53 protein-coding genes and 1 pseudogene (1 of these 54 running past the window's edge) are annotated in these 57,671 nt (G+C 44.7%); 5 read left to right on the top strand and 49 right to left on the bottom strand.

What is annotated here, in order from left to right; translation table 11 throughout:
- From DXA18_RS04610 to murC, 4 genes are all read right to left on the bottom strand, one after another.
- A protein-coding gene (locus tag DXA18_RS04610; RefSeq protein ID WP_118382888.1) for a ribose-phosphate pyrophosphokinase crosses the window boundary here: on the bottom strand, positions 1-893 show its 5' portion. It extends 298 nt beyond the left edge of the window; 893 of the gene's 1,191 nt are visible here — the first part of the coding sequence; it begins with the start codon at positions 891-893; its stop codon lies beyond the left edge, outside the window.
- A 19-nt stretch (positions 894-912) separates the two neighbouring features.
- Positions 913-1,902, bottom strand: a complete 990-nt coding sequence (locus DXA18_RS04605; RefSeq protein ID WP_118382887.1) for an ATP-binding protein — start codon at positions 1,900-1,902, stop codon at positions 913-915.
- 45 nt (positions 1,903-1,947) lie between these two features.
- Positions 1,948-2,994 (bottom strand): DnaD domain protein, encoded by a 1,047-nt coding sequence (locus tag DXA18_RS04600; RefSeq protein WP_118382886.1) that lies wholly within the window; start codon positions 2,992-2,994, stop codon positions 1,948-1,950.
- A 126-nt stretch (positions 2,995-3,120) separates the two neighbouring features.
- Positions 3,121-4,500, bottom strand: coding sequence for a UDP-N-acetylmuramate--L-alanine ligase (gene murC / locus DXA18_RS04595; RefSeq protein ID WP_118382885.1), 1,380 nt, complete (start codon positions 4,498-4,500; stop codon positions 3,121-3,123).
- 312 nt (positions 4,501-4,812) lie between these two features.
- On the opposite strand from murC, the gene spoVG reads away from it, so the two are divergent.
- Positions 4,813-5,091: a septation regulator SpoVG gene (gene spoVG, locus DXA18_RS04590; protein WP_118382884.1), complete on the top strand. Its 279-nt coding sequence runs from the start codon at positions 4,813-4,815 to the stop codon at positions 5,089-5,091.
- A gap of 102 nt (positions 5,092-5,193) precedes the next feature.
- Here the strand turns inward: spoVG and DXA18_RS04585 are convergent, their stop codons facing one another.
- From DXA18_RS04585 to DXA18_RS15520, 17 genes and pseudogenes are all read right to left on the bottom strand, one after another.
- The gene (locus DXA18_RS04585) at positions 5,194-6,720 is read right to left on the bottom strand and encodes an ATP-binding protein (RefSeq protein WP_118382883.1); all 1,527 of its coding nucleotides are present in this window, start codon (positions 6,718-6,720) and stop codon (positions 5,194-5,196) included.
- Positions 6,717-7,778 carry a metallophosphoesterase family protein gene (locus DXA18_RS04580; RefSeq protein ID WP_118382882.1) on the bottom strand — a complete coding sequence of 354 codons (1,062 nt, stop codon included), beginning with the start codon at positions 7,776-7,778 and terminating at the stop codon, positions 6,717-6,719. The genes DXA18_RS04585 and DXA18_RS04580 overlap by 4 nt, the downstream gene beginning before the upstream one ends.
- On the bottom strand, positions 7,696-8,922 hold the full coding sequence (locus tag DXA18_RS04575) for a sensor histidine kinase (RefSeq protein ID WP_118382881.1): 1,227 nt from the start codon (positions 8,920-8,922) through the stop codon (positions 7,696-7,698). Before DXA18_RS04575 ends, DXA18_RS04580 begins: the two co-directional genes overlap by 83 nt.
- A complete protein-coding gene (gene vanR, locus DXA18_RS04570; RefSeq protein WP_118382880.1) occupies positions 8,912-9,601 on the bottom strand; it encodes a VanR-ABDEGLN family response regulator transcription factor in 690 nt (229 codons plus the stop codon). The genes DXA18_RS04575 and vanR overlap by 11 nt, the downstream gene beginning before the upstream one ends.
- Positions 9,602-9,644: 43 nt before the next feature.
- Positions 9,645-11,036: an asparagine--tRNA ligase gene (asnS, locus tag DXA18_RS04565; protein ID WP_118382879.1), complete on the bottom strand. Its 1,392-nt coding sequence runs from the start codon at positions 11,034-11,036 to the stop codon at positions 9,645-9,647.
- Positions 11,037-11,122: 86 nt separating this feature from the next.
- A complete protein-coding gene (locus tag DXA18_RS04560) occupies positions 11,123-12,457 on the bottom strand; it encodes an ATP-binding protein (protein WP_118382878.1) in 1,335 nt (444 codons plus the stop codon).
- Between the two features lie 134 nt (positions 12,458-12,591).
- Positions 12,592-13,647: a sulfate/molybdate ABC transporter ATP-binding protein gene (locus DXA18_RS04555; protein ID WP_118382877.1), complete on the bottom strand. Its 1,056-nt coding sequence runs from the start codon at positions 13,645-13,647 to the stop codon at positions 12,592-12,594.
- Positions 13,644-14,120, bottom strand: coding sequence for a cyclic pyranopterin monophosphate synthase MoaC (gene moaC, locus DXA18_RS04550; RefSeq protein ID WP_118382876.1), 477 nt, complete (start codon positions 14,118-14,120; stop codon positions 13,644-13,646). The genes DXA18_RS04555 and moaC overlap by 4 nt, the downstream gene beginning before the upstream one ends.
- A gap of 15 nt (positions 14,121-14,135) precedes the next feature.
- Positions 14,136-14,840, bottom strand: a complete 705-nt coding sequence (modB, locus tag DXA18_RS04545; protein WP_118382875.1) for a molybdate ABC transporter permease subunit — start codon at positions 14,838-14,840, stop codon at positions 14,136-14,138.
- 56 nt (positions 14,841-14,896) lie between these two features.
- Entirely contained in the window at positions 14,897-15,802 is a 906-nt protein-coding gene (gene modA, locus DXA18_RS04540) for a molybdate ABC transporter substrate-binding protein (RefSeq protein WP_118382874.1), read from the bottom strand.
- A 28-nt stretch (positions 15,803-15,830) separates the two neighbouring features.
- Positions 15,831-16,763 (bottom strand): MOSC domain-containing protein, encoded by a 933-nt coding sequence (locus DXA18_RS04535; RefSeq protein WP_118382873.1) that lies wholly within the window; start codon positions 16,761-16,763, stop codon positions 15,831-15,833.
- Between the two features lie 3 nt (positions 16,764-16,766).
- Complete coding sequence (moaA, locus tag DXA18_RS04530) at positions 16,767-17,732, bottom strand: GTP 3',8-cyclase MoaA (RefSeq protein ID WP_118382872.1); 966 nt, start codon at positions 17,730-17,732, stop codon at positions 16,767-16,769.
- A 25-nt stretch (positions 17,733-17,757) separates the two neighbouring features.
- Complete coding sequence (locus DXA18_RS04525; protein ID WP_118382871.1) at positions 17,758-18,789, bottom strand: XdhC family protein; 1,032 nt, start codon at positions 18,787-18,789, stop codon at positions 17,758-17,760.
- Between the two features lie 60 nt (positions 18,790-18,849).
- A pseudogene (locus DXA18_RS17300) lies at positions 18,850-19,880 on the bottom strand (molybdopterin-binding protein).
- A 20-nt stretch (positions 19,881-19,900) separates the two neighbouring features.
- Positions 19,901-20,248 (bottom strand): winged helix-turn-helix domain-containing protein, encoded by a 348-nt coding sequence (locus DXA18_RS04515; RefSeq protein WP_118382870.1) that lies wholly within the window; start codon positions 20,246-20,248, stop codon positions 19,901-19,903.
- Between the two features lie 192 nt (positions 20,249-20,440).
- Positions 20,441-21,061 (bottom strand): DUF1847 domain-containing protein, encoded by a 621-nt coding sequence (locus DXA18_RS04510; RefSeq protein ID WP_330424404.1) that lies wholly within the window; start codon positions 21,059-21,061, stop codon positions 20,441-20,443.
- Between the two features lie 61 nt (positions 21,062-21,122).
- Positions 21,123-21,314, bottom strand: a complete 192-nt coding sequence (locus tag DXA18_RS15520) for a DUF6472 family protein (protein WP_147345571.1) — start codon at positions 21,312-21,314, stop codon at positions 21,123-21,125.
- Between the two features lie 84 nt (positions 21,315-21,398).
- Between DXA18_RS15520 and DXA18_RS04505 the strand changes: the two genes are divergently transcribed.
- A complete protein-coding gene (locus tag DXA18_RS04505; RefSeq protein WP_118382869.1) occupies positions 21,399-22,079 on the top strand; it encodes a TIGR00266 family protein in 681 nt (226 codons plus the stop codon).
- 74 nt (positions 22,080-22,153) lie between these two features.
- Here DXA18_RS04505 and DXA18_RS04500 read toward each other — a convergent pair whose 3' ends face one another.
- The 5 genes from DXA18_RS04500 to DXA18_RS04480 form a co-directional block, all read right to left on the bottom strand.
- Positions 22,154-22,876 (bottom strand): zinc ribbon domain-containing protein, encoded by a 723-nt coding sequence (locus tag DXA18_RS04500; protein ID WP_118382868.1) that lies wholly within the window; start codon positions 22,874-22,876, stop codon positions 22,154-22,156.
- Positions 22,877-23,047: 171 nt separating this feature from the next.
- Positions 23,048-23,638, bottom strand: coding sequence for a peptide chain release factor H (gene prfH / locus DXA18_RS04495; protein WP_118382867.1), 591 nt, complete (start codon positions 23,636-23,638; stop codon positions 23,048-23,050).
- A gap of 29 nt (positions 23,639-23,667) precedes the next feature.
- Positions 23,668-23,958 carry a hypothetical protein gene (locus DXA18_RS04490; protein ID WP_118382866.1) on the bottom strand — a complete coding sequence of 97 codons (291 nt, stop codon included), beginning with the start codon at positions 23,956-23,958 and terminating at the stop codon, positions 23,668-23,670.
- 88 nt (positions 23,959-24,046) lie between these two features.
- On the bottom strand, positions 24,047-25,156 hold the full coding sequence (locus DXA18_RS04485; protein WP_118382865.1) for an RtcB family protein: 1,110 nt from the start codon (positions 25,154-25,156) through the stop codon (positions 24,047-24,049).
- 772 nt (positions 25,157-25,928) lie between these two features.
- Positions 25,929-26,318 carry a thioesterase family protein gene (locus tag DXA18_RS04480; RefSeq protein ID WP_118382864.1) on the bottom strand — a complete coding sequence of 130 codons (390 nt, stop codon included), beginning with the start codon at positions 26,316-26,318 and terminating at the stop codon, positions 25,929-25,931.
- Between the two features lie 871 nt (positions 26,319-27,189).
- Between DXA18_RS04480 and DXA18_RS04475 the strand changes: the two genes are divergently transcribed.
- Positions 27,190-27,681 carry a QueT transporter family protein gene (locus DXA18_RS04475; RefSeq protein WP_118382863.1) on the top strand — a complete coding sequence of 164 codons (492 nt, stop codon included), beginning with the start codon at positions 27,190-27,192 and terminating at the stop codon, positions 27,679-27,681.
- A 54-nt stretch (positions 27,682-27,735) separates the two neighbouring features.
- Here the strand turns inward: DXA18_RS04475 and DXA18_RS04470 are convergent, their stop codons facing one another.
- The 6 genes from DXA18_RS04470 to DXA18_RS04450 all read right to left on the bottom strand — a co-directional run bounded on the left by DXA18_RS04470 (position 27,736) and on the right by DXA18_RS04450 (position 35,142).
- Positions 27,736-30,051, bottom strand: a complete 2,316-nt coding sequence (locus DXA18_RS04470) for a hypothetical protein (RefSeq protein ID WP_243007032.1) — start codon at positions 30,049-30,051, stop codon at positions 27,736-27,738.
- Positions 30,036-30,182 (bottom strand): hypothetical protein, encoded by a 147-nt coding sequence (locus DXA18_RS16045; RefSeq protein WP_243007031.1) that lies wholly within the window; start codon positions 30,180-30,182, stop codon positions 30,036-30,038. Before DXA18_RS16045 ends, DXA18_RS04470 begins: the two co-directional genes overlap by 16 nt.
- Before the next feature lie 4 nt (positions 30,183-30,186).
- Positions 30,187-31,341: a class I SAM-dependent methyltransferase gene (locus DXA18_RS04465; RefSeq protein WP_118383020.1), complete on the bottom strand. Its 1,155-nt coding sequence runs from the start codon at positions 31,339-31,341 to the stop codon at positions 30,187-30,189.
- A gap of 81 nt (positions 31,342-31,422) precedes the next feature.
- Positions 31,423-33,987, bottom strand: coding sequence for a sensor histidine kinase (locus tag DXA18_RS04460; RefSeq protein WP_118382862.1), 2,565 nt, complete (start codon positions 33,985-33,987; stop codon positions 31,423-31,425).
- A 36-nt stretch (positions 33,988-34,023) separates the two neighbouring features.
- Complete coding sequence (locus DXA18_RS04455) at positions 34,024-34,722, bottom strand: response regulator transcription factor (RefSeq protein WP_118382861.1); 699 nt, start codon at positions 34,720-34,722, stop codon at positions 34,024-34,026.
- 129 nt (positions 34,723-34,851) lie between these two features.
- The gene (locus DXA18_RS04450; protein ID WP_118382860.1) at positions 34,852-35,142 is read right to left on the bottom strand and encodes a hypothetical protein; all 291 of its coding nucleotides are present in this window, start codon (positions 35,140-35,142) and stop codon (positions 34,852-34,854) included.
- Positions 35,143-35,346: 204 nt separating this feature from the next.
- Here DXA18_RS04450 and DXA18_RS04445 point away from each other — a divergent pair, with 204 nt between their 5' ends.
- Complete coding sequence (locus DXA18_RS04445) at positions 35,347-35,679, top strand: sporulation initiation factor Spo0A C-terminal domain-containing protein (RefSeq protein ID WP_118382859.1); 333 nt, start codon at positions 35,347-35,349, stop codon at positions 35,677-35,679.
- A 361-nt stretch (positions 35,680-36,040) separates the two neighbouring features.
- Here the strand turns inward: DXA18_RS04445 and DXA18_RS04440 are convergent, their stop codons facing one another.
- The 16 genes from DXA18_RS04440 to DXA18_RS04365 all read right to left on the bottom strand — a co-directional run bounded on the left by DXA18_RS04440 (position 36,041) and on the right by DXA18_RS04365 (position 54,737).
- Positions 36,041-37,774, bottom strand: a complete 1,734-nt coding sequence (locus tag DXA18_RS04440) for a [FeFe] hydrogenase, group A (protein ID WP_118382858.1) — start codon at positions 37,772-37,774, stop codon at positions 36,041-36,043.
- Positions 37,768-39,600, bottom strand: a complete 1,833-nt coding sequence (locus tag DXA18_RS04435; protein ID WP_118382857.1) for an NAD(P)-binding protein — start codon at positions 39,598-39,600, stop codon at positions 37,768-37,770. Before DXA18_RS04435 ends, DXA18_RS04440 begins: the two co-directional genes overlap by 7 nt.
- 372 nt (positions 39,601-39,972) lie before the next feature.
- Positions 39,973-40,575 carry a Spy0128 family protein gene (locus DXA18_RS04430; protein WP_118382856.1) on the bottom strand — a complete coding sequence of 201 codons (603 nt, stop codon included), beginning with the start codon at positions 40,573-40,575 and terminating at the stop codon, positions 39,973-39,975.
- Entirely contained in the window at positions 40,572-41,306 is a 735-nt protein-coding gene (gene srtB, locus DXA18_RS04425) for a class B sortase (protein WP_199665542.1), read from the bottom strand. Before srtB ends, DXA18_RS04430 begins: the two co-directional genes overlap by 4 nt.
- A 62-nt stretch (positions 41,307-41,368) precedes the next feature.
- Positions 41,369-42,436, bottom strand: coding sequence for a Spy0128 family protein (locus DXA18_RS04420; protein ID WP_118382854.1), 1,068 nt, complete (start codon positions 42,434-42,436; stop codon positions 41,369-41,371).
- A 65-nt stretch (positions 42,437-42,501) separates the two neighbouring features.
- Entirely contained in the window at positions 42,502-43,011 is a 510-nt protein-coding gene (gene lepB / locus DXA18_RS04415; protein WP_158567088.1) for a signal peptidase I, read from the bottom strand.
- 1 nt (position 43,012) lies between these two features.
- Positions 43,013-45,274 (bottom strand): DUF7604 domain-containing protein, encoded by a 2,262-nt coding sequence (locus DXA18_RS04410; protein ID WP_118382852.1) that lies wholly within the window; start codon positions 45,272-45,274, stop codon positions 43,013-43,015.
- A gap of 202 nt (positions 45,275-45,476) precedes the next feature.
- On the bottom strand, positions 45,477-46,148 hold the full coding sequence (gene hypB, locus DXA18_RS04405; RefSeq protein ID WP_118382851.1) for a hydrogenase nickel incorporation protein HypB: 672 nt from the start codon (positions 46,146-46,148) through the stop codon (positions 45,477-45,479).
- Positions 46,145-46,495 (bottom strand): hydrogenase maturation nickel metallochaperone HypA, encoded by a 351-nt coding sequence (locus tag DXA18_RS04400; RefSeq protein ID WP_118382850.1) that lies wholly within the window; start codon positions 46,493-46,495, stop codon positions 46,145-46,147. The genes hypB and DXA18_RS04400 overlap by 4 nt, the downstream gene beginning before the upstream one ends.
- A gap of 11 nt (positions 46,496-46,506) precedes the next feature.
- A complete protein-coding gene (locus tag DXA18_RS04395; RefSeq protein WP_243007030.1) occupies positions 46,507-49,425 on the bottom strand; it encodes an FAD-dependent oxidoreductase in 2,919 nt (972 codons plus the stop codon).
- A 56-nt stretch (positions 49,426-49,481) separates the two neighbouring features.
- Positions 49,482-50,204, bottom strand: a complete 723-nt coding sequence (locus DXA18_RS04390) for a carbon monoxide dehydrogenase (protein ID WP_243007029.1) — start codon at positions 50,202-50,204, stop codon at positions 49,482-49,484.
- On the bottom strand, positions 50,204-50,383 hold the full coding sequence (locus DXA18_RS04385) for a hypothetical protein (protein WP_118382848.1): 180 nt from the start codon (positions 50,381-50,383) through the stop codon (positions 50,204-50,206). Before DXA18_RS04385 ends, DXA18_RS04390 begins: the two co-directional genes overlap by 1 nt.
- The gene (locus DXA18_RS04380) at positions 50,380-51,174 is read right to left on the bottom strand and encodes an acyl-CoA dehydratase activase (protein ID WP_118382847.1); all 795 of its coding nucleotides are present in this window, start codon (positions 51,172-51,174) and stop codon (positions 50,380-50,382) included. The genes DXA18_RS04385 and DXA18_RS04380 overlap by 4 nt, the downstream gene beginning before the upstream one ends.
- Positions 51,175-51,186: 12 nt before the next feature.
- Entirely contained in the window at positions 51,187-52,740 is a 1,554-nt protein-coding gene (locus tag DXA18_RS04375; protein WP_118382846.1) for a 2-hydroxyacyl-CoA dehydratase family protein, read from the bottom strand.
- On the bottom strand, positions 52,740-53,939 hold the full coding sequence (locus DXA18_RS04370) for a 2-hydroxyacyl-CoA dehydratase family protein (RefSeq protein WP_118382845.1): 1,200 nt from the start codon (positions 53,937-53,939) through the stop codon (positions 52,740-52,742). The genes DXA18_RS04375 and DXA18_RS04370 overlap by 1 nt, the downstream gene beginning before the upstream one ends.
- A 39-nt stretch (positions 53,940-53,978) precedes the next feature.
- Positions 53,979-54,737, bottom strand: a complete 759-nt coding sequence (locus DXA18_RS04365) for an ATP-binding protein (RefSeq protein WP_118382844.1) — start codon at positions 54,735-54,737, stop codon at positions 53,979-53,981.
- A 722-nt stretch (positions 54,738-55,459) separates the two neighbouring features.
- On the opposite strand from DXA18_RS04365, the gene DXA18_RS04355 reads away from it, so the two are divergent.
- The gene (locus tag DXA18_RS04355; RefSeq protein WP_118382842.1) at positions 55,460-56,209 is read left to right on the top strand and encodes a FadR/GntR family transcriptional regulator; all 750 of its coding nucleotides are present in this window, start codon (positions 55,460-55,462) and stop codon (positions 56,207-56,209) included.
- Between the two features lie 129 nt (positions 56,210-56,338).
- Here DXA18_RS04355 and DXA18_RS04350 read toward each other — a convergent pair whose 3' ends face one another.
- Positions 56,339-57,262: a hypothetical protein gene (locus DXA18_RS04350; protein ID WP_118382841.1), complete on the bottom strand. Its 924-nt coding sequence runs from the start codon at positions 57,260-57,262 to the stop codon at positions 56,339-56,341.
- Positions 57,263-57,671: the final 409 nt, after the last annotated feature.

Below are 57,671 nucleotides of genomic sequence, written 5' to 3'. Positions count from 1 at the left end.
CGCTGCTTTAACTGTTTTGCCACATCCAGGATGCTGTCTCCTGATGAAATCATATCATCCAGAATTATCACATCCTTGCCTTCTACAGAAGATCCCAGGAACTCGTGTGCAATAATCGGATTACGTCCATTTACTACACGACTGCAGTCTCTTCTCTTATAGAACATACCCATATCCAGGTTCAGCACATTTGCAAGGTATACGGCTCTCTCTGTAGCTCCCTCGTCCGGGCTGATTGACATCATATGCTGACTGTCAATCTTCAGATCTTTAACTGTTCCCAGAAGTCCTTTTACAAACTGATAAGTCGGACGTACCGTCTCGAATCCGCTGAGTGGGATTGCATTCTGTACACGCGGATCGTGCGCATCGAATGTAATGATATTGTCTACGCCCATGCGTACCAGCTCCTGCAGTGCCAGTGCACAGTCCAGAGACTCTCTTCCGCCTCTCTTGTGCTGACGGCTCTCGTACAGGAATGGCATAATGACATTGATACGTCTTGCCTTACCACCAATGGCAGCAATAATTCTCTTCAGGTTCTGATAATGGTCATCCGGTGACATGTGGTTCACGTGACCACTCATAGAATAAGTGCAACTGTAATTACATACATCTACCAGAATATAGATGTCTTTGCCTCGTACAGACTCATTGATAATACCCTTCGCTTCTCCGGAACCGAATCTAGGCACCTTTGCGCTGAGCAGATATGAGTCCTTCTCATATCCGGAAAATGCGATATTATCCTTATACTCAGATCCATCCTCATGACGCCATTTGGCAAGGTATTCATCCACCCTGTTTCCCATCTCCTGACATCCGTCAAGTGCGATAATTCCCAAAGCTCCTACCGGGATATTGTCCAAGTTACGTTCGTTACGGCGCATCATCTGTAAGTACCTCCTAAAATTATTTTCTGCCCATAAGTTTCTTTTGAATTCGTATATCGTCTCCGGTAATCCGAAGAACAGTGTATGCACTGGTAATACGGGAAAACACCCTTTCCGAGTACATATTATTAAGATCATCCAGTGAAAGATTCGTGGATATCATCGTAGACTTGCCACGCAGTAATCTTTCATTCAAACAGACAAACATCTGCGAAATGGTAAATCCATTTGCAAATTCTGTCCCTAGATCATCTATGAGCAGCAGATCACAGTCATATATATGTTCATAATCCCGCGCTGCATCCTCATCCTTTTCAAACTGCTTCTTTGCAAAGATATCAAATAACTGGCTTGCTGTAAAGTATATTACGGAAAATGTCTGATCTAAAAGCTCCTTTGCCACACAGTGCGTCAAAAATGTCTTGCCCACACCAGTGTCTCCGTAAAGCAATAGATTGCCTCCATCCTTTGCAAAGTTCTGCGTAAATTCCTGACATGCCCTGACCGCCGTCTGGATCGCTTCTCTGGAAGATCTGCCTGTCAGCGGGTCGATATGGCTGTCCGAATAGTAGTCCATAGAAAATGTATTGAAATTCTCTTTTTGTAATATTTCCTGCAGATTGGACTGTGTATACATGTAATCTATAATTGCCTTTTTAAAACAATGGCACTTTTCTTTTCCTATATAACCGGTGTCCTTGCAATCCGGACAGGTATAGGATAATTCAAGATAATCGGCGCGATATCCAGCCTGGGTCAACAGCAGTTTCTTTTCTTCAAAAAGAAGATGGAGATCTTCTTTTAATGCAGTAAGCGCACTCTCATCTCCATCCAGCATCCGGCGTGCCTGTCGAACACTAAGCTCCGAAATAGACTGATCCAGCTCACGAAGTCTCGGGATCCGATCATATACCTCTTCATAGCGTCCCCGCAGTCGGTTCTCATTATCCAATTGTCTCTTTTCATATATACGCATGAAATGATCATACTGCGAATTGGTAAGTGCCACTGCTCTCTCCTTGTCAATGTAAGAATTAATATATGAATCAATATGCTACCGGGTCTCGATCAGCTTTCTGGTAAGCTCATCCATATCCTGATACTTGCGTCCTTCAAAATTATTAAACTTGCTCTTCGCGGTGCGGTTTGATGTTCTCGGTACTGCTGTCTTCTTGGCTTCTTTTTCTTTCATATGTACCAGATCCAGTGCCTTCACATCAGCAATGTCTCTGACTCCCTTATCCATCCAGCTCTTCAGGATCGATTCCGTATAATCAAAACTCGGCTGATGGATCGTATTCATAGTACGATTACATGCTTCCACGATCAGTTCCGGCGAAAATCCATACTCATCATTCCATCTGGAAATATATGCCATCTCAGGCTCTGCCGGTGCCCGGCCTTTGATGCCGTATGCATTCAACACCGCATAGCTGTTCTTATTATACTTACCGGATGCATCCTTAGCTTCCTTTACAGTCGTTACATGCTGGTCATTCCAGGACAGTGCAACTTTCTTAATATAATGTATGCTCTTATGCCCATTCTCTACGCAATATTCGATCAGATACTCGATCAGATCCGCTGACATTCCAAGTACATCGTAAAAATACACCAGTTCTTCTACTTCTGTCTTGGTCAGTGTCTTACCCAGATACAACTCTGTCACATGCGTAATCTCGCGGAATTCCTTGCGGTTCTTCTCACTCGGTGTCTGTGCAGACTTAGGTTCCGGTGTCGCCGGACTCTCTGGCTTCTTCACCATAGAAATCACTGTCTGCGCTGCCTTCTTCGCCGGTGTCGCAGCCGCTTCTCTCTCCTGCGCCTGCGGTGCAGACTGAGCTCCGCTCTTGGCAACATCAAGCAGACCTTTCTTCGTCCAGTAATCCAGTGCACGATTGACATCCTTCTCTGTACAGTCCAGAATATCGGCAATTTCCGACACACCAAGGTTCACAGATGGATCGCACTTATAGCGCAATAATAAAAGGTATACCTTTACATACTCGCCATTCGCTTCTGCCATGTATTTATCTATAAATTCATTCTCAACCAGGGTTGCATAACCCTGTACGCAATTTGTCAAAGTTAATTTCGTCATCTCGATCTTCCTCGTCTCTCATCTCATAGCATACACATTATAGCATCGAGGAATAAACCGAAAAAGTTTTTTTTCACGCAAAATCTGTCTTTTTTGTTGATAAATTCATGTGGATAATGTGGATAACTAGTCCTGAAGGAGCTTTTCTCCTATATTTACAACATCTCCGGCTCCCATAGTTATCAACACATCCCCCTTCTGACATCTTTCCAGAACGAATTCTTCGATCTTCTCAAAAGACGGCAGATAATATGCGTCACAGCCTTTTTTCTTCAATGCTTCTGCGATCTGTTCTGAGGATACCCCCAGTGTATCCGTCTCTCTTGCAGCATAGATATCTGCCAGAATCACATGGTCTGTTGTAGAAAGTGCATCAACAAACTCATCAAATAATGCCTTGGTTCTGGTGTAGGTATGTGGCTGGAAAATACACCACACTTCTTTATGCGGATAATTCTCTGCTGCTGTCAGTGTTGCCCGGATCTCGGTCGGATGATGTGCATAATCATCTATGATCGTGAATCCATTTTTTGTACCTTTATATTCAAATCTACGATTCGTTCCACGGAACTCCTTCAGACCTTTCTGCATAGACACAAATGGAATACCCAGAATATCTGCTGCCGCAATGGCTGACAATGCATTCAGCACATTGTGCTCACCTGTCACAGAAAGTGCCATGCGTCCCATCTTCTGTCCGTCATGCATCACATTGAAGGAAGAATCTCCCACTTCGTCATGTGCAATGTCTGCTGCGCTGTAATCTGCGGACGGATCCGTGCCAAAGGTTACCACCTTACATGCCAGACCATCTGTAATCTCTTCCACATTCGGAATCTGCTGATTGATTACCAGCACACCATCTTCCGGAAGTAATTCAGCAAACTTGCGGAACGAATTACGGATATCCTGAAGGTCCTTAAAAAAGTCCAGATGATCCGCATCAATATTCAAAATGATCGCAAGCTTCGGAAACAGATGCAGGAAACTGTTGGTATACTCACACGCCTCCGCCACAAAGAGTTCCGAATCTCCAACACGGATATTACCGCCAATTGCCTTCAGGATACCTCCTACCGATAATGTCGGATCCTGATCATCTGCCAACAGAATCTGTGACAGCATAGATGTCGTAGTTGTCTTACCATGGGTACCTGATACTGCGATCGGCATATCATAATTACGCATCAACTGACCCAAAAGTTCTGCACGACTGAGCATTGGAAGTTTCTGTCTCTTTGCCTCCATAAATTCTTCATTATCTTCATGGATTGCAGCTGTATATACTACTACATCAATTCCGTCTATAATATTGGACGCTTTCTGTCCATAAAACACTTTTGCTCCCATCTGTTCAAGATGGTCTGTCAGAGCTGACTCTTTGGCATCAGATCCCGATACTGCAAATCCCTCTTTTAACAATACCTCTGCAAGTCCGCTCATGCTTATTCCGCCAATGCCAATAAAATGCACATGGATTGGCTCTCCAAAATTAATCTTATACATTAATCAAAGCCTCCTAGCCTATTCTATCTATCTTATTATAAACATATATTTAAAAAAATCCAAGCTGTAAACGTCATAAAACATCATGTTTCTCTTTGCAAAAATAAACTGCACTTACTCTTGTAAATTTTAAACAATTTTCTTTGCTATTTTATATTTTTTTTGTAATATTTGTTCACACGCAGAGCAATCTATGCTATACTTGACATATATCATTATTAACAGTCATTGATGTGCTGTAACAATAGTGGGATAAAAAGAATAGAGGAATGCCGGCTAGAACTATTGCCGGAGAAAGGAGCTGAATACGCCATGCAGATTACAGATGTACGTGTGCGCAAAGTTGCAAAGGAGGGAAAGCTCAAAGCTGTGGTATCTATTACTATGGATGAAGAGTTCGTAGTACATGATATCAAAGTGATTGAGGGGGAAAAGGGGCTTTTCATTGCAATGCCTAGCAAGAAGACAGCAGACGGTGAATATCGGGATGTTGCGCATCCAATCAACTCTGGCACAAGAGAGCGGATTCAGAGCATAATTCTCAGAAAATACGAAGAAGCTATGCAGGAAGATTCCCAGGAGACAGCATAGGTTTTGACATCAGAGAGAGGTACAATACTCGGGGTCAGCCAACCAAAGAAAGAGAGTCACTACTTCATGAACATCGTTTCAAGAAGTGATGACTCCCTTTCTTTATAGTCTTATATCTGTATAAGCAATATTCATTTTTTTCAACAGTTCTCCTTCTCTGTGATGACAGGTAAATAAAAGCACCTGTCTTCCCGATTCTGCAAGCCACGCCATTGCCCGTTCCAGTCTGGTATCATCATAATATGCAAAGGTATCGTCCAGAATAATCGGATAATCTTCCGCATACAGAAGATCTGCTACTGCCATCCGCAACGCAAAATAAATCTGTTCCAACGTTCCCTGGCTGAGCTGTTCTACCGCGATCTGCTGATTCTCATGCCATACATGCATGTGCAGAGAATCATTAATCACCAGACGGCTGTATCTTCCATCCGTCAGCTTCTCCATGACCGCAGATGCTTTACGGTTCAGCACCTGTTCCATCTGCTTCTGCATTTCCAAAGTCAGCATGTCAAGACGACTGATTGCCAGCATAAGTGCTTCTCTCTTACGGTCCACTTCCCTGTAATCCATACTCATATGATCCAGTTCCCGGAGACTTTCCTGAAGATTCTCATATTCAATCTGCTTTTCCTTACGCATATTGGTCAGTTGTTCTTTCTTCCACCGAAGCTTCTCTGTCGATATCAGCTCTTCCCCGACATCCAGTTCTTCTGCCACTTCTTCTGTCTTCGCTTTCCGCTTGCCGACCTTCATCCTGTTCCAGATATAGATGATTCCAAGCACGATAACTACAGTCGTGACCAACGAATTCCACGGACCAGGCAACACACACAAAAGCAGGATACAGGCACCTATAATTGCCACAATTTCCAGTGGATGCACTCTCCACCTGGATGTCGGCACTTCTTCTGCCGGTTCTTCTTCCACTTCATCCACGTCCCGGTACTGTAATTCCAGTTCTACTTCCTTTAACTCGCTGTCCATATAATGAATGTCTCTCCATATATGTGCCGCTTCCTGTTCTAACGCCTCCCTCTTACGCTCTTTGCGCTGCAACATCTCCCTTGCTTCCCTGTCAGCTTCCTTCTTCTTCTCAAATAATTCTGCTCGCGCTGCTGACACATCAATATCACTGTCTCCGGTCATATAATAACCAGTCGCATAATTCTTAAGTTCCGCAGCCAGTGCCTGGTTCGTCGCTGCATGGAGCTGCCCGATACACAGTGTGTTCTCATAAGACGACGCTGTCAGTCCATCCAACACCATCTCCAGGTCTCCATCCTCGGGAGATAATTCTTCGCCATCCGTTTCACAATATAACTTAACGCTCTTGGAATATTTATCAAAATTTCTTTGCAAACAAAAATCTTTCTCATTGCTTTGAAACTTCAGTTCCCCCGAATAATAATTACCGTATTCCCAGGGTTCATATCTGGAAAATGTATCCTTCGCCGACGCCCGTCCGCGTCCGCGCTCCAGTCCAAACAACATTGCCTTAATAAAAGTATGCATTGTAGTCTTGCCGGATTCATTCTCCCCACAGATTACATTGATCCCATCCTGAAGCTGAATGCTCTTATCATGAAATTTGCCGAAATTCTTCAGTTTCAGTTCCCTAAGCTTCATGTCTGTTCTCTCCTTGTATCAAGCAGCGCCTGCACTCCCTCGCATAAAGCTGCGTATTCCGTGCTGTCGGCTTCTGCGCCTTCAAAGCTTGCAATATAGCGCCCCAACAGATTCTCCTGATTGCGTCCCAGAAGTTTCTCATAGTCATATGCCGGTCTGGTATGATCCATGATCTCCAGCACATTTCCAAAAGTATCCATCTGACTCAGATCAAATGCCACATCCGGATCACGCCTGCCTTCCAGGCTCAGACAATACATATTCTGTACACCCCTCTGACCAATCAGTTCGTCAATCCTGGTATGCAGATCATAGCCAGTCATCTTTTCATCCACCGGTACATCCAGATGTACATATTCGCGTTCCGCATGTTCCACGAAAGAAATGCGGCATCCACTCGGATCCAGAATTCCCCGCACAAATCCATGCGCGCCGATATCATTGCGATCGATCGGCTCCAACGCGCCAGCATATGCCATACGGTTTGGAATCAGCACTTCTGGCTTGTGGATATGTCCCAACGCCACATAGTCGAATCCAATCTCATCTACAACCGTTTTGCGGAATGGCAAATGAGATGCATCCCCGCCATGTGCCAGCAGAATATGATATCTGCAGATATCCTTTAACTCTATCTGCTCATATAACGACTCCTGATTCTCTTTTTCATAATAGCTGCATCCATACACAGCCAGATTCATGGTCGGTAACTGAATACACGACACTTCATCCGATAAGATCATGTGCACATTCTGATTCCACGTATAATTACGGTAATAGGACTGCTTTTTAATATAGTCATGATTGCCCGCCACAAGCACCACCTGTGTATGCGGAATGCTTCCAAACATGGCATCCACTTCCTTCAGTTCCCGAAGCAGCGGCTGTCTGTGAAAAAGATCTCCTGCAATCAGCAGCAGATCTGTCTCCTCTCTGCGGCACACCTCGATCACTTTGCGAAAGCTGTCCCAGATCTCATTTTTTCTTTTTTCGCTGTACTTTTTTCCTGCGTCCGGACTTGCGCCTAGATGCACGTCCGCTATGTGTATGAACCTCATCGCTGTCTCCTTCTTCCTGCTTGCTCTTCGATGGCAGCGTTACTACAAATTGCGTCTTATTATCATCACTCTTGGCTATGATACGACCTCCGTGAAGCTCTACGATCTCACGGGCAATGGCAAGTCCCAGTCCCGCACCGCCCGTTTCAGTAGAGCGGGAATCATCCAGGCGATAGAATTTTTCAAAAATCGTCTGCAGCTTGGCGCCGGGAATCTTCTTACCCTCATTCTGAAATATAATCTCTACATCGCCACGCTTTCTATGCGCATCAATGCGGATCGTCGTGTTCTCATAACAGTATGCCACAGCATTCCTGAGAATATTGTCAAATACACGAGCCAGCTTGTCAGGATCTCCCTCCACTTCCAGATCATCCTCTGCTTCCACCTCACAAGTCAGATGCTTCTTCTGAAGCACTCCATATAACTCGTCGGCAATCTGCTCCAGCATCATAGACAGATTCAGATCTACCGGCTCCAGTTCAAATTCCTGCAAACTGAACTTGGTAATATCAAAAAACTCGTTGATCAGATCACCCAGACGAATCGCTTTTTCCAGAGAAATGTGTGTGTACTTGGCACGTTCCTCTACCGACATATCCGGATGGCTGTCAAGCATGGTCAGATACGCCACCACCGATGTCAGCGGCGTCTTCAGATCATGCGCCAGAAAGAGCACCATATCATTCTTACGCTTTTCGCTCTCCACTGCTTCCAGCTCCTGCCGTTTCAGCGTTGCCTTGATCTCATTCAGACGGATCTCGATCGGCTTCAGCTCTGTGATCAGATGAATCGGCTCAGACGATTCCGACAGAATATTCTCTATGCCATCTCCTACCTGATCCAGATATCTCGTCATCTGCGTCAGTGCAATGTAGAAAAACAGCGCAAAAAGCAGAAGGAATCCCATGATCAAAAAGAAGATCTTGTTATTCCCAATCAGTCTCCAATATAAATGAATGGCGGTCTGTTCTTCCATATGAAAGGTTTCCATGAACTTGACAAACCCCTTTGCAAAGGAGTCGTTGTAAATTCCGTCCACCACATAATTAAGAAGAAAGCCGCCAACCAATACAGTCAGTGCCGTGATCAGCACCGTCTCCAGCAGAATACTGAACTTTAACTTACGATAATTATTCTTCAACTTTGTATCCTACTCCCCATACGGTCTTAATGAAATCCGAGTTACCGGTCGGCGCACTCAGCTTCTCACGGAGATGCCGGATATGCACCATTACCGTATTATTACTGTTCTTATAGTACTTTTCATTCCATACTTTTTCAAATAATTCTTCCGAACTGATCACCTTGCCCCGGTTCTCACAGAGCAGCCACAGAATATCAAATTCAATCGGTGTCAGTGTCAGCGGTACCTCATTGTAAATACACTCGTGCGAGGTACGGTTCAAGGACAGACCACCCACATCGAGCACATCCCCGGCATCCTTACCCACTTCATTGTACTGCGTATACCGGCGGAGCTGCGCCTTGACTCTCGCAGCCAGCTCCAATGGGTTAAATGGCTTCGGCATATAATCATCCGCTCCCAACGTAAGTCCCGTGATCTTATCCATATATTCGGTCTTCGCCGTCAGCATGATAACCGGAAATGTATACTTCTCACGGATCTTCTTCAGAATCTGGAAGCCATCAATATCCGGAAGCATCACATCCAGAATCGCCAGATCAATCTTCTTATCCCGGATGCAGTCCAATGCGTCCTGTCCCGTATAAAACTTAAATACCGAATACTGATCATTCTGAAGATACAGTTCGATAACATCTGCTATTTCTCTTTCGTCATCTACTACTAATATATTCATACTATCCCTCCTGTCAGTCTGCGGCATCATCATCTGTAATTGCTTATAACTCGCAATTGTTTACTGTTCTTGGGAATGGGATTACGTCACGGATATTGCTCATACCGGTCAGGTACATGATGCATCTTTCAAATCCCAGTCCGAATCCGGCATGGCGGGTAGAACCGTATTTACGAAGATCCATGTAGAACTGATAATCCTCTGTCTTCATACCCAATTCTTCCATACGCGCTGCCAGCTTCTCGTAATCGTCTTCTCTCTGGCTTCCTCCGATGATCTCACCGATGCCAGGTACCAGACAGTCTACTGCTGCCACAGTCTTATTGTCATCATTCATCTTCATATAGAATGCTTTGATATCCTTCGGATAATCTGTTACGAATACCGGACGCTTAAATACCTGCTCTGTCAGATAACGCTCATGCTCTGTCTGCAGGTCAACGCCCCAGGATACCTTGTAATCGAATTTGTCATTGTGCTTCTCCAGCATCTCAACAGCTTCTGTATAAGTCACTCTTGCGAAGTCAGAAGATACCACATTCTCCAGACGGTCGATCAGTCCCTTGTCTACAAATGAATTAAAGAACTTCATCTCTTCCGGTGCATTCTCCATTACGTAAGTAATGACATATTTCAGCATAGCTTCTGCTAATTCCATATCGTCTTCCAGATCTGCAAATGCGATCTCCGGCTCAATCATCCAGAACTCTGCTGCATGACGTGTCGTGTTAGAATTCTCTGCACGGAATGTCGGTCCAAATGTATAAATGTTGCGGAATGCCTGTGCATAAGTCTCTCCATTCAGCTGGCCACTTACGGTAAGGCTTGTCTGCTTGCCAAAGAAATCCTGTGCGTAATCTACTTTGCCGTCATCCGTCTTAGGCACATTATCCATATCCAGTGTAGTTACCTGGAACATCTCACCTGCACCCTCACAGTCACTTGCTGTGATCAGTGGTGTGTGAACATATACAAAACCTCTCTCCTGGAAGAATTTGTGAATTGCATATGCTGTCAGTGAACGTACACGGAACACTGCCTGGAATGTATTAGTACGTGGTCTCAGGTGGCTGATGGTACGCAGATACTCAAAGCTGTGACGCTTCTTCTGCAGCGGATAATCCGGTGCGGATGCTCCCTCGATCTGTACTTCTTCTGCCTGGATCTCAAATGGCTGCTTTGCCTGTGGAGTTGCTACCAGTGTACCCTTCACAATGATTGCTGCTCCGACATTCATCTTAGAGATCTCAGCAAAGTTGTCCAGCTTGTCGCTGTACACCACCTGTAACGGCTGAAAATATGTTCCGTCATTTACTACGATAAATCCAAAAGTCTTGGAATCACGGATACTTCTTACCCATCCCCCAATGGTAATCTCCTGATCCAGATACTTCTCCTGGTCTTTATATAATTCTCTGATTGTTAACAAATCCATACCAAATAACTCCTTCTAAAATAGTATCATTATAAATGCTTTCTTATTATAGCACATAACGCAGGGTTTATGAACCGGAATTTCTGTCATTTATGTATTTCCCAATATCCATACTTTTTCCCGCCCACACGCTCTACAAGACCTTCTTCTCGCAATTTCTTCAATGCTCGTTGAATCGTTCTTACAGGAGTATTAAGTTTTTCTGACATTTTTTTCTGAGTAATTCCAGGTTCTTCCGTTAGCGTCTGTATAATTTCATTTTCTAAACCGCCATTTAAACCGCCATGTTGACGGATTAAAACTTTTTTTATTTCTTCTTGAGAAATCGCAGATAATTTCACCATGATATCTTCAGTATGAATAAAATATTCCGGCTGTGCCGTTCCATGATTCCTACAGCTTTCACATATCTTTTGAATTCCTCGTCCCCAGCTTTCTACATAACCTGCTCTGAAAAAGGCGTTTGCAATACTCGGATTATATGGTTTTGACCTATGTCTGTGCATCAATGTTTCCGCAGTCCAGCCTAATGGGAACACACAATCATTACTAATATACATTGCCTCTTCTTCTATTCTAATCTGAATTGGAGTTCCGCTAAACCAACAGGAATGAATCAGTGCATTATAATAAGCTTCTCTTACCGCATCTTTAGGATATGGATATGTTTCTATTCTGGTCATATTATCGTATGTAATCGGTGCCTTTAAATACTTTAAATATATCAGTTCAATCACTCGATCTGCCTGCAAAAACAACGAACCATGTACTTCATCTTGATATTGCAGATCCGAAGCACTTCTAAACTTTCCTATTTTGGTATAACATCCAGGAATCCATTTTTCGGGATTTCTGTGAAACATCATAATTGCTGCTCGCTTCATTCCAATTTCTGTTTGTAAACCCAAACTGTCTATCAACTCCTCATTACTTATCCGTAGGTCTGCTTGTGTCATCCTTTTACTCCGAAGTGCTTCTCTTCTAAAAATGTCAAAACTATCCTTATCTAAATCTTCAACTTCAATTCCGGGAACTGGAACATCTTCCCATCTAACTCCTGTTTTTTCTACCAAGAAATCCGCAAGCGCAATTCCTTTTAACTGCTGTTTAGTACTGCCAGATCTATAATGATATTCCCCTTTATAATTAACAGGAAAATTACTAGGTTTCACTATAATTTCAATATACTCTTTATCATTTGACGACAACAAATTTACATCTGCCACAATTCCAAGCATTGTTTGTATTTTATTAGGAATATCTTCCAGCAATACTTTACTATTTTGCACACCAACAATTGTCCCATCGTCTGCTGTTCCTATGTAGATTTTCCCACCCTGTGCATTTGCAAACCCACATATCCATTTTAAATATTCATCGCGCCACTTCGTTTTCCATTCAACATTTTGATTCTCTTCCATATTTGTCTTCCTTGTTCGTTTACATATTTCTATATTTTTAGTTATAGTATCATATATTTTTATATTTGTCACCGTTTTTAGCAAAAAAAAGACTTCGAAACATATTATTCTCAAAGTCTTCTCTACTTAACACCTTATTTTAATAACAGTAATTTTTCTTCCGGTATCTTAAGCCACCCCGGCATGCCTTTCTTTTCCAGCACATCCCACAGATCTCTCTGTACGAACCAGCAAACATCCTCCTGTTCCTCTGATTCTTTAAGAAAATACTTATGTTCAAACGGCAGATTTGCAACGCTGTCCACTTTTACTTTTATCCATCCTTCCTCCGGCTGCTCTCCGTCAGCAAGCCAGATTGGCTCGAAATCATGCGCACGGATTCCCACATAACGGATATCCTCATCGATCTGCTGTTCCAGCGTAAACCGGATACCCCAGCCCGGCACCTGCAGATGATGTTCGTCTTCTCTGATGGCTTCCGTGATATTCTTACATCCGGTCAGCCTTGCTGCTTCTTTCCATTCCGGGCAATCAAACGTCTCTTCTGTGTTTCCGTGACACACCACTTTCCCCTGATCCATAACGATCAGTTCATCGCTGAAACGGTAGATCTCATCCCGACTATGCGACACCAGAATAACGGTTCCCGGATAGTCCTCCAGCATCTGAATCAGTTCCTGCTGCAGTCTGTCTTTTAGAAATTCATCCAGTGCGGAAAATGGCTCATCCAGCAGGATCACCTCTGGTTCATAAGCCATGATCCTTGCCAGTGCTGCTCTCTGTTGCTGCCCGCCGGAAAGCTCTCCCGGCAGTCGGTCTCCCAGTCCGTCCAGCTGGAACTTGGTGATCATCTTATCTGCGATCTGCTCCTGCTCTGCCTTGCCGCATTTCAGCCCCGCCATAATATTCTTACGCACAGACATGGTCGGGAATAATGCATAATTCTGGAACAGATAGCCGATCTTCCTCTTCTGTGGCTTCACATTGATCTTCTGCTCTCTGTCATACAGCGTGCGTCCTTCCAGCACGATCCGCCCCCGATCCGGTGACTCAATTCCGGCAATGCATCCTAGCGTCATGCTCTTGCCACAGCCGCTTGCCCCCAGGATGCCGATCCGCTTGCTGTCACTCTTCACTTCTATATTCAGATGGAATCTTCCCAGTGTCCTGCTGATATTTATCTCAATCATACTCTCTCCCACAGCCCGCTCTTGCCGCCGGATTTGCGAAGCAGATGGACTTCATTGATTTCCATACCTTTATCTACTGCCTTGCACATATCATAAATGGTAAGCAGTGTTACATTTACACCAGTCAGTGCTTCCATTTCTACGCCCGTCTTACCTGTCGTTTTTGCCGTACATCTGACCTCAATCTCACAGGTCTCATCGTGACAGATAAATTCCACTTCTACTTTACTGAGATTCAGGATATGGCACAGCGGAATCAGCTCTGAGGTCTTCTTGGTTCCCATGATGCCTGCGATCCGCGCCACGCCCAGCACATCCCCCTTCTTCATGTCACCAGCTTTCACCTTTGCATAGCATTCTTCTGACATACGGATACGCCCCGACGCCATCGCTTCTCTTACCGTATCCTGCTTCTCACTGACATCCACCATAATCGCTTCGCCCTGTCCATTAAAATGTGTAAACTCACCCATAACCTGTCCTCTTTCTTACCAACGTTTAATATTTTTCATTTTCCTGCCGGAGATCAGATTCATCAATACAATCACACCAAATGCAATCAGCATGACGATGATGACCCACACCCCCGCCGTCATATAGTCGCCATCCTGCACGACCATGGCTATCCTCTGGGAAATGGTTGCCGTCTTTTTTGGAATATTGCCTGCAAGCATGGACGTTGCTCCATACTCACCCAGCGCTCTTGCAAATGTCAGGATCGTTCCGGATATGATTCCCGGTCCTGCCGTTGGCACCACCACTTTCCAGAAAATGGCCATTTCACTCATACCAAGTGTTCTTCCTGCATAGATCAGATTCACGTCCACCTGCTCAAATGCTGCTCTGGCATTCCGGTACATTAATGGAAATGCGATTACCGTTGCTGCGATAATACATCCAAGCCAGGTCTGTACGACCTTAATGTCAAATGTCTCATACAAAAAGATTCCCACCGGTCTTCTTCTGCTGAATAACAGCAGCAGGAAAAATCCGGCTACCGTAGGCGGCAGCACCATAGGAAGTGTCAGGATTCCGTCTGCCACTGCCTTTACCCATGGTTTTGCCTTGATCACCTTACGTGCCGCATAGATGCCGAGAAAGAAAGAGATGATGGTCGCCACGATACCCGTCTTGATTGATATAAACAGTGGACTCCAGTCCAGGTTATTCAAAATCTCCATAATCTCTTTCATCTCGATCGTCTCCTTACTTTGATAGCAACTTAATAATAACTTTGATCATTCGTTTATTACTCTACATCTGTATCGAATAAATATTTCTCATATACTTCTTTTGCCTTATCTGATGTCAGGAAATGCAGGAAATCCAGTGCTGCTTCACTTTCCAAATCATCGGCTTCGTCATTCTTGATCTGAGCGACCGGATAGATAACATCTCCTGTCAGGTCATAGCCTACTACCTGCAAAATCTCAAGCTTGTCTTCCAGTCCGTATGTGTCTGATTTATATACGGTACCCACTTCGTTAGAGCCTTCTGATACAGCAGCTGTTACCGCACCAACATTGGCGCACTCATTGATCTCGATTCCGCCGAGTGCATCCGATACTTCCCGTGTTGTGATCGTAGATACATCATCAACCTTATCCAGCATACCTGCATTTACCATAGCCTGGCGTGTGTATTTACCAACCGGAACACTTCCATCAGCCAGCGCAAAGCTTTCAGCCTTGTCAATGTCTTCCAGTCCGGTTACCTTCGTGTCGCTTCCTTTGTATGTTACCACACATACCTGATTGTTGACTACATTTGCACGGATTCCGTCTACTACAAGCTCATCTCCTTCGAGCTGATCCATCTGCTTCTGTGCTGCTGAGAAAAACAGGTCACACGCTGCCCCCTGCTCAATCTGCTCCATCAGAGTTCCTGAACTGTCATAGCTTGCTACAACCTCTACATTCGGCTGCTCCTCATTATACATAGCAATCAGCTCATCGACTACGCCGTTCAGACTCTTTGCTGCAAAGATCGTAATCGTGGTGTCTTCAAACTGCTCTCCGTCACTTTCCTTGTCTTCGTCCTTTGCTGTGTCCTCTGTCTTGGCGTCTTCTTTCTTATCATCGGAACTTCCGCCACATCCGACAAGTCCCAATACCATCACGCCTGCTAACATTGCTGCTAATACTCGTTTCTTCATTTTTCAATATCTTTCCGGAGTAGTGCGCCTATCTGGCGCATTCCCCTTCACTCCCTCTTAATATTCCAATACCGTGATCCAGATTCGGTAACAGGAATTCCAATGCTTCCTGCACTGCCTTCGGGCTTCCCGGCAGATTGATGATCAATGTCTTCTTGCGGATCCCCGATACCGCCCGGCTAAACATCGCTCTCGGTGTGATTGTCATGGAATAATTGCGAATCGCATCGGCAATGCCATTTGCCATCCGGTCACAGACCGCAATGGTTGCTTCCGGTGTCACGTCGCGCTCTGCAAATCCTGTTCCACCTGTGGTGAAGATTACATTGATCTGACGCTGGTCTGCAAGACGGATTAGCTGTTTCTCCAGTGCAGTCCGTCCGTCAGGAAGAAGTAATGTCTCCTTTACATCGTAACCTGCCTCTTTAATCATCTCTACAATCTTCGGTCCACTCTTGTCTTCTCTCTCTCCGGCAGCACCTTTATCACTCAGCGTGATCACTGCTGCGGTAAATGGTCTGTCTTTCTTCGGTGGAATCATGGTAATCTCATCTCCAATTTTGATATGTCCAGGCTCTATCACTTCGGTAAATACGCCTTCCCTCGGCATAATGCAGTCACCCATCCGTTTATAGATCTGACAATGACTATGACATTCCTTGCCGATCTGCGTCAATTCCAGCACTGCATCTCCGACCTGGAATCTGGTTCCCACCGAAAGTGCCCGAAGATCATATCCTTCCACGATCAGATTCTCGCCAAATGCACCAAAATCTACCTCTGCACCTTTTGCTCGGAAATCCTCAATCTTCTCAAACGACAGCAGACTCACCTGTCTGTGCCATTTGCCGCCGTGAGCGTCTCCTTCGATTCCCCAATCCTTAACCAGATTAGCCTCTGGTATCTCGTGCTTCTCTGTACCACGTTTTTCGCTGATACAGATGCCTAATATCTTTCCCATCTGTTATCCTCCTATCTGAACCATCTTGTGCTGTTCGGTAATATCCTCTTTCATATCAAAACAATGCTGCTTCGGCTTCATCTCTACGGCTTCCTGCAATTTCTCCCGAATCTCCGAATCCGTTCCATACCTGGCTGCATCTCTCACAGACATTGTATCTCTGTAACAGAGACAAGGCTTCAGCTCTCCTGTCGCCGTCATACGTATCCGGTTACAGTTACTGCAGAATACTCCGTGGATTGCACTGATGAATCCTACACTTCCAATAAATCCCGGAATGTGATAATATACCGCTGGTCCATTGCCATGTACACTGTCATCCTTACAGACACCCGGATACTGCTTCTGAATCTCTCTTAACAGGTCATCATTGGAAATTCCGTCACACTCTCTTCCTTTTCCAATCGGCATCATCTCAATAAACCGCACATCGATAGATTGCTTTTCTGCAATGTTCAGGATATCCTGCCATTCCTCTGCATTTTTATCTTTCTGCAACACTGCATTCACTTTCACTCTGAGTCCGCTGCTTGCCGCTGCATCAATTGACTTCAACACCTCCGGCAACTGATCAAATCCTGTAATCTCCTCGAATCTTCTGCGATCCAGCGTATCCAGACTGATATTCACTGCATCCAGCCCCGCATCCAGAAGTTCATCCAGATACCCGGAAAGCAACACACCGTTCGTCGTCATAGTCACCTGCTCTACTCCCGGAAGTGCTTTGATCTGACGGATCAGTTCTACACATCTGCGTCTCACCAATGGCTCTCCTCCGGTGATCTTGAAACGGGTAATACCAAGTTCCACCGCCTGCCTACAGACCCTCAGGATCTCCTCAAATGTCAGGATCTCGCTCATTGGAAGTAATTCGATGCCGTCCGGCATACAGTATTTACAACGCAGATTGCAACGGTCGGTAATAGATATTCTCATGTAATTAATATCTCGTCCCTGCAAATCCTTCATAATCTTCCTCTTCCCAACGCCATTGTTACTCAATCACTTCCAACAGCACATCTACCATGCCACCACATACCATGCCTTCGTCTTCTGCATCATTACCGGTCAAATCTGCCTGACAGATTCTTGCCTGTGTATCATCACTTCTCAGCAGAAGCAATGCTTTCTGCAGTACCGCTGACTCCATACAGCCACCGCCAATGGTTCCGATACAGTTGCCATCTGCGAGCACCAGCATCTTCACACCGATTCCCTGCGGTGCCGATCCCTTTCTTGTAATAATCGTTGTCATGACCTTTCTGCCCGGATATTTTTCGGTATCCATAATGGCTCTAACCATTTCTTTGGAATAACCAAAGGTACGTTTTTTCTTATTTTTCACTTCAATAATCTCTGCCATAATCGCTACGCCAATCTCTTCCGGTGTCTCAGCGCCGATATCCAGACCGATTGGTGTATAGACTGCATCTAATACCGCCTTATCCGTACCTTGTTCTTCCAGAAGCTTTTTGACCAGTGTTGTTCTTCTCCGACTTCCGATCATACCGATATAGGCATGTTCTTTCTCTGCTATCTTCTCCAGGCACGCCTGATCATACCGGTGTCCACGGGTCACAATTACAAAATATGTATCGGAACTTCCCGGCACTTTGTCAAGTCCCTCTTCAAAAGGTTCACAGATTACATGACTTGCCCCGGCTCTTCTGGCATTGTCTGCAAATTTGGGTCTGTCTTCCAATACGGTTACTTCCCAGCCCATCATTATACCAATTTTGATCACGGGCATTGACACATGACCGCCTCCACAGATGACCAGCTGTTTTTCCTGTCCCAATGTGTCACAGAACACCCGGCTGTCTCCTATTGTAACCACGCCGCTGTCCTGCATCTGACAGACTGCTTCTTCATACTTTGAAAAGAAGCCTTCTTCATTACTCTCCCAAATCAGCTTTCCATCTGATACCAGTGCCTTCTCTCCCAGATATTCTCCATCCAGCGCAGTCAGCACCATATTCACACTGCCTGCCTCGCAATTATCTATTGCTTCAAATAACTCTCTCATTGATCCATTCCTCAACTTTCGCTGATCATTTTCTGATATTAATCCCTGATAGTCCGACAGTTATCTGCTTCCGCATTTGCCAAATCCACAGTTCGGGAATGTACATATCGGACAGTTCAGACACAAACCACCTTCACCCAGAAGATCCAGATCTTCTTTGGTAAGGATCTCTCCTGCCATAATTCTCGGCAGCACTAAGTCAAACACAGTTCTCTTTGCATACATAACACATCCCGGCAACCCCATCACCGGCAAATCGCCTCCGTAATATGCCAGCAAAAACATTGCTCCCGGAAGTACCGGTGCGCCATAGCTTACTACATTGCCGGTTACGTTCTTAATTGCAAGCGGTGTACGGTCATCCGGATCCACACTCATGCCTCCAGTACAGAGGATCATGTTGCACCCTCTTTTTAACAGGTCATGGATTGCATCCTCAATCATTTCCGGTTTATCATCACAGATCTCATGTCCTGCGATCTCTGCTCCGTATTCGGTCACCTTGTCAATGATCACCGGTGTAAATGTATCCTGAATCCGTCCATGATACACTTCACTTCCGGTCGTTACGATTCCTACTTTTTTCTGTTCATATGGGAGGATGTGAAATATGGCTCCTTACCGGCCACTTCCTTTGCACGGTTCATCTTCTCCTCTTCAATGACCAGAGGAATCACTCTCGTGCCCGCGATCTTATCTCCCTTTTTTACCGGGAAATTACCATGGCGACTGGCAATCATCATCTCACCAAGTGCATTCACTGCGCGAAGTTTTTCACCATTGATCTTCAATACACCGTCACAATCCGCGATCAGTTCAATCTTACCTTCCTTCACTTCAGATGGATGCATGTGCTCACCCTGACTGATCTCCCGAAGGATCTCTGCCGCCTCATTTTCATGAAGCATACCTTCCTGCTTTTCCCATACATATAGGTTCTCTTTACCCACAGACAGAAGTACCGGAATATCTTCTTCCGTCACGATATGACCTTTGCGGAATACCGCATCCTTCGTCACACCTTTGATGATCTGTGTAATATCGTGGCACAATACATGTCCCACTGCATCTTCTGTCCTGATTAATTTCATTACCGAATCCTCCTGTACTGCTATTCTCTGTTCAACCAGTCTCCGCCAAAATATTTATCAAATGTTGTTTCCGTATATTTCTCAATCTCTGCTGTCATATGGCGGTAATTATCTATCAAAAGTTTACCTTCTTTCGTCAATTCAGCTCCGCCGCCCCCGGCTCCACCAGTCCATCTGCGCACTGCAGACACTCCAAGCTGCCGCTCGATGCCTCTCAGCATCCTGCTGCCCTTACTATATGAAAGTCCCATCTCCGTGCACGCCGATTGCAGGGAACCTGTCTGCTCAATCAGTTCCAGCAATTCACACACGCCGGGGCCAAAAAATTTGTCTTCTGCCCGTAATTCTACCTTAATATGTGGAAACATTTGCTCTCCTATCCGTTCGTCATTTAAAAACCGAACGCTTTTCTAAGCATTTATTATGCTATATTTTCTTCTCAGTTGCAAGAAGGAAATTAAGCGGCTTAAATTAAACTATACTAACACAGGCTATGATTAATCAAACAACTTTTATTAGTAATCAAAACGTTTGATTAATCACAGCCTGCGATTCTTACGTTATTTTTTCAATTTATCTTTGTAATACGTCTCTGCGGTATACAATGCCGCTACCGGATTATGACCCAACACACGATCCTTTGTCACTGCTGTCGTACACAGCGCATTCGAATATTTGTAAAACAGACTATCATGCCCAACGCACAATCCCACGACCACATTCAATTCCGTGCCAGCTTCATTCAGCATCTTCGCCTGCAGAATCGGATTGCACATATTCGCTCCCACTGCATTACATTCCTCCGGGATTCCCACCGACGTCTTCTTCTGTGCACCTGCCTTACAGGCAATGCCATACACTTCGAATCCATTGTCCCGAAAAATACGTGCCAACGTCCGACTCTCGTTCAACAGACCTACGCATGTTGCAATGCCAAGCTTCTTCATATGCATATTTTCCGCAAATGCCATGATCTCCTGCACTCTGGTGTACTGACAATAATGCTCGTACTCCACTCTCGCTGCCGCAACGGACACTTCTCGGTTCTCTTTCTCTTCATAACAGGCCATTGCATCCGCAAGTACCTCATCCGGCATATGCTCTGTTGCACAGAACTCCGGATACTTTCCTTTTCCTGTGTTACATTTCTTTATAGCACAGTCCACACATGAATGTTCCATCCTGATCCCCATCCTCTCTCATTTCACATTCTTACATCTGCCCGCATCTGCAATCATCGGATTACATCTGGTGTCTCACGATCTTATAGTCATCATTTGACCGATAATATGGACATTCTTTATAATTACTGTTCACGAACCGGTAATACTCATCCTCGTCCAGATTCACATCACAGTAATATTCTTCCTCATCGTCATCATATACATAATTTGAACAAAACTCACAGCTTGCCGCCATATTATACTCCTCCATTTACTGATCTTCTTTTCTCGATATTGGTAGACCATATGCCTTAACTATACTATAATAAAAGAAAAAGCGAAAGAGGTGGCTACTATGAAATATGAAATCCAAGGTGAAACATTACCGGTTGTTATCTGTCAGCTGGCTGATGGAGAACGCATGATTACAGAGGGCGGTGCCATGTCATGGATGTCTCCGAATATGAAAATGGAAACAACCAGCAACGGCGGCATCGGCAAAGCATTCGGGCGCGCAGTCAGCGGTGAGAAGCTGTTCCAGAATGTCTACACTGCAACGAACGGTAACGGCATGATCGCATTTGCATCCTGCTTCCCGGGATCTATCCGCGCATTCCAGATTACACCAGGTAATGAGATGATCTTCCAGAAGAAATCATTCCTCGCCAGCGAAGCAGGCGTTACACTCTCCATGCATTTCCGTAAGAAGATCGGATCCGGTCTCTTCGGCGGTGAAGGCTTCATCATGCAGAAGGTCAGCGGTCAGGGCATTGTATTTGCCGAATTCGACGGACACGTAGTGGAATACAATCTTCAGCCTGGTCAGCAGATCATCGTCGACACCGGACACCTTGCAGCCATGGATGCCACCTGTAATATGGACGTACAGGCTGTGCCTGGCATGAAAAATATGCTTTTCGGCGGTGAAGGCATCTTTAACACTGTCATAACCGGACCGGGACGCATATGGCTCCAGACCATGCCGATCAGCAATGTAGCCGGAGCAATCCGTCCATACATTCCAACCGGCAAATAATATATAACATTAAAAATGACTTCTTTCCTGTTCTCTCTCAGGTAAAGAAGTCATTTTCATAACATTATTATTTTCTATAACATTCCCAGCGATTCTACATCCAGATACCAGGAGCCTCTTATCTTAATCAGCGGTATGTTCTCTACCGTATCCTGGCTGAATCCAAGTGCAGTGATGGTAAATTTAACACTAACGTTCTTGGCAGCCGATACTCTGACACCAGCCTCCTTGTACTCTTCTTTCAGACTCTTTAACTCATCACCTTTGACATCTTGTGCATCCTGAATCTCATAGTCTACATCTACTGCCGTACTGATCAGATTACTTCCCAATGAATCGTTCCATTCATTCTGCAACAATTCATGTGCCTGCTCCAGAAGTTCCTTCTTAGATCCGGTATATCCTTCCTGCTCCAATGCATATACGATTACTTCCTTTGGAATCAGATCAAAGAATTCTTCGATATCAGCATCATTCATTGCATCCACCATATCTTCGATCGTGTCTTCGTAACTTCTGCCACCAATTCCAATTACCCGGGTAAAGAATACTGCTGAAGCAATCAATGCTACCACAACCACTGCTACAATCGCAATCATCGCACCGTTGCGTTTGCCCTTAGGCTTACGCGGCATCGCTCCCGGCTGTCCCATCGGCGGCGGTGTCGGATTCCCATTCTGTCCACCATTCACGGAACCACCACCGTTCACAGATGGTCCACTGCTCATCGGTGTGCCGCAGTTACGACAGAATCTCGCATCATCTGGATTTTTCGTACCACACTTTCTACAAAACACTCTCTCGTCCTCCTCTTCTCACGTACTTCAACTCTCATCCTGTCATGAATACCATTTGTTCAAATGATATTGCATGTATTATTCTATAATTACATAATACGTGGTTAAGAAGGATTTTTCAAGGTTTTTCCCATCCTACATACGGATTCCACTTTATCCAATTTACGTTCTTTATCTCTTTCGCTTAAATCCCTCTCCTTCATATACTCTGACCGGATTACCTCTCACAATCTTCGTATGCTCTCTCCATGCAGAATTAACCTGTTTCTGTTTTTCTGCCAGTTCTCTCTGGCTCAAGATTACATTCAATTTTTCCAATGCATCTTTTTTATTTGCATACTGACTTCTCTCGGACGTGGATGTTACCGTGATACCCGTCGGAATATGTATCAGGCGCACACCCGTTTCCACTTTATTCACATTCTGCCCGCCTTTTCCGCCGGAATGAAATCTCTCAAACCGGATATCCTGATCCTTACAAATGTTTTTCATTTCCGGGATAATACTCACATCTACAAACCAGTTTTTCCGCTTATGATTCGGTCGAAATGGACTTCTGCATATCCATTGAATGCTTCCTTCCAAGTCTGACAAATCCCGTTCTGTGGTAAATATAATAGACGTGTAACACCCTTTTTCTCTTGCTTCATGTGCGGATAAAAATTCTATATCCGGGTATTCCTTTTTTAATGCTTCATATAATTTCAACACCGCCAGTTCACACTCTGACGGTCCCTGTCCTGAACTCAACTGTACAATCATTGCTATCTCCTATTTTTCTGTGTGCATCGTCAGTTATCCTGCCAGGAATCATATCGTTTTTCTCTCCGTTCCCCCAGCCATTTGAGTCTGAGTGCCATCACACCTGCTATCAACCAGAAGATGCCGTATACTATTCCAAATATAACGCCCTCTCCAACCATATATAACAGTGCTCTCACTCGACCTTTTTGTTGCTTCAGACTACGATATCTGGCTTTCCGCGATGCTTTTCTTGCCTTCCGATTCTCACGCAATGCGCAATATCCGAACACAACTTCTTCTGTTTTGTCTACTGCTTTTTTCCATTTTTCATCATCCATGTCTTATACTGTTCCTCCGTTTTGTTCCCATCGGTTAATTCCAGTATATGGATGTGGGATGACACATTTTGTCATGCCAAAATATTTTTTAATTATCGTTACCAGCCTTAAAGTTATAAACTGGATGAAGTACCTGCGTAATATCCACCGTATCCTCCACTGCTTCTTTAATCATTTCCATATTTCGATATGCAAATGGTGCCTCATCCAGTGTCTCTTTTCCAATGCAGGAACAGTAAATACCCTTCATTTCTTTCTTAAAACCGGACACCGTATACTGATTCTTTACCTCGCTTCGCTTGAAAATTCGCCCTGATCCGTGCGGTGCAGAATAATTCCAGTCTGGATTTCCCTTTCCGATTCCCATCAAAATGCCATCCCTCATATTGATCGGGATTACCACTTTTTCACCTTCTCTGGCTGAAATTGCACCTTTTCTCAAGATACCATCTTTATCGATATAGTTATGACACACGGATATGCTCTCCTGCATTTTCCACTTCATGCCTTTTGCCAGCTCTTCCATGATCACCTGGCGGTTGAGTTCCGCATATTCCTGCACAACCTGAAGATCATGCAGATAATCTTCCTTCAACCTGCCCGTAAGCCATGTAAGTTCATAAGGAACCTCTATGCCCTGCTCTTTCAGTTCTCTTTGACCGCATTTCAGATAATATTCCGTCACTTCTTTTCCAAGATGTCTGCTCCCACTGTGAACCGCGACATACATCGATCCATCGTCATCCCGATCTAACTCAATGAAATGATTGCCGCCGCCCAGTGTGCCGAGACTTCTTCCTGCCCGATCCGCATGGATATTGTGAAAGCACCGCAGACTTTCATAGTCAAATTCTGCACTCCGGCGGTGTGCTTTTCCGCGAATATTACCGCCTGACGGTACATTTTCCCGGATTACTGTATCCAATTTCTGGAACTCTGCTTTCTTCTGTTTTAATTTCGTTAATGTGATTCCGCATCCAATATCAATTCCCACAAGGTTTGGTAATACGCGTTCTCCCACCGTCATCGTAAGTCCGATAGTTCCAACTTTACCCGGGTGCACATCTGGCATCACCCGAATTGTGCTCCCTGCGGAAACTTTGTTATCACAGATCATCTGGATCTGCGCCACCGCGTATTCTTCTACCTGTTCTGAAAATATTTCTGCTGATGCATAGACTCCGTTTATTATTCCCATATGTCCTCTTCCTCTGAGGTGCTTAATATACAAATCATCAGATGTGCCATAAGGCACATTTTGAGATTGTATGCGGTCGTCAAGGTCTCGAGCAAGCTCGGACTTTGACTCGTCGTAATACAAAAAAAGCACCTCTGAAACACAGAGATACAGACATAAAATCCTAACCGGATATAGATATATAATGAATTAAAATATGATTATATATTCAGACCCTCGGTAAGGAAAATCTGTTCTCTCATTATCAAAGTTACTGTCGTATTAAATGTATTATTCTGTCTCATGTGATTCTCCTCCTTTCGAATCTGTATTGTTATCGTTGACGACTAGAGTATACGCTCTGGTGTTTTGATTTGTCAACACTTTTTCATTTAATTCTCTTTTTTATGTTTTTCTTGTGATATTCGTAAAACTTTTGCAATTTACTAGAAACAAATAGACGTCTAACCAAACATATGATATACTCATTATGTTGCCGTCTCTATACTGGTAGCAGTAAGGAGGTGAATCACATGGATTTATTCGCTTCTCTTATTGTCACTGTTATGGGTGGTGTAATTTGCCATTACATCATCAAATGGCTGAGCAATGACAACTAGTCGGTAATGAGCCTACGGAGTTAAACCCTTCCGTTTCTCAAATGGGAACAGAAAACCCCAGTGCTGCAACACTGGGGTTTTTGATGTTTGTAGTCAAATCACATGAACTACTTCACTTCTCTTTGCCTATTGGCATTATAGCATATGCATTTTCATAATACAATATGCAATATCTATGAATCTTTTTTCATATTCGCTTTTTTCTGGAACTTCTCATTCTGGATAATAAAACGCTCATGAGTGCCCTCTCCGATAACTCCCTTTTCATCATACGCTTTTACATGAAAAGTAAGCTTTCTTCCATCTATTTCTGTAAGTTCACTCTCACATGTTACTTTCATCCCAAGCGGAGTCGGTGCGCTATGTGCTACATTCAAGCTGATTCCTACTGTACCGCAGCCTTCATCCAGTTCGTCAGAAACGCTCGTCCATGCAGTCTTTTCCATCAATGCGATCATTGCCGGAGTCGCAAATACATCCAGCGTACCACTTCCCATTGTCTTGGCAGAATTTGTTTCATCTGCTATTACTTCCTGTTTCCCTTTCATTCCAATTTCTAACATTATTTTTCTCCTTGCGTTTTGTTATCAAATATGATATATCATAGCTGTAAAGAGGGAATTTGCAAGCGGCTACCCGATTATAAGTTAAAGCTATTTATTACAGCAGCCGTCATTATTCACAGTAATGGCGACCTTTTACGTTTAGCTTTTAAACCTCTCATAGCAGAGACCTACAAAGGCAACAATGAATATACAAAACTGAATTAAGTCAGAATATGCAATCATCGTATTGCCCTCCTTTCTTTCGTCTGGAGGGTGTCTTATCCCTCTGTGAAGAAGGGTAGCCGCCTGACTTTGATTTCCCTGCAGATATTCTATCACACTTCTAATCCGCGTTCAAAATTTTGTAATCCAATTGTATTTTTTTATTTCTTGTTATATTTTATATCTTACTCGTGTCCCGTTGCAGCTCCTTTCTCAGCGTATGTCTTTCTTTCTATTTATTTCCGCACTGAAACAGCAACCACCACTTCGATATTAATTCGATACTATCCAATACATATCCCTATTGCATCCCGCTACCGGATATGCTATATTTGAGATACAAAAAGAGCAACCGCCCACAAGGTGGGTTGACCTCGAAGTATATGGAATATAGGAACTCCACCCTTTCGCTCGCCAAAGTTCCGGGGTGGTTTTCTATGCCTTAATACATTATCTGATAAACGTAAATATGAATGTCAGTAATGCAAGAATAAACATACCAAAATTTGAACAACCCTTGAATTTCTCTATCACCCATGTTATACTATCACCCGTTACAAAGCCCTAAAAAACAAGGTCTAATAAGGGTTTCGCCGATTCCCGGCGTAAAATGAATCGTGTGTTCGTGACCTTCCACACGTAAAACAAAACTAAAGGAGAACTGAATATGAAGAACAAGAATGTAACATTTCTGACCCAGGCAGCGATGATCGCTGCAATCTACGTGGTGCTCACTTATGTATTTGCACCATTTTCATTTGGAGAAGTACAGATCCGTATTTCTGAGGCACTGACTATCCTGCCATTATTTACACCGGCTGCAATTCCGGGATTATTTGTAGGATGTCTGGTTGGTAATATCCTTGGCGGAGCAATCCTTCCTGATATTATCTTTGGAAGTATTGCGACTCTGATTGGTGCGATCGGCACTTATATGCTGAGACAGCAGAGACCGGTATTCGGTACATTACCGCCGATCATCGCTAATATCGTGATCGTGCCATTTGTACTGCGTTACGGATATGGCGTGGCTCTTCCGATTCCATTTATGATGCTGACCGTCGGCATTGGTGAAGTAGCTTCCTGCCTTGTACTGGGTCTGGTATTATACACTGCTTTAAGTCGTTATCGGAATACATTATTCCATCCGGCAGTTTAACTCGGAACAAAAAATCTCCCCAGCGAACACTTTATCGCTGAGGAGGTTTTTATTTTACTCTTCTGCCTTCTTCAGATATCCTACATATGCATTGCCGCTGCTCTGCATGATCTGATCCATCTCTTCCTGCGTCACGGTCTTGCTCTCGCCGTTCTCCGAATCCACATAAGTCACATGACTTTCATCGTATCCTGTCAGAATGATTGCAGAAGCTCCGTTACGCACACCGATGACCGGTGTATCCTTGTTGATCAGATACAACATTTCTTCAACTGTGCATCCTGTGAGTTCCAGCACTTTCTGATCTGACATATTACCAGCTGCCTCCAGCGCCGATGTACCGGATGCAAGTGCATTCTGCAGTTCACTGACCGCTGACGCCTGACTGGTGGACAGATCATAGACCAGATAACGGTTGCCACGCTCCCATACGTACTGTCCTTTTGCGTCAATGACAACTCCGCTGACACTGTCCGCTTTGCGGATGGCTTCTCCAGCTGTTTTGTAGATACCCTGGAGCTGTCCGGTTCCATATACATAATAACCGTTTTCTTTTACTTCTTTACCAAAAGACGGTAATGCTGGTTCGTCCTGTACAACCTGTTTCGGCTTCAATACTTTCGCAGATTTGTCCTTGATGCCATCCGCATAAGTCAGACGCATCTGTGTCTCCTTCAGATCTGTCACATAAGATTCCAGCATGATATTGCTTTCTTTCTTTTCCTGATTGCTGGAAATATAATCTGCTGCCGCCGATGTATAGGTATCGCCATTCTTCTGGACACGGTTCAGCGTGATCATTCCGTCATCAATCTCCGTGCTTAAAATGTAATAACCATCACTGCTGTAAGTCTTAATAACTTTGTCTGCATCACTGCGGATCTCAATCTGATACATTGCAACAGCCTGTTCACCGCTGATGGTCTTACCGATATCATCAAGTTTCGCCAGACCTGACACGAAATCATTGCCCACAAATCCAAGTGGGATCATACACTCATCGTCTGCACTCTTTACCTGATATTCACTGCCATCCGACAGATTCATGACCGTCACTTCTGTCGAAGATGTCACATCATCACCTGTCTGATATGCCAGCCATTTACCATTATCTGACACCACATACTGACCATCTTTCAATCCATCAAGCAGCACTTCATCATAATCCTTCTTAATACTGATCTCATGAAGTGCCCCGTCTGCCAGCATGTATAGCTTATTCGTCTTGGTATTGTAATATTTCAACGTATCCAGTTCACTTCCCGCGATTGCAGCTGACTTGTTGCTGGATACGAATGCCTTTTCTTCAATACTGTTGGTCTCGATATTATAGTAATAAACGACAACTCCCACATATCCTTCGTGTTCGCCGCGGTTCATATATCCGGATACCGAAAATGTTGTATTGCCTTTTTTGTCCATATTCAGAATCTGGATCTTATGATCCGATACCTTATTACGGACATCCGCATTTTCCGCATCACGAAAACTGAACAACAGCGACAGCTGATCCTGCTCTTTGTCATAATTCCACAGCTCATCCGCCTGCACAAATGCTACAATCTTGCCGTCAGAACTAACCACATACGGAACATCCGGATCAGTAATTCCAAGCAGGATTCCTTTTTCACTCAATACATTCTTACTTCCGTCAAAGATCTGTTCCATTGTACGGTCATAATTCAACAGATACATCTGTCCGTTATTCTTGCGCACGCGGAAAAATTCTCTGACCGTATACATATCCGTCTCATTCTCTTCTCCGGTACAGCTTACATCGTATTCCAGAAGCACGGATGTATAAGAACTGTTGGTCTCTGTAATCTTCCAGCGTTCACCGCCTGTCACCTGTGGTGCAAGATTCCCCCAGGTCACCTGATCGTATGATGAATGAATGGTCACATGGGAAAATGTAGAATTGGCATCCTCATCATCCTGCTCCAGTGCTGCTCCTACGCCTGCATTCTCCACCTTTTTCAAGGCATTCTCATGAAAATTATATACGTAATCCAGGCAATCCGTCAGATTAAAGTCCGTCGGATTCACAATTCTTGTATAGTAATAAACAGACTTGCCGTCTGCATGCAGGGTAAGCACCAGCATCCGCTCTTCTGACAGCAGATTCTGATCAAAGCTCAGATCCATCTGATCTTTTACCTTACTGATCTTATCCTCGCTCAGCTTCTTTTTACCGTCTAATGTATAAACCGCATAATTAACAGCGGTTACTTTTGTCTCGTCCGCTTCCAGATTCATCGTCAGCTTCTTACCACTGATCGGCGTGACAGAATCCCGCATTGTGGTAATATCCATCTCTTCCGAATAAGCATTTAACGCATTGACTCCATATCCATCTACGGTAAAATACACCCGAGGTAGTACGGCATTGCGAGATCTTCCATCATATCATCGTTACCACGAGTGGTCATATATTCAAATACGACGACTGCGATGATAAATATCGCCGCCAGTACGCCGACGTGTATCGCTTTTTTCTTCATTTATCTATTCAGCTCCTCTAAGTTCATCCAGCAACTGCCCCAGTGTCGGTGTAATGTGAAGCGCATTCTCACAGGATTCGATTGCTTCCTGGTTATCCTTTCTCTTGCCGGTCTTGACCGCCCGGATCAGGATATTCTTCGGAGTATGTTCCATATCAATAAATTCCAGAATCTGGGTGCGGTATCCTTCCCGCTCCAGATACTGCGCCCGTATGGCATCCGTGATCAACGCTGCCATACGCTCTTTGATCAGTCCATATTCAAAAACCGGTGCCAGCACATCATTCTTTATCTGGCGGTTCAACTCATGCTGACAGCATGGCACAGACAGGATCACTTTTGCATTCCATCCTACTGCTTTCGCCAGCGCAAAGTCTGTCGCCGTATCACACGCATGCAGTGTCACTACCATATCTACCGCATCTACTCCTGTATAGTCTGCGATATTTCCTTCCAGAAAATGCAATTTTTTATAACCATATTTTTCACTTAATTCATTACAGTGACGGATCACATCCTTCTTCAGATCCAGACCGATAATGCGGATATCATATCCTTTTAATTCATGCAGATAGTAATACATGGCAAATGTAAGATACGACTTGCCACATCCAAAGTCAAGGATCGTAACCTCCCGATCCTTTGGAAGTTCCGGAAGAATGTCCTCAACAAATTCCAGAAATCGGTTGATCTGGCGGAACTTGTCGAATCTGGCATGCACCACTTTTCCTTCCTGCGTCATCACGCCAAGATCTGTGAGAAATGGCACTGCAGTTCCCTCTTCCAGCACATACTGCTTCTTGCGGTTATGGGACATGCTCACCATCTTCACCGGTTCCTTGCGCATTTTCTTCTTAATTGTTACTTTTCCTTTCTTGCTGACAAGTACGGTGTAAGACGCTGCTCTGGTGTCCATCTGCATCTGACGCATCTCCTGCATGAACCGAAGCACTTCTTCTGCTGCCGCCTCCGGTTCCAGATTCTTGTGAAATGCCTGATTACCACGGAAAATCTCTAACTGAAAGAAAAGTGTGTCCTTCTTCATAAGTGGACGCACTTTCACTTTTGCTGTTCCGTCTTTGGTACGGGGTCCGCTCAATACTGCAGACATAAAATCTATATTCATCTGTTCTTTTAATAATGTTCTTAAATTCTCCATGCTGACATTATATCTGATTTTCACCTTTCCGTAAACACAAAAGATTGCGGGCATCTGCTCCTGCAGACACCCACAATCATTCTAATCATTTATCCTTGCAAATGTAATGGTTACACGGAACAGATCTCCGTCCAGATACAGTTCAAATTTGGCGTTCATGAGTTTCGCAAGATCTCTTGCAATGGAAAGTCCCAGTCCGCTTCCTTCGGTGCTTCTGGATACATCGCCCCGGATAAAACGCTCCGTCAGCTCATCCGCGCTGATATTTAACGGCTGCTCGGATACATTTTTCAGTGAGAATACTACTTCAGTCCCGGTCAGTTTCAGATCTGCATAGATCCGACTTCCCTCCAGCGCATATTTGGCCGCATTATTATAGATATTTTCCAGAATACGCCAGGTCCTTCTTCCATCTGCCCAGACATATGCCGGCTCTTCCGGCAGATTCAAAATTTCTTTCAGATCACGCTTCTCAAATTTCTCTGCAAATTCGCCGCTGGTCTGCTGGATCATTTCCGTCAGGTTCAGCTTCATACAGTTCAGCACTACATTGCCGCTGCTGACCTTGGATGCCTCCACCACGTCTTCTGTCAGCGTCTTAAGTCGCTGTGCTTTTGCCTCCAGCACTTCGAGATAACTCTGGATCTTCGGATCCTGAATATTTTCCCGCTTCATCAGATCAATGTAATTGATGATTGACGTGAGCGGCGTCTTGATATCATGAGACACATTCGTGATCAGATCCGTCTTCAATCGTTCATTCTTCATGCCCGCCTCTACCGCAGCATCCAGACCATCACCGATACGGTTAATACTCTCTGCTATATCCTTCTGCTCACCTTTCAGCCCTTTCAGCGGAATCTTGTAATCCACCTGACCTTCTGCAATCCTATGAATGCCTTTAACGATCTGTTTCCTTCCTGCCGCCTGCAACACCACATAGATAAATGCCGCCACGTCTGCTGCAATAGCGATCAGCAAAAAAATTCCATATCCGCTCGCCCAAAAAAACTGCGTTATGATAAATGCGATCATGATGAGACACTGTCGTCCTACCGCAGGTATCATGCGAAAGAATGCATATGCATGAATACCCAGCCACCGGAGAACACTCCTCTTCCATAGGCTTCTGGCTTTGATCCTGCGGATCAGGCTCAGATATCCTAACATGAAAAACGCACAGGTTCCAAATCCAAGGATTCCTATTCCAATCAGCATCGGCACACTTGCCCCCGGCGACCATCCCAGATAAGTGATCTCGTCTGACCATACAATATTGCTCAGATAGTCCGCCACATTCAGCATGATTGCTGCGAAGATCCCCCACAGTCCCACTACAATGATTGCTCCAACCTCAGTCGGCAACTTATCAAAGCCTATCAAATATAATTCCGTATCTTCCGGCTTTCTTCCCACCACGATCGTCAGCCAGATTATACATACCATCAACAATAAACCTGATAATATTGCTCCTGCTAATGCAACTCCGATACCGGCCTGATAATAACTGTAGCTGTGGCTTTCATAATAGAATGCATCCTGTACCGGATACTTCGTATCCACACCCATCACAAATACAAAATCCTGAGGATCTGTCACCAGACGATTATGATAATTGCAATCGCTGTATAGTAGACCCGTCACGTTACCTTTAAACTGCGACGCCCTCGCGCCAACCAGCACATATTTATCCAGCATTTCGATTTTCTTCACACTGTCATCCAGATTATCAAAATCCGCATACTCTTTCCGGTTTGTATAAATCGTCTTTTTATCCCGATCCGCATACAAATACGTTACATTACTGCTATTCTCTTCATATCCGGAAAGCATACTGTCATATGCCTGTTTTTCCACATTAATAATACTAAGTACATTCCAGATCTGGGTAAATGCCTGATCAAGATTACCATTCCACTCCGGATTATGATTCACAATGTCCAGTACATTCTCTGCATCGATTGGCGAACAGGTCTCTTCTACCCATGTACCATCATAATCCCAGCAATCCACATATCGTACTGCATTGTCCTGATCTACTACCGTCAGCTTAGAATCTCTATTTTCTTCATAGTATTCTCCGTCCTGCAGTTCCTGCAGAATACTGGAGGAACTATTGTCTTCCGTTTCGTTAATAAATTTCAATTCGCCGCTGTCGATCTTAGACTTAAAATCACTAAAATAATAATACTCATACGTAGAATCCGGCTTCTTACATACTAAAATCTCATTCTCTCCCGAACTTCCATATTGATCCGAATTGATATCTCCATCATATATTTTTTCTTCCCAATCAATCAGATCGGATAATCTATATGCAAGACCATGTTCATTTTTACCATCAATCGGTTGGCTGTTACTGACATTCTGGATATCTACGATTTTATCACCATCAAATTCACCATCCGTCTCGAACTGTTCTTTTGCCTCCAATCCTGCGAGGATGTCTGCATACTGATTCATAAATGTCTCTGCAAACCCCTGTGTATCTTCGTATTGTACATTGTCCCCTTTTAATACATTTGCCGCAGCCCTGGGACATGAAATAATCCAAACCATGCTGATGATCAGAATAACTGCTATCACCTGTGTAAAGCCTATAAGGATCCCTTTTATCCAGCTGCTCTTATACCATTCTTTCTTCATATTGACTCCGTTCTGCTGACAAACGTCAGCTTATAATCAGAGCTTTTCCACCTTATAGCCTACTCCCCAGACTACTTTCAGATATCTTGGATCCTTTGGATTAATCTCAATCTTTTCACGGATATGACGGATATGTACCGCGACCGTATTATCCGCACCCAAAGCCTCCTCATTCCAGATACTTTCATATATCTGTTCGATTGAAAAAACTCGTCCCTGATTCTTCACTAATAGTAATAATATGTTATATTCTATCGGCGTTAGTTTTATCGGTTCGCCGTCTACTGTGACCATTTTCTGATCATCATTGATCACTAGCCCACCGGTGCTGTATACCGCTTCGTTCTCTTTGACTCCGGCTGTACTGCCAAGTTTCGTGAATCTGCGAATCTGTGACTTCACTCTCGCAACCAGTTCCAGTGGGTTAAATGGTTTCGTCACATAATCATCAGCCCCGATATTCAGTCCCAGAATCTTATCTGCATCCTCTGATTTTGCGGAAAGGATAATAATCGGCATATTATTCTTCTCGCGGATCTTCAATGTTGCCCGGATTCCATCAAGTTTCGGCATCATCACATCCATAATAAGCAGATCAAACTGTTCCTTTTCCAGCATCTGGATTGCCTCCGCTCCATCATAAGCCTTTTTGATCTCATATCCCTCCTGGGACAGATATATCTCAATCGCATCTACGATTGCTTTATCATCATCACATACTAATATTTTAGACATTTTTATCACCTCACTCTCACTATAAAGCATCCTCTTAAGAAGTTCAATCAGGAAGAACTGTCAAGAAGTTTTATTCGCCTTACAACGACAGCATAACAATAATTTTTTAATATCCATAAATGGAATTTCTTAAGGATTTTTAAAAATTCTTACAGGTCCTTCGATGTGATATCCTTCGATCATACCTTTAAGCTCTCTCTTCTCTGCCTCAGCATCTCTTCCCGTTACGGCATAAGATGTCCAATATACACCAAACGGAATCCCCAATTTCTCACAGCAGTCCGCATTTGCCCGAAAGAGCCGGTCCACTTCACCACCATGACCTGCACATAACATAACGCCATGTATGTCTGCTTTTTTCACCATTTCCCAGTTAACCTCTCCCATGTTTTCGTTAACAAACACCGTATATTTTCCCATAATTTAACTCCATTTTTCTGCTTACTGTTATTATATGAACTATTTTTGGTAATGTGATACAAATTTCATTCAATAATATGTGCTTTTTTGACTCATATGCACGAAAATTATTTACAAATGGCGATAAAATGAATTATCATATAGTTACGGTACTTGTATTACGGCTACGAATATTCAGATGGCTCGGTGAAAGGAGTCGATGATATGAGAGATATACAAAAACTGGTTCGTTCCTTGGGTATTGGTGGAAATTATCAGGGATACCGGTATTTATTGTATGCCCTCTCCCTCTGCCTCCAGAATGAAGATTACCTGTTAAGCGTGAGCAAGCTGTTATATCCGGAGATTGCTCATACTTACCAGACCTCTGCAAGCAGTGTAGAGCGAAATCTACGTACCGTTGTATCCGTCTGTTGGGAACGTGGAAACCGTCCCCTATTGGAATCCATCTCTCTTTGTCCCCTCTCCTCGAAACCAACTATCGGCGAATTTCTGGACATACTCACTGAATACCTAAAGGATTCTGCAAAAAATTAATCGCTTCCAACTCTATGTATCTATTTTTTGTGGCACTAACAGACTGTATTTATGCCATATTTTTCATTTTGTTAAGAGGTTTTTAAGACTTTTTCGATTTCTTTTAGAGAATCAACATATTTCTGACATATTTGGCTATTATAATAAATGTCAGATAGTTGATAAAACATCAGCTATCTCCCCCTCATAAAGTACTAACCAATGATTTTGGTGACGCACTTTACTCTCATTCCTTTAGATAACTATAACAACGACGAAGGGCGTGAATTTTACAATTCACGCCCTTTCGCTGTAGATCAGGAAATCATTCGTTTTGATTACTAATAAAATCTGTTTGATTAATCACAGCTCTGTGTATTACTTATTTATTCTTCATATGCTCTGTATGCAACAGCATATGTGACTTGTGCGAATTCGGCTTCTCAAAATATTCTTCGTACAGCTTCTGCACATCCGGATTCTCATGAGAATATCGGATATCTGCATTCATATCCAGATAATACAGATTCTTGCCACGCTCAAACGCTAACTCTTCGCCTTCATGGATCGGCTGTCCGCCACCTCCTACGCATCCGCCCGGACACGCCATGACTTCTACGAAATCATACTGCACCTCGCCACGCTCAATCTTATCGATCAGTGCACGCGCATTGCCAAGTCCGCTGACTGCCGCTGTACGAACTGTCACATCATCCACCTGGAAGACGGCTTCCTGTACACCCCGATGCTCGTTAAATCCGGTGCTTCTGACTGCTTGAAATGCGTCTGCCGGTGGATTCTCGCCCTTCAGCAGATAATATGCCGTACGAAGTGCTGCCTCCATTACACCGCCGGTTGCTCCGAAGATCACGCCTGCTCCGGTGCCTTCCTGCATCGGGCGGTCGCTTTCCTGATCCACCAATGTAGACGGCTCAATGTGTGCCGCACGGATCATACGTAACAGCTCTCTGGTCGTCACTACCGCGTCCACATCATGTCCCGCATATTCTCCATAGTACAGATCCATCTCACGCTCGCTCTTTTTCGCTACACATGGCATCACGGATACCGTATAGATCTTCTCCGGCGATACGCCAAGCTTCTCTGCAAAATATGTCTTCATTACCGCGCCAAACATCTGCTGTGGTGACTTCGCTGATGACAGATATTTGACCAGATGCGGATACTGTGATTTGATGAAACGGATCCATCCCGGACAGCATGATGTAAACATCGGTCTGTCTTTCAGCTCACCGGATGTGAATCTCTGCAGAAATTCCGTTCCCTCTTCCATAATGGTCAGATCCGCTGAAAATGAGGTATCGAATACATAGTCCGCACCCAGTCTCCTCCATACATCGATGATCTTGCCAACCGTTGCTTCTTCTCTTGACAGTCCCAGCTCTTCCCCCCAGGCTGCACGTACAGCCGGTGCGATCTGAACAACTACGATCTTCTCCGGATCTGCAATTGCATTCCATACCTTCTCGGTCTCGTCGCGTTCTGTCAGCGCTCCCGTCGGACAATGTGTAATACACTGTCCGCACAGAGAACAGGCTGCTTCTTCAATCTTCTTATAGCCGGCCACATTGATCGTGGTTCGTGATCCGGTTCCTTCTACATCCCAGATACTCAGGCTCTGTACCTTATCACATACCTGGATACAGCGCATACACTTAATACACTTGGATGAATCACGGATCAATGGGAACTCTTTGCTCCACGGCTGCTTTTCAATCTCCATCTTAAATGGAATATGTATAATGTTCAGATCATTTGCCACTCTCTGCAGACTGCAGTTGCCGCTTCGGATACAGGTTACGCATTCGCAGTTGTGCTGCGACAGGATCAGTTCCACTGTGGTACGTCTGTTTCGGCGCACCTTCGGACTGTTGGTGTAAATGACCATGCCCTCCTCTACCATATTATTGCAGGAAGTGATCAGCTTATCTTTTCCTTCGATCTCTACCACACAGACACGACAGGCTGCGATCTCATTGATCCCTTTCAGATAACACAGCTTCGGAATCGGAATCCCATTCTGTCTGGCAGCTTCCATGATGGTCGTATTTTCCGATGCGGAAATCTGTTTTCCGTCTATTGTAAGATTTACCATAATGTCTCTCTGCCTCCTTTAAATATTCCGTATCCGAAATGGTCACATCGCAGACATCTGCCTGCCTCCTGCCTTGCCTCATTCTCGGTCATACAGTTCTCCACTGCGTCAAAATCACAGACTCTCTCACAGGCCTCACGCTCTGTAAGGTCGATGCGTCCGCATGGGATCTTATCTTCCAGTTTCGCCTCAGGAATCTCCACATCGCAGGAAATCTCGTGACGGAAGCCCAGATATTCATCAATATTGGCTGCCACGACTTTGGCTGCCGCGATAGCTTTGATAACTGTCGCCGGTCCGCTGGAACAGTCTCCTCCGGCGTATACATCCGGCATATCTTCTACCGCACCCGTGCTGGTAGTCAGAATCTTACCTCTGGATACCGGAATACCTGCTGCTTCAAAATGCGCCGTCTCGATATTCTGTCCGATAGCTACAACCAGTACATCACAAGGAATATAAATATCATCCTCACCGGTCGGACGTACACTTGCACGACCATTCTTAATAGAGCTTACCATTTGTGGTGTCACATAGATACCCTTTACATGGTTATTCTCATCCACATCGATTGCTGCCGGTGCTTTCAATGTCTGCAGTTCGATTCCCTCAGCAACTGCTCCGTTGATCTCGCCCGGAAGTGCTGTCATATCCGCCATTCTTCTTCTATATACAATGCTGACCTTCTTTGCACCCAGACGTTTTGCCGTACGTACCGCATCCATGGACACGTTACCGCCGCCAATCACTGCTACTTCCTTACCAGTCAGATCCGTAATGATATTTTTCCCGATATTTCTCAAGAATTGTACAGCTGACATTACGCCCTCGGAGTCCTCACCTTCCAGTCCAAGCTTCTTATCTGTACTTGCGCCAATCGTAATCAACACCGCATCATACTGCTCACGCAAGTCCTGAATAGTGATGTCCTGACCAATCTTCTTACCATATTCTACCTGTACACCTGTCTTCAGGATCGCATTCACATCGTCCTCTAGACGTTCCTTCGGCAGACGGTAATTCGGAATACCATAGCGCAGCATACCGCCAAGCTTCGGCAGCATCTCGTATACAGTAGTCTGGTGTCCCATCAGCTGCAGATAATAAGCTGCACTTAATCCTCCCGGACCTCCACCAAGTACCGCGATTTTCTTACCTGTTGACGGCGCACATTTCGGCGGTTCCACTTCTCCTGCAAAATCAGCAGCAACACGCTTCAGTCCTCTGATATTGACCGAATCGTCCACCATATTTCTCCGGCACCGTAACTCACATGGATGCTCACAGATAAATCCACATGTCGTTGGGAATGGATTGTCCTTACGGATCAGACGAACTGCATCTGCATACCGTCCTTCTCCCACTAATGCAATATATCCCGGTATATCTACATGCGCCGGGCAGAGTGCCACACAAGGTACCGGCTGGCTATAAGTACAGGTACATCTTCCGTGGCGGATGTGCTCGATATAGTCATCCCTGTATCCCACCAGTCCTTTGTACACCATATGTGCTGCTTCATATCCGATGGCACAGTCCGCTGATTCCATAATAGAAAGGGCCGTTGCCTCCATAGTATCCAGCGTCTCCATCGTAGCATTTCCATCCAGTACATCCTTGATAAAATGGTTCAGCTGTCCAAGACCAATACGGCATGGTACACATTTGCCACAAGTCTGTGCATGACACAGCTCCAGAAATGCTCTGGACATATCTACCGGACATAATCCCGGCGGGCTTGATTCTATTCTCCGTTCCAAATCCTTGTACAGTTCTTCCATTACAATGTGTGTACGATTCGGAGTCCTAAGTTCCAGTCTGCTCATTAAGACCAGCTCCTCTCTGATATACGTAATTACACATATTTTATCAAAAGATCCTGTAAAAAAGAATAGTATCTATATAAGTAGTTTATTTAACGGGTATGACATTTTTTCCACAAAACAGAGTGCACTCTAATTAAATTCTACATATTTTCCTAACAGTTTCTTAAGGAACTTCACACTTATTTTCCAGATCTTACATATTTTGGTCACATTCCTTCGATATACTATAATCATCAACAGGAAAACCAAACACCTAATGATAGAAGACGGCGGTTGTGTAGAATCGCTTCACACAACCGCCGGACTTCGCCTAAAAGCTAAGATGCTTTGACATCTCTTATATAGATTTTTTCTTCTTCTCCGATCGGCTTATCAAGCCGGTCGTTTCTTATGCACTGCTTTTCCAGCAACCACACCGGACACTGCCAGCAATATAATCCACAAACCGATATCTGACACGTCTCCTGTCCGCGCTACGTTTCCTGTCTTCTCTCCGGTATAACCGCTTTTGAACCGTATCTCATCCACTTTATTACCCTCTTTATTGACCACGATCATCTGTACCCCCAGACCGCCGTCTGTCAGATTCTCTACATACACTGAGATTTCATAGGTCTGTTTATCATAATCATAACCCTTTTCTTCCTTCTGAACAGACTGTTTCAGCGTATAATGCCATATTCCAGCACGCGTATATGTGATCGGTCCGACCTCGTTTTTTTCGCTTCCTTTCATGTCAAATACATACCGGTCTCCGTCACTTTCATCCGGCATCGGGGCATCCTGTTCTTCCCGGAGCAATTCATACCGGAATGTCTGATTCATCTTATCTGGCAGCTTATTCCTGGTCTCAAATTGCTGCACAACAGGAATCATGACAGATACCATCTGTTCCGCTCCCAGTACTTCTTCTGCCGGAAGCAGAATCAAGCTGACGGCGGCACATAATATTAACTTTTTTATTTCTATTTTCACGTTTCCACTTCCTTTTTTATGATTCTCCCAACCAGTACATACCTTCCATTTGTCCTGCCAGAATCACAGGTCGACAGGGTCAGAAAATGTTCCTTCGCAGACAGTTCCGTTTCCCGATAATACATTGCTTTTTCACGCAGACAGGACAGATATTTCTCCTGCTCATCTTCTGTCAGTGTCACGTTGTAGATCATATCATCGTATGCGTCTGTTTCCAGAAATGCGATAAATTCCAGTCCATGATCCCGACCATTATAATACAGCCTGCCATACCGATGTTCTTCAAAAAATGGTCGTTCTGCAAAACACTCCAGCTCACCAAGCATGGTCTTTTTTTCCATATGATGACCATAGATCACATGATTCAGATCAGTAAAATCTGCTGCATTCCGGCAATCCAGGAACAGACTTCCTGACAGAGCGAATTCTCCGGTAATATCCGTATTCACGTATTTGGTGTTATTGTTTGCCTGTGCAAATGGATAATCAATCTTCGTTCCATATACTGTAAGCCATCCGATCACTTCCGGATTGATCGCCTGCAGTTCCCGGAACGAAAGATCATCATCCTCTTCCGGTCGCCAGGTCTCATAATTTTCCATATCTGCACTCTGATATATCTGCCTGTCATCCCATAAAGTGTACATGCCGTACCCTCCCAGGATCAGAACAATCACCAGCACAATCAGATTCACCAGTTCATCCAATACCCTGATAACACTTCTCTTCATCGTATCCATCTCCTGGCCGTATCTCTGCCCCCTGTCACATCAGCTTTCTATCGTATCGATTGCTACCGCATCTGTCTGCGTTTTGTAAGGAACAGAACTGCCATAGCACTCACTGCTGCCAAAATCAATACGATAGCCATCATATGGTTCATGATCACACCTGTGATTGGCACATTTTTATAGGTATTGGTAAAATCAACAGTATTCTCTTTTTCACCGATCAGATTGGTTGCATTTCCATCTGCTGTAGCAAGCGACTCTGGCTCAGAAGATGCTGTTTTATTTACTGTCGCAGTTCCATTTTCCACAACTTTTACGTCAGGTGTATAATCATCTGCTGCCCCTGTTTCTACCACTTTGTAACGTGTACCTGCTGCCAGTCCTGTAAACACAAGGTTCTCGCCATCATGCAGTTTAAATGATGCTGTTGCAGTTGTTCCGGTTCCAAAGTTCAGTGTAACAGTCTCATTGCCAATCTTACCGGTATAAGATGTATTGTCATCTGTTGCTGCCCGGTACATGGTAATTGTAAAATCAAAGTCCTTCGTCTTATCAGCCAGATCATGGTCACCGGAACCGCTCGTATGCTTTGTTACCGTCAGCGATGCATCCTGTCTGCGATACGTGTTCAGGAAACTTAAAGCCGGTGTTTTATTCTCTCCATCTCTTGCCACAGTATTGGCAATCTGAAGTCCATTCTCGGTATTCTCTACATACACATCCATATAATAAGTGTTCTGATCATAGGTTATATTCGTATTTGTCACACTCTCATTAACCTCTGTCACCTTATAAGTGTATTTTCCTGCATGGGGAAATTCCCCAAAATTGATCTGCTGATTTTTCCGCATCAGATAGACTCCATTGGTCAGATTACCTTTATCTGTGTTGCTGTTATAATTAATCGGTGACACCTGAGCCGTTGGTGCATCCGCCGTTACTTTCTCTAATGTGAATTTAAAAGAAACAGATGGCACATCCATTCCTTCTGACATCTGGAATATCTTCTGAATCTCCGGTGAATTTCCCATCGGAGCTGCTTCCTCTGCCATTGCTGTTGTACCGGTACACACTGCCATAGTCAGTGCTCCCACCATTGCCAGTGCTCGAAATCTTTTAGACTGCATCATAATATCTTCTCCTCCTCAAATTCTTATTTATAAAAAGCCCACCGCTTTTTACCCAATGCATTCACTTATATATTTCTTCTTCTGATCACTGTCATCACTACGCCCTGGACATCCTTCAGATCGGTCGTTCCATAGATTCTTCCGTCTTCTGCCGATATCCGGTTATCTCCCAACACGAATATCTGACCTTCCCCTACTGTTAAGGGATACTCAATTCCATTCTTATACGGTAATGTCTCTGTATAGATATCTGCTTCCTGTTGCTGATAACCATTGACGTTTAGTCCTTCTTCTGTCACATCCACTACATCGCCAGATACTGCTGCCACTCTTCGTATCTGCCTGCCGCCATCCTGCTTAATTACCACTACATCTCCTGTGTGATACTCCTGCGTGAGCCGGTCATAAATTACCAGATCGCCTGCCCGGATTGCAGGATTCATCGATTCATCACCGTTTCGGCAGATTCCAAGCAGAAAGATCCATACCACTGCAAAAATGATTCCCAGTAACAATATTTTCAGTAGCAACCACTTCACATCTGTGAAAAGTGAATTATTTTGTTTCTTTTCCATTTCAATCATTTCTCCGTCGTCTGATCAATGCGATGCATAACATGCCTGCGCCCGCCATTAATACCAGTGCACAGCCCACCGCAAAGCTGCCAACGTCATGGATACCGGAATCTGGAATTTCTTCCATATATCGGTTAATAACCGTTGCCGTTCGATCCGCAGACAGGGTTCCTTCACATGTTTCATAAGATGTCTGATATCCTTCCTTATCTGCCAGAACTTCTGTCACCTGATAGCCGGTTCCTACCGGCAGTTTCTCGATGCATACCTGTTCACCGTCACAAAGCGAAACTACCGCTTCGCCATGGCTGTCAAATTCCACTCCTCCGTAGCTTCCGGTTACCGGATTCCCATCCTTGTCTGCCAGACGGATCTTTATTTCAAACTGCTTCGTCTTATCTCCAAGCTTTCCTTCCACTTTTTTCTGAACAGTCAGTGACGGCATCCGTGTATTGGTTACCGCATATCCTTGTTCGGCATCACCGGTAATCTCTGATTCATATCCATCCACAGCGTCTTCTGCGATTCGATAAGTATGTCCCTTTGCCACATGGATAAATGTTCCCGCCCACTGACTCTCCGCATTAAGCGTTAATGTCCGATATTCGGTCTGCTCGTTATCCTGATATAACCGAATTACAACCTGATCCGGAAGATTTGTATTCTGGTTCGTATTTTCCCATCTCTTAGTTACTGCAATCTGTGTATCTGATACCTGCACAACCGGTTTTTCCTGATATGCATCCGTATCTGGTGCCGCGCCGTCTGTACCATAGGTATAGGTAAGAGACACTTTTTCATTAACATTGGAGTAGAATCCATTCTTTTCTGCGCTTGTCGCATTACCCGGTGCATCACTTCCTGCGCTTCCTGTATGCGGATAGACACCATTCTGATCAGCATATTCGTCATATGCTTTCTGCGTCGGTTTCACTTCGAAATTCACTGCATACACGGTATCCTTATCTAATACAAAACCACTTTTAAATGCTGCTGTAACAGTCTTAGTATCCGCATGATACTGCACCTGAACGGTTCCCTCCCGGGTAATATTCGTTGTTACCCCTCCTTTTGTTGCTGTCACAGTATAATTCATTCTATTATCCGGTAATTCCACATAATCACTGAGTACATCTGTGATCGTCACATCCCGGCAGGTATACTCGATACTCTCTGCAATTTCTTTAAATGCATCCGCTAACTGATCACTGTCTGCTGCTTTGTAATATTTTGTAGCCGATGCACTGGAGCTCTTCAATAGATCTGACATTCTGGTATTACCGCTTCCCCACACTGAACCGAATCCAATGGTATAAAATGCATTTAATCCGGTAATCTGTCTGAGCTGGCTCTGTGCATGATTGTAAGCATCAGAATCATAACTGCTGCCATTACCAGCGGTATCACCCCGACTGTTATAATAAAATGTTGGTTCTCCATCTGACAGGAACACTACGATTTTCTGTGCATCTGACCTGCATTTTCCAAGCAACTCTGCCCCTGTCCGAAGACCTGCTTCCCAATTCGTACCGCCATAAGCACTTATGCTCTTCACACTGTTATCAATCGTTGCTTTGCTGTCCGTCCACACCTGCTCTGCCCAGGCATCGTTGTATGTTCCGTCACTCTTATTTCCGCTGTAACTCACAACAGCCATCCTCGCATCCAGTGTGGATCTGGTTCCGAGAATTGCTTCTGTAAGACCATTTGTCCCAGACACTACATTTTTCAATACAGCCATCTTAGACTGTCGCTTATACCCATTTCTGATTTCTTCGTTCATACTCCCGGACTTATCTATGATAAGCAGGACATCTACTTTTGGTCTGATACTTTCGGAAGCATAGGCTCCTTTAACATCCAATGTCAGCGTATAGCTGTCATTGCCGTTATATCGGATATATTTATGATGCTCCGGCACTACTTTCCTGACAGTGCTTTGCTGGAGATTCATCATGAGGGGAGATGCCGTCACATCCTCTGTCTGGCTCTCTTCTGTCTGTTCTGTTTCAGGCTGATCATCCTCAGACGGTTCCATCTCTTCCTGTACCTTGTCCGTTTTCTCCTGGGCAGTACTTTCGGTCGTATCCTTCTGCGTCCCTGCTTCCCCCACATCTACATCCACCTGTTCCATAGATATATCCCCTGTCAGCTCACCTGCATAGACCGATATAGTACTCATTCCAAGAAGCATTGCCATAACAAGCATCACCGCCAGCAGCCGGCTCTTCCTGGACTGTCCATGATATCTTCTCTTCTTCACATCCGCCCCTCCCTTTCTCTGTGCACTTTTCAAGGCTGTAGTAAGATATATGCAATTTTTGTGACAGGCATACCAACATTTGCCAGTTAATTTTCGACAAAAAGAAGGCAGATATATAACTCTTCTGGGGGGTATCGCCCGAGAGTCATATATCTGCCTTACGATAATGTCATATTTAATAGATACCAGGGTCAAAAATTCATTACTTCTGCCACTCTTTTACTTCTTTTCTAAGCCATTCAGCCCAGGATTCAAATCCTTCTCCGGTCTTTGCTGATACAAAAATCACTTCTGCTTTTGGATTCAGCTTATGGATCCGTTCTTCTACGGCCTCCTTGCTGAAATCATCAAACACACACAGAGTATCGCATTTATTAATGAGTACCACATCACAGATAGAGAACATCAGTGGGTACTTTAACGGCTTATCATCACCTTCCGGCACCGAAAGGATCATTGCATTCTTTGCACTTCCGGTATCAAATTCTGCCGGACATACCAGATTACCGACATTTTCCAGCACTACCAGATCCAGATCTTCGGTGCCAAATTCATGAACCCCTTGTCTCGTCATATCCGCATCCAGATGGCACATACCACCGGTATGGATCTGAATAGCCCTGACACCTGTCTCTGAGATTGCCTGTGCATCTACGTCCGAGTCAATATCTGCTTCCATGACTCCGATCTTCATCTCGTCCTTCAGCATCGCGATTGTGCGTTTCAGCGTTGTTGTCTTGCCTGCTCCAGGAGATGACATCAGGTTCAGGAGAAATGTCCCCTCTCCTTTCATTTCCTGACGGAGTCTTTCTGCATCTGCGTCATTGTCTTCGAAGATGCTTCTTTTTACTTCGATAATCTTGTAGTCTTTCATTCTTCGCTTACCTCGATTTCTTTAATCTGATGTTCATTGCCCTGTACCAGATAAGTATGTTCACTGCCACAATATGGACATATCTTCCCGTGCTGAACCGTCGGATAAGTCTCCTCGCAGTCCTCACAGAATGTAATCGCAGGAATCGTCTCAATCTCCAACTCACATCCATCCATCAGTTCGCTCTTGGAACATTTCCATTTCCAGCAGTCCTTCAGATAATATGGGATGATCGTTGACACTTCGCCGATCTGCAGTACTACTTTTCTTACCTTCTCTGCCTGATTCTCCAGCGCAATATTCTCTACTGTCTTCACTATATGAAAGACAATTCCCAGTTCGTGCATAGTGCTTCCTCTTATTTCTTCCTGTCCTTAAGCTTTCTTCCCGCAGTCTGTGCCTGCTTTTTTGCAAGCTTCGCTGCAGCTCCAGCCTGTTTTGCGGCAGATCCTGCATATTTCTTAATCACAGGAATCTTAGACGCTGCCGTCTTCACGCCCTGACCGGCCATATACTTGCCAATTTCCTTAAATTTATCCTCAGAACGTGTCATCTTAGAACATTCCGGATGATCTCTATGCAAATGAATTGCATCAAATTCACACTTGGTTGTACAGATGCCACAGCCGATACATTTATTCTCATCCACTACAGAAGCACCGCAGCCTAAACATCTGCCGGCTTCCAGATGTACCTGTTCCTCAGTCAGCATGCCGCGCAGGTCACGGAATGAATGCTTTTTATCTTCCTTCTCAGTTTCCGCTGCTTCCTGACGTCCGATGGTGTCATATCCATTTACCATAATATCATCCTTATTCAGTTCATGGAAGTCTCTGCGGTTACGCCCAATGGTCATGCTGGCACCTGTATGTACATAACGGTGCAATGATTCTGCTGCACATTTACCAGCCTCGATCGCATCAATTACAAACTTCGGTCCTGTGTATACATCTCCGCCTACGAAGATATCCGGCTCTGTGGTCTGATAGGTCAATGGATCTGCCACCGGATAATTGCCGTGCCAAAATTCTACCTTGGTGCCTTCCAGCAAATCTCCCCACTTGATTCCCTGCCCAACTGCAAAGATCAGGTGATCGCACGCTACCGTAATCGTATCATTCTCATCATACTGCGGATTGAACTTGCCGGATGCATCCTTTACGGAAATGCATTTCTGGAATACAACTGCTTTTACTTTGCCATCGACATCCTTCTGGATCTCCTTCGGTCCCCAGCTGTTCTCGATCGCGATTTCTTCTTCCAGCGTCTCACGGATCTCGTCTGCAGATGCAGGCATCGTCTCACGATCCTCCAGACAGTACATAGCCACATGTTCACCGCCAAATCTTGCTGCTGTTCTTGCACAGTCTACCGCTACATTACCGCCACCGATAACAACTACATTGCCAGACATCTTCTGTGTCTGATCTTCAGTTGCCCGATGGAGAAAATCAACTGCGATTTCAATATCTTCTGCGTCACTTCCCGGAATCGGCGGCACTTTACCATCCTGACATCCAATTGCTACATAGAATGCCTGATATCCGTCTTCGCGGAGTTCCTTAATCGTAATATCCTTACCGATCTCTACGCCACATTTGATCTCTACGCCAAGATCTCTCAGAACATCAATCTCAGCCTCGATGACGTCTTTTTCCAGTTTGTAAGATGGGATACCGTATGTCATCATACCTCCAGGTCTCGCATTCTTTTCAAATACGGTCGGCTTATATCCCTTGGTTGCCAGATAGAATGCACAGGAAAGTCCTGCCGGACCTGCTCCGATAACCGCGATCTTTTGATCCCATTCTGTCAGACGGTTCGAAGCGATCACTACCGGCGGTACATATCTTGTCTCTTTATGCAGATCCTGTTCTGCGATAAACTTTTTAATATCATCAATGGCTACTGCCTGATCGATGCTTCCTCTGGTACATGCTGCCTCACAGCGCTTATTGCAGACACGTCCACAGATTGCCGGGAAAGGATTATCTTTCTTAATCAACGCCAATGCTTCCTGATACTTACCTTCTTTTGCTTTGCGGATATATCCCTGTACCGCTACGTGCGCCGGGCAGGCTGCCTTACATGGCGAAGTACCTGTCTCATAACAGTTGATACGATTATTATCACGGTAATTCTCGTCGTATTTATCCTTGCCCCATACCAGCTTATCCGGTAATTCATGCTTCGGATAAGCCACCTCTGTTCCGTCCTTCTTACACAACTTCTGACCAAGCTTGACTGCTCCTGCCGGACAGTATTCCACACACTTACCACAGGCAACACATTTATCCCTTTCTACCTTTGCCGTATAAGCACTGCGGCTCATATTCGGTGTATTAAATAACTGCGAAGTACGAAGCGCATTACAGATATTTACATTACAGTTACAGATACCAAAGATCTTATTCTCACCATCGATATTTGTAATTTGATGTACGAAGCCATTATCTTCTGCTTTGCGAAAGATTTCCATTGCTTCTTCGTATGTAATGTCGTGACCTTTTCCTGTCTCACGGCAGTAATCTGCAAAGTCACCCACACCGATACACCAATTCATCTCATCATCCGCACAGCCTTCATCCAATGCTTTCCGGCTGGCACGGCAGGAACACTGTCCTACACCGATGTGCCCTTCATATTTCTTTAACCAGTAGGAAATATGCTCCAGATCGATGGTCCCATTCTCCATAGAGATTGCTTTTTCAACCGGTATTACATGCATACCGATACCAGCTCCGCCTGGCGGTACCATATGCGTAATACCGTCCAGCGGAACAAATGTCATGCGCTCAAAGAAGCTTGCCAGTGCCGGATGCTCACGCAGACGCTTATTGCCCTCCGGTCCTTCCTCCATGTTAAATAACTCTGCGGATCCCGGTACAAACATCGGCAGACAATATCTTCTGTCAGATGGTCCGGGAATCGCTCCGTTGTGATCATAATTATTGCCATAGTCATATTCCAGCAGACCGATGTAACTCATCTCATCCAGTAGTTCCTGGAAATGTGCTTTATCCTTTTCTTCTACTTTATTCAGTTTCCACAGCTCTTCAATCTTATAGTGGTGGCGCAGCTTCATCTTCAATGCCACATCTGCCATCTCATCTGTCACGATCTCTGCCAGTCCCCAGTACTCTGCATCATCAACGGTAACTCCTTTGATCTTATGCGCTGCTACATCTGTAATCTTTCTTCCAAGCTTTAAGATTTTCTCACTTGGTCTTTTGTCTCCCATATGCGGCGGGATAACCGCTTTGCTTAATTCCGGCATTACAATACCTCCTTATTTTTTGTTACACCCATTTCATCCCATTCAATATCTCATCATTATTGTGCCTGAACTGCTCCGAAATGCAGTTCCCGCATACCTTCTACCTCATCACAGATCTGTTTAAGGCTACAGGACTGGCAGTTCATGGCAATATCTTTTAATATATGATCGATTGCTCTGGTGATCTGCTCTGCTTTCTTCACCTGCCGTTCCAGCTCCCGGTATGGAAAATCCTCCATCGTCAGGAAGATCAGCTTAACAGCTTCTACCGCCGGGTTCTTGTGGTAAGCTCTGAGGAACATATTTCCGATCTTTTCAAAATCCAGCCCTTTCCGCAGGGCATCCTTCCCGATTCTTACCATCTCCCGCTCACTGGCTGCAGAGATCCGCATCATATACCCTTCCGGATACATATGATATTTGGTATATTCCAATCTCCGGATCTGATTATATAAGGCATCTCCTTCGCCCATGATATCTTCCTTCACCCGCACCAGTGCAAGTCTGGCAAATGCAGTATTTTTTCGAATCTGTGGCAGATCTTTTCCGTACAGCCAGATCTCATCTCCGGATACCAATACCGCATCTGCTGTCAGCATCTGGCTTCCGATCGCAGGAAGATTATCTCCGCCCAGCTCATATGCCATCTCGCTGCGCAGGATCATGCTTTCTTTTCCGATATCTTTCCAGGAACCTGCCGCTTCTGTCCGAAGCTTCTTACCAGACTGCGTTTCCAGAAGATGCAGACTCTCATGGATTACTTCGTCATATAATCTCATTATAACTTCCGCTCCCTTGGCACACGGTCATGCCATTTCTCCAGATACGGCTCCAGAGCTGCTGCCGCTTTCATATCCAGATTGAAAAAATATACGATAAACGTCACAACAAAAAACAGCACTGAAGCAATTCCCAGTATTCCTAAGATCTTTTTTAATTTCTTTCCTGCCTCTTTCATGCTGCGCCTCCCTTTTGTCTTGCAAATTCAGCTGCTCCGATTGCTCCGATCAGCTGTGGATCTACCGGAAGATCGATAACTTTCAGTTTCAATACCTTCTCAATCGCAGCCTTTAATCCTTCATTCTTCGCACAGCCACCGGTCAATGTGATCCGGTCTACGGCTCCTGCTTTCTTGGACATTACGAAACATCTCTTTGCCACCGATAACTCAATACCCGCTGCGATCTCATCCATCGGCTTTCCTTCACCCACCAGTGAAATGACCTCGCTCTCAGCAAATACGGTACACTGTGCCGTAATCGGAATCACATTCTTTGCCCGAAGTGCCAGCTTCGAGAACTCTGTCAGATCCATCTCAAATGCCTTTGCCATCGCCTCAAAGAAACGTCCGGTTCCGGCTGCGCATTTGTCATTCATAGCAAAGTTTAATACCGTTCCATCGGTATCTACTGCGATTCCCTTGACATCCTGACCGCCGATATCAATGATCGAACGGACACTTGGATCTGCCACATGCACGCCCATTGCGTGGCAGCTGATCTCGGATATATTTTCATCTGCAAACGGTACTTTATTTCTTCCATAACCGGTTCCTACCAGATAAGCAAGATCCTTCGCACTCTTAAGGTCCGGCACCTGTGCCACTGCCTCATCCAGTGCAGCCTGTGCACTGAGTACGGAATTAATTCGGCTTCTTAACGTAACGTCTGCTACCATTTTACCAGTCTCATCCAGAATCACACATTTCGTATAGGTACTTCCGGAATCACATCCTCCATAATATTTCATACTCTCATCCTCCTACCATGAACTTCCGTCGTCGATCTCTTCCAGACTCGGATCTAGCGGCTCTTCTCTGAGCACGCTTCTCATGTAACGGTTTACATCCTGTCTGAGACTTGCTCTCGGCACAACTCGTGGATCCATCAGATCGTGTGTTGCCCAGATTAATTTGATTCCATGTATTCTCGCCTGCTCCTCAAACATGCCATGCATGCCATCAAGCGCCTTACAGCTCATATGCTCCCACAGAATGACCATATCTGCATTGAACTGCTCGCAGAATCTCCAGAGGTCATCCAGCAGTACCTTGTAACCGCCATGCGTACGGTTGCGCATAATCATATTTTCATACAAATGAGCCATATCGTAGATTGCCTGTTCTGGATCGTCCTCCGAGATCATCCTGGTAGATACCAGACTCAACATATCCACCAGTGGCAGAATGCCCCAACAGTTCTGCAGCCACGGCAGGAAATCTGTATAATACTGTGCCTGTACGCCCCAGATAATTGCGCGGTGGCGGTACTCCGGCACGATCATTTCTTTCTTCTTATAGGAATCCATGGCAAGCTTCGTGATCTTCTTATCCGCATCTAAAAATGCAGGAACCTTTCCACCGATTGCCATGTACACGGTCTCTGTATACAACGCCAGATTCGCTCCAATTACCTGCGGATACTCGGTCGTGCTCATATCCAGCCATTCCAGACGTTCTCTGGTCTCCGCATTGAATCGCTTTGCACATTCAAAATACGCATCCCAGTCCCATTTCTCTCCGGTACAGTCTTCAATGAACTTGATCGCATTGCGGATCTCCTGAGCCGCATACTCCTGCACGCCATCTTCCGTATGACGCATCGGCGCTGCTAACTGGAAGCACGGGATGCCATGCTCACCTTCCAGACGTCTCGCCATAATGCCATTTCCCATCATGCTGCCGTCGCAGGTGGTATTACACTGGATTGCGCATGCTCCAAATATCGGGAAGTCATCCGCGATCGATACGCCGGCTTCTGCTTCCGGCATCGGACAGACATCACCGGACAAGCCGTATTCCTGTGCCACATCGATGTACGGACACACAGCATCCTGCTGAAGCAGTACGCTGACATAGACTGCCGGAATCTCACGTCCCAGACCGATCAGATTCGGGAATCCGCATAACAGATGGGACATTTCATTTTCATCCAGGATAACGATCTTCTTCGATAATTCCTCATCCTTGCCAATGTTCTTATCTGCCTGAAACATATTCTGCATCAGCTTCGCAATATCTTCCACAACCAGATCATATTCCGTATGTGCGATCCGCAGATGATTGCCTCTGAGTCCGGCTGTATGGCGGTCTACCATCATCGGCACTGCCAGATAATTAACCATCCATCGGTAACGGAAAAATGCTTTTACATTATTTTTATTCATCATGAATTTGCCGAGCACGCCCATGTTATGCAGCCATCTGCTGTAATCGTAGAGCGTATCTTTCACGCCGCGCCACTCTCTGCGCTTCCGCACCTTTTTCCCTGGCTGATACAGGTCTCCGAGGTGCTCACTTCCGATCTTTTTCCCCATTACTTCGCACCTCCCTGCTTCTTATGAATCTTCTTGATCTCGATACTTTCCACAAATGCCTGTACTCTCGTCCGAAGCTGTCCGGAAGATCCGATTGCATATGGTCTGTCAACCGACAGCACCGGATATCCATATTCTTCTCGCAGTACATGCGAACCAACCATCCGCTCATATGCCCAATAATCACAGAACTTCATCTGTTCGTAAATAATACCGTCTGCATGGTATTCCTTTGCGATCTGATCCACGTAAGCCCGTCTGCCGTTGATCTTCTCCGAATTCATATAACGTGCACACTGGCTGGCATACATATAATGTCTGCATACCTGCGTCACTACGTCTTCCGTGTCATTCAATTCGATGACTTCTCTGCCAGGCATTGCTCCGAAACAGAACCGGTCAGCCACCACGAGTGCTCCCGACTCTTCTACCAGGCGGATCATATCCACATCGTCAATTTCAGATCCGACCATAACGACCTTCGCCCGCCAGTTCTTCTTTGTATCCGGCTCTCTGGTCTTCAGCTCTTCCAGTGTCTCTTCCAGCTTATCAACCAGCATATCCTTTGGACAAACATACGATGCCAGCGTGATCATATGATACTCATATCCGGTAATTCTCGGATTCTCTTCCTTCCGAAATTCGCCAATCTTGCTGATCAGTTCACAGACCTTATTATGGTTCTCTACCGCCTTCCTGAGTGCTTCTTCGGAAATGTCGATGCCGTACACTTCATGCAATGGTGCCAGAATCTTTCTCTTACATTCTGATACATAGATGGATAAGCCATTGTCATCCGCTTTCATCGGAACCTCCATATGTTGGTAGAAAAATTTCTCGCTGGTCATCGTCTCAAGCAATTCCATATTTTCCACTGCACGATTGATCATCGCACACGCATCCGGCGCAATCAGACAGTCCAGAAACTGATATCCACCCTCAATCGCCCGCTCCAGCAGTGCTCTGCTGTACTCGCACAGGAAACTCGTCAGATAATAGGTTCCCATCTCCATCGAGCCGGTTCGCGGTGCACGCAGACGTACCGTAAATGTTCCAGGCAGCTCTAACAACACTTCCGGCACCAGACTGCAGACACTTCCCACGCACACTCTTCCTTCGTCCTTTGCTGCCCGCACCAGTTCGTTATTGGCATCATCCAGTAACTTCTCAAAAAAATACAAATGCTTTAAATCTTTCATCCCGTTCCCTCTTCGCTTTTAATCTCCAGAACTTAACAGCTACAGTATCTCCAGCTTCTTCAATGCTTCTCTCGCTCCCCTGACAATTGCTGCATCGTCTGACAGATAGAACACATTTTCTCCCTTCAGATCAAACTCTGCCAGCGATGAATCCGATGGTATTACGGACAGTACCGGCAAATCTCCCAGATCCATATATTGGACAATAGATTCGTCCGGAACTCGATTAATAATCACACCTGCCTGCTCATACATTACCAGTTCATCAGCCACTTTACGGATTGTCTGCACAACCTGCGTACCCTTGCGACTGGTATCGGTGATCAGCACCAGATGTGTTACCTTCTCCATAACTCTCCGATTAATCTGCTCGATTCCCGCCTCTCCATCAATCACGATATAATCAAAATTTGATGACAGGATACGAATAACCTCTTTTAGGTACGTATTGATCTTACAGTAACATCCTGCTGCCTCCGGTCTGCCGATCGCGATAAATGAATACCCATCCTGTTCCACCAGCGCATCCATGATCCGGTATCTGGCTTCCCCTAAAAGCTCTACCGCTGTCTTGGTATCGCCATCTTCTGCTGTTGCTACAACTTCCTTTCGGATGTCATCAATGGTGATCTCCACATCTACACCCAGCGCTGTCGATAATCCCACCGCCGGATCCGCATCAATCGCCAGAATCTTCTTGTCCGGAAATGCTGATACCAATACCTTCACCATCGATGCCGCCAGTGAGGTCTTGCCTACGCCTCCCTTTCCAGCCATTGCAATAATCTTTGATTCCATATGCTGCTCTCCCTTCCTCTGTATCTGAATCATTTGCTGTATTGAATGATTAATTACACCGCACTCTAATGTCGCAATTTTCGACACTATCTTATATTGTCTATTTTCTAACAAATCAGGGCCTTTGTAAATTGACAGACCATACAAAGTTTTGTCTGATTTTTTTCTGGTCGTGGTCAGACCAAGATTTGTTAATAAAATTTATCGATATAATCACCGGCTGTCTTATTACACAAAAAGAACGCTATAAAAGCGTTCTTTTCATTTTTATTACTTTTAGTATATATTTTTGATTTCAAAGACCTTATGGCTTTTGGAATGTTCATACTTGCATTGCTAACATTCATTTTTATGTTTAGCAAATAACGCATCAAAGCATAGAAAAACCACCCCGAAACTTTGACCGGTAAAAGGGTGGTAATTCTACTATTCCCAGAGGTCAACCCACCTTGTGGGCGGTTGTTCTCTTTTATGACTCAACTATAACATATCTAACAGCAGGATTCAAGCAAATCAAGAAAGATACAAATTATTTCTCAAATTTATTTTGTAACCTTTCCACCACCTCATTTGTATAATTACACAAGCAGAAAACAATTTAAAAATGAACAGCATATCCGGACATGACTCCTTCGTGTGGTCGTGGTCAGACCACTTTTTATTGACTTTTCCTTATCCCTCTGCTACCTTGAACTTATCAACTGAAAAGGATCGTGACCACTATGAAATTTAAAGCAATCAACACCTTATCCATTAAAGAATTATTCATTTCCCAGATTGAAGAGATGATTCTCTCGGGCGAACTGAAGCCTGGGGACAAGCTTCCTACTGAGCGGGAGCTTGCAGATGAGATGAATATCAGCAAGACCATCGTCCACGATGGTATCCGGGAACTTGCGCGGATCGGCTTTCTGGACGTAATATCGAGAAAAGGCATCTACGTAGCAGATTATACGTTTACCGGTAATCTGGAAACACTTCTTGCCGTCATCCGCTATCGCGGTGATACATTGGATCCGAAAATGATTACCAGTCTTCTGGATGTGCGTATTTATCTGGAATGTCCGGCTCTGGAGATTCTCTGTGCCTCTCGCACGGAAGATGACATTGCCCGGCTGGAAATCTTGCAAGGTGACATGAAAAAAACCCTCGATGCAGATATCGAAAGCTTTGCTAACACGCTGTTTCTCTACCGGAGAGCTATCGTCTCACTTAGTGGCAATTGCATTTCACCCATGATTATGAATGCATTCTTTACCGCTTCCATTACCGCCTGGACAGATTACTGTGAATTTATCGGCAGAGAACACACCTATCAGTCTCTGCTCCAGACAACGGAATACATCCGTAACCGGGATGCTACAGCTGCTATTCATTTGTTCAAAGAACAGATTGATCAGTACCGCTCTCATTTTGAACACCCTCATGTGACGGATGACCCTGTAGCAAAAATGAAAGGAAGGAATAACTAATAAAACAAATCACACGAATCGGTCTGCTGTTTGCCCATAAGTTGATCGGCATTGGTCTTGGAACAGCACTGGCTGTACTGGGAGTCGGCCGGGTGATTGCCTTATCCAATCATATGTGCATGGATAAGCTTACTGCCGCCGCAGGCATTTCTTAAAATCACCGGCTGCTCCATAGGCATCCCCCAGATCCAATTCTGTCTTAAGATCACTGTTCAGGTATACGGTCTGATTTGTCTTCTTGTTATGCACACATAGCCACCCATTGTCACCGCCATATGAAATGCTTTCATAATCATTAGAACGCTTCACATTGCCCTCCAGATCAAATAGCACATTACCACCGATCGGCAGTTCGTCTTCATCATATAACATGCTGCCGGTATCTGCGATCACATACTTCCCGTCCCTGGTAAAATACATACTTATAATGTCAGACACTCCCATGCCGCTTACATCTTCATCTGATATCAATACCTTTCCACTCTGATCCACCAGCTCATAATCGCCATCGTCCGTTGTAACAATCTCGACATCTGTCGGAGCAGAATCAGCCTCTGCTGTCTCTTCTTCTGCTTCTTCAGAAACAGCATCTTCCACCTCTACCGGCGTATAATTATCCATCTCTTCCAGCAGTGCCTCTCCGTCATAATAGCCGCCGCCCTCTTCTTCGATTCCTTCTCCATGCTCCTCCAGTATCTGACCTCTCTCATCCAGCACATAATACCTATATGCTTCTGATTCACCCTGCTTATCCGTATAAACAGACTTGTACGCAAGGATCCGGAATCCATCATCCGTCATCCCCATGGTAATCTCATCAAACATACATGCAACTACACATTCTCCATATTCATTGATCAGTCCTGTTGCAACCCCGTCGCCCTCATTGACCTCCGCCAGATACTGATACTCCTCATGCAGTTCTTTTTGATCCGGTTCCTGATAGCTTAACTCCTGCTGAATCTGCTTTTCGGAATATCCGCACCCTGTCACCAGAGCCGGAATTATCAGCATGCTCAGTGTCATTGCTATCCGCATTATCCTGTTCTTCATAGATGATATCCTCACTTTTTCCTCATTCTTTGCCTGAATCATAACTTTGTGAAGATTATACCATGAGCTGGGCGTTGATAGCAATTCTGCTTTTTAGAGAGCCTTTCTTCTTTACGCAATCTAATCTATACATGATGCTGTTTCTGCTTGCTATACATTATCTCTTTCTCACTATCGAGATATTGCGTATTATATGCTGCTGTTCAGGTGGTTATTATGGAGTTTTTCTGGCACTGGGAGCCATCGTGTTAAGATGTTGCTGATGAAATTACTTCTTATGAGGAATATAGCAGGATGATCAATCAGCACCACCAGCTTAGCTGGTGGTTTGCTCTGTCCCTGTAAGGGACTATTACCGGCTTGGACCTCAAAGGTCCTACGAAAATAAGGTCCCCAACCGCACCTCATT

Source organism: Dorea sp. AM58-8 (assembly GCF_003464045.1).
In the GTDB taxonomy this organism is placed as follows: domain Bacteria; phylum Bacillota; class Clostridia; order Lachnospirales; family Lachnospiraceae; genus Claveliimonas; species Claveliimonas ammoniilytica.
This window is presented reverse-complemented; position numbering and strand designations above follow the sequence as displayed.

What these genes read in the sequence shown, in the direction of transcription:
- DXA18_RS04600 (WP_118382886.1), bottom strand. Translation starts at nt 2,994, where the DNA reads ATGACGAAATTAACTTTGACAAATTGCGTACAGGGTTATGCAACCCTG.
- murC (WP_118382885.1), bottom strand. Translation starts at nt 4,500, where the DNA reads ATGTATAAGATTAATTTTGGAGAGCCAATCCATGTGCATTTTATTGGC.
- spoVG (WP_118382884.1), top strand. Translation starts at nt 4,813, where the DNA reads ATGCAGATTACAGATGTACGTGTGCGCAAAGTTGCAAAGGAGGGAAAG.
- DXA18_RS04585 (WP_118382883.1), bottom strand. Translation starts at nt 6,720, where the DNA reads ATGAAGCTTAGGGAACTGAAACTGAAGAATTTCGGCAAATTTCATGAT.
- DXA18_RS04580 (WP_118382882.1), bottom strand. Translation starts at nt 7,778, where the DNA reads ATGAGGTTCATACACATAGCGGACGTGCATCTAGGCGCAAGTCCGGAC.
- vanR (WP_118382880.1), bottom strand. Translation starts at nt 9,601, where the DNA reads ATGAATATATTAGTAGTAGATGACGAAAGAGAAATAGCAGATGTTATC.
- asnS (WP_118382879.1), bottom strand. Translation starts at nt 11,036, where the DNA reads ATGGATTTGTTAACAATCAGAGAATTATATAAAGACCAGGAGAAGTAT.
- DXA18_RS04560 (WP_118382878.1), bottom strand. Translation starts at nt 12,457, where the DNA reads ATGGAAGAGAATCAAAATGTTGAATGGAAAACGAAGTGGCGCGATGAA.
- DXA18_RS04555 (WP_118382877.1), bottom strand. Translation starts at nt 13,647, where the DNA reads ATGATTGAGATAAATATCAGCAGGACACTGGGAAGATTCCATCTGAAT.
- moaC (WP_118382876.1), bottom strand. Translation starts at nt 14,120, where the DNA reads ATGGGTGAGTTTACACATTTTAATGGACAGGGCGAAGCGATTATGGTG.
- modB (WP_118382875.1), bottom strand. Translation starts at nt 14,840, where the DNA reads ATGAAAGAGATTATGGAGATTTTGAATAACCTGGACTGGAGTCCACTG.
- modA (WP_118382874.1), bottom strand. Translation starts at nt 15,802, where the DNA reads ATGAAGAAACGAGTATTAGCAGCAATGTTAGCAGGCGTGATGGTATTG.
- DXA18_RS04535 (WP_118382873.1), bottom strand. Translation starts at nt 16,763, where the DNA reads ATGGGAAAGATATTAGGCATCTGTATCAGCGAAAAACGTGGTACAGAG.
- moaA (WP_118382872.1), bottom strand. Translation starts at nt 17,732, where the DNA reads ATGAAGGATTTGCAGGGACGAGATATTAATTACATGAGAATATCTATT.
- DXA18_RS04525 (WP_118382871.1), bottom strand. Translation starts at nt 18,789, where the DNA reads ATGAGAGAGTTATTTGAAGCAATAGATAATTGCGAGGCAGGCAGTGTG.
- DXA18_RS04515 (WP_118382870.1), bottom strand. Translation starts at nt 20,248, where the DNA reads ATGTTTCCACATATTAAGGTAGAATTACGGGCAGAAGACAAATTTTTT.
- DXA18_RS04510 (WP_330424404.1), bottom strand. Translation starts at nt 21,061, where the DNA reads ATGGAACATTCATGTGTGGACTGTGCTATAAAGAAATGTAACACAGGA.
- DXA18_RS15520 (WP_147345571.1), bottom strand. Translation starts at nt 21,314, where the DNA reads ATGGAGGAGTATAATATGGCGGCAAGCTGTGAGTTTTGTTCAAATTAT.
- DXA18_RS04505 (WP_118382869.1), top strand. Translation starts at nt 21,399, where the DNA reads ATGAAATATGAAATCCAAGGTGAAACATTACCGGTTGTTATCTGTCAG.
- prfH (WP_118382867.1), bottom strand. Translation starts at nt 23,638, where the DNA reads ATGATTGTACAGTTGAGTTCAGGACAGGGACCGTCAGAGTGTGAACTG.
- DXA18_RS04490 (WP_118382866.1), bottom strand. Translation starts at nt 23,958, where the DNA reads ATGGATGATGAAAAATGGAAAAAAGCAGTAGACAAAACAGAAGAAGTT.
- DXA18_RS04485 (WP_118382865.1), bottom strand. Translation starts at nt 25,156, where the DNA reads ATGGGAATAATAAACGGAGTCTATGCATCAGCAGAAATATTTTCAGAA.
- DXA18_RS04480 (WP_118382864.1), bottom strand. Translation starts at nt 26,318, where the DNA reads ATGTTAGAAATTGGAATGAAAGGGAAACAGGAAGTAATAGCAGATGAA.
- DXA18_RS04475 (WP_118382863.1), top strand. Translation starts at nt 27,190, where the DNA reads ATGAAGAACAAGAATGTAACATTTCTGACCCAGGCAGCGATGATCGCT.
- DXA18_RS16045 (WP_243007031.1), bottom strand. Translation starts at nt 30,182, where the DNA reads ATGAAGAAAAAAGCGATACACGTCGGCGTACTGGCGGCGATATTTATC.
- DXA18_RS04465 (WP_118383020.1), bottom strand. Translation starts at nt 31,341, where the DNA reads ATGGAGAATTTAAGAACATTATTAAAAGAACAGATGAATATAGATTTT.
- DXA18_RS04460 (WP_118382862.1), bottom strand. Translation starts at nt 33,987, where the DNA reads ATGAAGAAAGAATGGTATAAGAGCAGCTGGATAAAAGGGATCCTTATA.
- DXA18_RS04455 (WP_118382861.1), bottom strand. Translation starts at nt 34,722, where the DNA reads ATGTCTAAAATATTAGTATGTGATGATGATAAAGCAATCGTAGATGCG.
- DXA18_RS04450 (WP_118382860.1), bottom strand. Translation starts at nt 35,142, where the DNA reads ATGGGAAAATATACGGTGTTTGTTAACGAAAACATGGGAGAGGTTAAC.
- DXA18_RS04445 (WP_118382859.1), top strand. Translation starts at nt 35,347, where the DNA reads ATGAGAGATATACAAAAACTGGTTCGTTCCTTGGGTATTGGTGGAAAT.
- DXA18_RS04440 (WP_118382858.1), bottom strand. Translation starts at nt 37,774, where the DNA reads ATGGTAAATCTTACAATAGACGGAAAACAGATTTCCGCATCGGAAAAT.
- DXA18_RS04435 (WP_118382857.1), bottom strand. Translation starts at nt 39,600, where the DNA reads ATGAGCAGACTGGAACTTAGGACTCCGAATCGTACACACATTGTAATG.
- srtB (WP_199665542.1), bottom strand. Translation starts at nt 41,306, where the DNA reads ATGAAGAGAAGTGTTATCAGGGTATTGGATGAACTGGTGAATCTGATT.
- DXA18_RS04420 (WP_118382854.1), bottom strand. Translation starts at nt 42,436, where the DNA reads ATGATGCAGTCTAAAAGATTTCGAGCACTGGCAATGGTGGGAGCACTG.
- lepB (WP_158567088.1), bottom strand. Translation starts at nt 43,011, where the DNA reads ATGGAAAAGAAACAAAATAATTCACTTTTCACAGATGTGAAGTGGTTG.
- hypB (WP_118382851.1), bottom strand. Translation starts at nt 46,148, where the DNA reads ATGAAAGACTACAAGATTATCGAAGTAAAAAGAAGCATCTTCGAAGAC.
- DXA18_RS04400 (WP_118382850.1), bottom strand. Translation starts at nt 46,495, where the DNA reads ATGCACGAACTGGGAATTGTCTTTCATATAGTGAAGACAGTAGAGAAT.
- DXA18_RS04395 (WP_243007030.1), bottom strand. Translation starts at nt 49,425, where the DNA reads ATGCCGGAATTAAGCAAAGCGGTTATCCCGCCGCATATGGGAGACAAA.
- DXA18_RS04390 (WP_243007029.1), bottom strand. Translation starts at nt 50,204, where the DNA reads ATGAGATTATATGACGAAGTAATCCATGAGAGTCTGCATCTTCTGGAA.
- DXA18_RS04385 (WP_118382848.1), bottom strand. Translation starts at nt 50,383, where the DNA reads ATGAAAGAGGCAGGAAAGAAATTAAAAAAGATCTTAGGAATACTGGGA.
- DXA18_RS04380 (WP_118382847.1), bottom strand. Translation starts at nt 51,174, where the DNA reads ATGAAATATTATGGAGGATGTGATTCCGGAAGTACCTATACGAAATGT.
- DXA18_RS04375 (WP_118382846.1), bottom strand. Translation starts at nt 52,740, where the DNA reads ATGGGGAAAAAGATCGGAAGTGAGCACCTCGGAGACCTGTATCAGCCA.
- DXA18_RS04370 (WP_118382845.1), bottom strand. Translation starts at nt 53,939, where the DNA reads ATGAAAGATTTAAAGCATTTGTATTTTTTTGAGAAGTTACTGGATGAT.
- DXA18_RS04365 (WP_118382844.1), bottom strand. Translation starts at nt 54,737, where the DNA reads ATGGAATCAAAGATTATTGCAATGGCTGGAAAGGGAGGCGTAGGCAAG.
- DXA18_RS04355 (WP_118382842.1), top strand. Translation starts at nt 55,460, where the DNA reads ATGAAATTTAAAGCAATCAACACCTTATCCATTAAAGAATTATTCATT.
- DXA18_RS04350 (WP_118382841.1), bottom strand. Translation starts at nt 57,262, where the DNA reads ATGAAGAACAGGATAATGCGGATAGCAATGACACTGAGCATGCTGATA.